The 56,303-nt window shown below is 58.0% G+C and carries 56 protein-coding genes, 1 tRNA gene and 1 pseudogene (1 of these 58 running past the window's edge); 34 read left to right on the forward strand and 24 right to left on the reverse strand.

The window, feature by feature from the left end; translation table 11 throughout:
* From K0F88_RS32855 to K0F88_RS00025, 7 genes and pseudogenes are all read left to right on the forward strand, one after another.
* Window positions 1–699, forward strand: a 699-nt coding sequence (locus K0F88_RS32855) for an Ig-like domain-containing protein (RefSeq protein ID WP_374039691.1), incomplete at its 5' end; no start/stop codon positions are given.
* A pseudogene (locus K0F88_RS32860) lies at window positions 678–1,205 on the forward strand (Ig-like domain-containing protein); the annotation flags it as partial. The gene K0F88_RS32855 and the pseudogene K0F88_RS32860, both read left to right, overlap by 22 nt.
* Before the next feature lie 66 nt (window positions 1,206–1,271).
* Window positions 1,272–5,204 carry a beta strand repeat-containing protein gene (locus K0F88_RS00005; protein WP_374039694.1) on the forward strand — a complete coding sequence of 1,311 codons (3,933 nt, stop codon included), beginning with the start codon at window positions 1,272–1,274 and terminating at the stop codon, window positions 5,202–5,204.
* A gap of 42 nt (window positions 5,205–5,246) precedes the next feature.
* Entirely contained in the window at window positions 5,247–6,761 is a 1,515-nt protein-coding gene (locus tag K0F88_RS00010) for a TolC family protein (RefSeq protein WP_219093110.1), read from the forward strand.
* Window positions 6,745–7,350 carry an adenylyl-sulfate kinase gene (gene cysC / locus K0F88_RS00015; protein ID WP_094469725.1) on the forward strand — a complete coding sequence of 202 codons (606 nt, stop codon included), beginning with the start codon at window positions 6,745–6,747 and terminating at the stop codon, window positions 7,348–7,350. Before K0F88_RS00010 ends, cysC begins: the two co-directional genes overlap by 17 nt.
* A complete protein-coding gene (locus K0F88_RS00020) occupies window positions 7,347–8,132 on the forward strand; it encodes an aspartyl/asparaginyl beta-hydroxylase domain-containing protein (RefSeq protein ID WP_094469724.1) in 786 nt (261 codons plus the stop codon). The genes cysC and K0F88_RS00020 overlap by 4 nt, the downstream gene beginning before the upstream one ends.
* Complete coding sequence (locus K0F88_RS00025) at window positions 8,120–9,115, forward strand: sulfotransferase family protein (RefSeq protein WP_094469723.1); 996 nt, start codon at window positions 8,120–8,122, stop codon at window positions 9,113–9,115. The genes K0F88_RS00020 and K0F88_RS00025 overlap by 13 nt, the downstream gene beginning before the upstream one ends.
* Window positions 9,116–9,201: 86 nt before the next feature.
* Here the strand turns inward: K0F88_RS00025 and K0F88_RS00030 are convergent, their stop codons facing one another.
* The 3 genes from K0F88_RS00030 to K0F88_RS00040 all read right to left on the reverse strand — a co-directional run bounded on the left by K0F88_RS00030 (window position 9,202) and on the right by K0F88_RS00040 (window position 11,206).
* The gene (locus tag K0F88_RS00030; RefSeq protein WP_219093112.1) at window positions 9,202–9,585 is read right to left on the reverse strand and encodes a DUF6124 family protein; all 384 of its coding nucleotides are present in this window, start codon (window positions 9,583–9,585) and stop codon (window positions 9,202–9,204) included.
* 326 nt (window positions 9,586–9,911) lie between these two features.
* Window positions 9,912–10,670 carry a slipin family protein gene (locus K0F88_RS00035; protein WP_094469722.1) on the reverse strand — a complete coding sequence of 253 codons (759 nt, stop codon included), beginning with the start codon at window positions 10,668–10,670 and terminating at the stop codon, window positions 9,912–9,914.
* A 2-nt stretch (window positions 10,671–10,672) separates the two neighbouring features.
* Window positions 10,673–11,206, reverse strand: coding sequence for an NfeD family protein (locus K0F88_RS00040; RefSeq protein WP_094469727.1), 534 nt, complete (start codon window positions 11,204–11,206; stop codon window positions 10,673–10,675).
* 198 nt (window positions 11,207–11,404) lie between these two features.
* On the opposite strand from K0F88_RS00040, the gene K0F88_RS00045 reads away from it, so the two are divergent.
* Window positions 11,405–11,863 carry an aminoacyl-tRNA deacylase gene (locus K0F88_RS00045; protein WP_094469721.1) on the forward strand — a complete coding sequence of 153 codons (459 nt, stop codon included), beginning with the start codon at window positions 11,405–11,407 and terminating at the stop codon, window positions 11,861–11,863.
* A 142-nt stretch (window positions 11,864–12,005) separates the two neighbouring features.
* Window positions 12,006–12,251, forward strand: a complete 246-nt coding sequence (locus K0F88_RS00050; protein WP_094469720.1) for a DUF2789 domain-containing protein — start codon at window positions 12,006–12,008, stop codon at window positions 12,249–12,251.
* Here the strand turns inward: K0F88_RS00050 and K0F88_RS00055 are convergent.
* Both K0F88_RS00055 and K0F88_RS00060 read right to left on the reverse strand, forming a co-directional pair.
* The gene (locus tag K0F88_RS00055; RefSeq protein WP_219093114.1) at window positions 12,212–12,535 is read right to left on the reverse strand and encodes a type II toxin-antitoxin system RelE/ParE family toxin; all 324 of its coding nucleotides are present in this window, start codon (window positions 12,533–12,535) and stop codon (window positions 12,212–12,214) included. The genes K0F88_RS00050 and K0F88_RS00055 overlap by 40 nt on opposite strands.
* On the reverse strand, window positions 12,532–12,810 hold the full coding sequence (locus K0F88_RS00060; protein ID WP_219093117.1) for an antitoxin of toxin-antitoxin stability system: 279 nt from the start codon (window positions 12,808–12,810) through the stop codon (window positions 12,532–12,534). Before K0F88_RS00060 ends, K0F88_RS00055 begins: the two co-directional genes overlap by 4 nt.
* A gap of 197 nt (window positions 12,811–13,007) precedes the next feature.
* Between K0F88_RS00060 and K0F88_RS00065 the strand changes: the two genes are divergently transcribed.
* From K0F88_RS00065 to K0F88_RS00095, 7 genes are all read left to right on the forward strand, one after another.
* Window positions 13,008–13,436 carry a MarR family winged helix-turn-helix transcriptional regulator gene (locus K0F88_RS00065; RefSeq protein ID WP_154913457.1) on the forward strand — a complete coding sequence of 143 codons (429 nt, stop codon included), beginning with the start codon at window positions 13,008–13,010 and terminating at the stop codon, window positions 13,434–13,436.
* Entirely contained in the window at window positions 13,433–15,505 is a 2,073-nt protein-coding gene (locus K0F88_RS00070) for an FUSC family protein (protein WP_219093119.1), read from the forward strand. The genes K0F88_RS00065 and K0F88_RS00070 overlap by 4 nt, the downstream gene beginning before the upstream one ends.
* The gene (locus K0F88_RS00075; protein ID WP_010464893.1) at window positions 15,502–15,711 is read left to right on the forward strand and encodes a DUF1656 domain-containing protein; all 210 of its coding nucleotides are present in this window, start codon (window positions 15,502–15,504) and stop codon (window positions 15,709–15,711) included. The genes K0F88_RS00070 and K0F88_RS00075 overlap by 4 nt, the downstream gene beginning before the upstream one ends.
* Window positions 15,708–16,595 carry an HlyD family secretion protein gene (locus K0F88_RS00080; protein WP_219093121.1) on the forward strand — a complete coding sequence of 296 codons (888 nt, stop codon included), beginning with the start codon at window positions 15,708–15,710 and terminating at the stop codon, window positions 16,593–16,595. Before K0F88_RS00075 ends, K0F88_RS00080 begins: the two co-directional genes overlap by 4 nt.
* The gene (locus K0F88_RS00085; protein WP_219093123.1) at window positions 16,592–18,040 is read left to right on the forward strand and encodes an efflux transporter outer membrane subunit; all 1,449 of its coding nucleotides are present in this window, start codon (window positions 16,592–16,594) and stop codon (window positions 18,038–18,040) included. Before K0F88_RS00080 ends, K0F88_RS00085 begins: the two co-directional genes overlap by 4 nt.
* Window positions 18,041–18,121: 81 nt before the next feature.
* A complete protein-coding gene (locus K0F88_RS00090; protein WP_094469714.1) occupies window positions 18,122–18,757 on the forward strand; it encodes an NADH:ubiquinone oxidoreductase subunit N in 636 nt (211 codons plus the stop codon).
* Between the two features lie 283 nt (window positions 18,758–19,040).
* A complete protein-coding gene (locus K0F88_RS00095; RefSeq protein ID WP_219093124.1) occupies window positions 19,041–20,546 on the forward strand; it encodes a YdgA family protein in 1,506 nt (501 codons plus the stop codon).
* Between the two features lie 76 nt (window positions 20,547–20,622).
* Here the strand turns inward: K0F88_RS00095 and K0F88_RS00100 are convergent, their stop codons facing one another.
* Window positions 20,623–22,152 carry an apoptosis inducing factor family protein gene (locus K0F88_RS00100; RefSeq protein WP_094469712.1) on the reverse strand — a complete coding sequence of 510 codons (1,530 nt, stop codon included), beginning with the start codon at window positions 22,150–22,152 and terminating at the stop codon, window positions 20,623–20,625.
* Window positions 22,153–22,291: 139 nt separating this feature from the next.
* Here K0F88_RS00100 and K0F88_RS00105 point away from each other — a divergent pair, with 139 nt between their 5' ends.
* From K0F88_RS00105 to K0F88_RS00125, 5 genes are all read left to right on the forward strand, one after another.
* On the forward strand, window positions 22,292–22,852 hold the full coding sequence (locus K0F88_RS00105) for a YbhB/YbcL family Raf kinase inhibitor-like protein (RefSeq protein WP_094469711.1): 561 nt from the start codon (window positions 22,292–22,294) through the stop codon (window positions 22,850–22,852).
* An 89-nt stretch (window positions 22,853–22,941) separates the two neighbouring features.
* Window positions 22,942–24,642: a VWA domain-containing protein gene (locus tag K0F88_RS00110; RefSeq protein WP_219093125.1), complete on the forward strand. Its 1,701-nt coding sequence runs from the start codon at window positions 22,942–22,944 to the stop codon at window positions 24,640–24,642.
* A gap of 1 nt (window position 24,643) precedes the next feature.
* On the forward strand, window positions 24,644–25,210 hold the full coding sequence (locus K0F88_RS00115; protein WP_094469710.1) for an RNA polymerase sigma factor: 567 nt from the start codon (window positions 24,644–24,646) through the stop codon (window positions 25,208–25,210).
* Window positions 25,207–25,839, forward strand: a complete 633-nt coding sequence (locus K0F88_RS00120; protein ID WP_094469709.1) for a hypothetical protein — start codon at window positions 25,207–25,209, stop codon at window positions 25,837–25,839. The genes K0F88_RS00115 and K0F88_RS00120 overlap by 4 nt, the downstream gene beginning before the upstream one ends.
* A gap of 20 nt (window positions 25,840–25,859) precedes the next feature.
* Window positions 25,860–26,126, forward strand: coding sequence for a hypothetical protein (locus K0F88_RS00125; protein WP_255142087.1), 267 nt, complete (start codon window positions 25,860–25,862; stop codon window positions 26,124–26,126).
* A 291-nt stretch (window positions 26,127–26,417) separates the two neighbouring features.
* Here K0F88_RS00125 and K0F88_RS00130 read toward each other — a convergent pair whose 3' ends face one another.
* Window positions 26,418–26,624, reverse strand: a complete 207-nt coding sequence (locus tag K0F88_RS00130; protein ID WP_257605150.1) for a hypothetical protein — start codon at window positions 26,622–26,624, stop codon at window positions 26,418–26,420.
* A gap of 67 nt (window positions 26,625–26,691) precedes the next feature.
* Entirely contained in the window at window positions 26,692–27,060 is a 369-nt protein-coding gene (locus tag K0F88_RS00135; RefSeq protein WP_169372186.1) for a hypothetical protein, read from the reverse strand.
* Between the two features lie 1,100 nt (window positions 27,061–28,160).
* On the opposite strand from K0F88_RS00135, the gene K0F88_RS00140 reads away from it, so the two are divergent.
* Window positions 28,161–29,294: a polymorphic toxin type 44 domain-containing protein gene (locus K0F88_RS00140; RefSeq protein WP_219093126.1), complete on the forward strand. Its 1,134-nt coding sequence runs from the start codon at window positions 28,161–28,163 to the stop codon at window positions 29,292–29,294.
* Window positions 29,275–29,667: a hypothetical protein gene (locus tag K0F88_RS00145; RefSeq protein ID WP_257605151.1), complete on the forward strand. Its 393-nt coding sequence runs from the start codon at window positions 29,275–29,277 to the stop codon at window positions 29,665–29,667. Before K0F88_RS00140 ends, K0F88_RS00145 begins: the two co-directional genes overlap by 20 nt.
* A gap of 123 nt (window positions 29,668–29,790) precedes the next feature.
* Here K0F88_RS00145 and K0F88_RS00150 read toward each other — a convergent pair whose 3' ends face one another.
* Window positions 29,791–30,258: a J domain-containing protein gene (locus K0F88_RS00150; RefSeq protein WP_219093127.1), complete on the reverse strand. Its 468-nt coding sequence runs from the start codon at window positions 30,256–30,258 to the stop codon at window positions 29,791–29,793.
* 508 nt (window positions 30,259–30,766) lie between these two features.
* On the opposite strand from K0F88_RS00150, the gene K0F88_RS00155 reads away from it, so the two are divergent.
* Window positions 30,767–32,119, forward strand: a complete 1,353-nt coding sequence (locus tag K0F88_RS00155; RefSeq protein WP_219093128.1) for a serine/threonine-protein kinase — start codon at window positions 30,767–30,769, stop codon at window positions 32,117–32,119.
* Between the two features lie 2 nt (window positions 32,120–32,121).
* Entirely contained in the window at window positions 32,122–32,814 is a 693-nt protein-coding gene (locus tag K0F88_RS00160) for a PP2C family serine/threonine-protein phosphatase (RefSeq protein ID WP_219093129.1), read from the forward strand.
* 256 nt (window positions 32,815–33,070) lie between these two features.
* Here the strand turns inward: K0F88_RS00160 and K0F88_RS00165 are convergent, their stop codons facing one another.
* The 13 genes from K0F88_RS00165 to K0F88_RS00225 form a co-directional block, all read right to left on the reverse strand.
* Entirely contained in the window at window positions 33,071–34,348 is a 1,278-nt protein-coding gene (locus K0F88_RS00165; RefSeq protein ID WP_219093130.1) for a hypothetical protein, read from the reverse strand.
* 292 nt (window positions 34,349–34,640) lie between these two features.
* Window positions 34,641–35,006, reverse strand: a complete 366-nt coding sequence (locus K0F88_RS00170) for a histone-like nucleoid-structuring protein, MvaT/MvaU family (RefSeq protein WP_219093131.1) — start codon at window positions 35,004–35,006, stop codon at window positions 34,641–34,643.
* A 220-nt stretch (window positions 35,007–35,226) separates the two neighbouring features.
* Window positions 35,227–36,171, reverse strand: a complete 945-nt coding sequence (locus tag K0F88_RS00175) for a chromosome segregation protein SMC (protein ID WP_219093132.1) — start codon at window positions 36,169–36,171, stop codon at window positions 35,227–35,229.
* 92 nt (window positions 36,172–36,263) lie between these two features.
* On the reverse strand, window positions 36,264–39,170 hold the full coding sequence (locus tag K0F88_RS00180) for a DUF927 domain-containing protein (protein WP_219093134.1): 2,907 nt from the start codon (window positions 39,168–39,170) through the stop codon (window positions 36,264–36,266).
* Window positions 39,167–39,439, reverse strand: a complete 273-nt coding sequence (locus tag K0F88_RS00185) for a DUF3077 domain-containing protein (RefSeq protein ID WP_219093136.1) — start codon at window positions 39,437–39,439, stop codon at window positions 39,167–39,169. The genes K0F88_RS00180 and K0F88_RS00185 overlap by 4 nt, the downstream gene beginning before the upstream one ends.
* A complete protein-coding gene (locus tag K0F88_RS00190; protein ID WP_219093138.1) occupies window positions 39,436–39,720 on the reverse strand; it encodes a hypothetical protein in 285 nt (94 codons plus the stop codon). The genes K0F88_RS00185 and K0F88_RS00190 overlap by 4 nt, the downstream gene beginning before the upstream one ends.
* A complete protein-coding gene (locus K0F88_RS00195; protein WP_219093139.1) occupies window positions 39,717–39,875 on the reverse strand; it encodes a hypothetical protein in 159 nt (52 codons plus the stop codon). Before K0F88_RS00195 ends, K0F88_RS00190 begins: the two co-directional genes overlap by 4 nt.
* A gap of 376 nt (window positions 39,876–40,251) precedes the next feature.
* The gene (locus tag K0F88_RS00200) at window positions 40,252–40,557 is read right to left on the reverse strand and encodes a hypothetical protein (RefSeq protein ID WP_219093141.1); all 306 of its coding nucleotides are present in this window, start codon (window positions 40,555–40,557) and stop codon (window positions 40,252–40,254) included.
* On the reverse strand, window positions 40,554–40,826 hold the full coding sequence (locus K0F88_RS00205) for a helix-turn-helix transcriptional regulator (protein ID WP_374039695.1): 273 nt from the start codon (window positions 40,824–40,826) through the stop codon (window positions 40,554–40,556). Before K0F88_RS00205 ends, K0F88_RS00200 begins: the two co-directional genes overlap by 4 nt.
* 80 nt (window positions 40,827–40,906) lie before the next feature.
* The gene (locus tag K0F88_RS00210) at window positions 40,907–41,191 is read right to left on the reverse strand and encodes a helix-turn-helix domain-containing protein (RefSeq protein WP_219093145.1); all 285 of its coding nucleotides are present in this window, start codon (window positions 41,189–41,191) and stop codon (window positions 40,907–40,909) included.
* Between the two features lie 108 nt (window positions 41,192–41,299).
* Window positions 41,300–41,629: a pyocin activator PrtN family protein gene (locus tag K0F88_RS00215; protein ID WP_219093147.1), complete on the reverse strand. Its 330-nt coding sequence runs from the start codon at window positions 41,627–41,629 to the stop codon at window positions 41,300–41,302.
* 241 nt (window positions 41,630–41,870) lie between these two features.
* Window positions 41,871–43,106 carry a tyrosine-type recombinase/integrase gene (locus K0F88_RS00220; protein WP_219093149.1) on the reverse strand — a complete coding sequence of 412 codons (1,236 nt, stop codon included), beginning with the start codon at window positions 43,104–43,106 and terminating at the stop codon, window positions 41,871–41,873.
* A gap of 167 nt (window positions 43,107–43,273) precedes the next feature.
* Window positions 43,274–43,350: transfer RNA gene (locus K0F88_RS00225), tRNA-Arg, on the reverse strand.
* Window positions 43,351–43,699: 349 nt separating this feature from the next.
* Here K0F88_RS00225 and gabD point away from each other — a divergent pair.
* From gabD to K0F88_RS00240, 3 genes are all read left to right on the forward strand, one after another.
* Entirely contained in the window at window positions 43,700–45,142 is a 1,443-nt protein-coding gene (gabD, locus tag K0F88_RS00230) for an NADP-dependent succinate-semialdehyde dehydrogenase (protein WP_010464868.1), read from the forward strand.
* 185 nt (window positions 45,143–45,327) lie between these two features.
* A complete protein-coding gene (gabT, locus tag K0F88_RS00235) occupies window positions 45,328–46,605 on the forward strand; it encodes a 4-aminobutyrate--2-oxoglutarate transaminase (RefSeq protein WP_219093151.1) in 1,278 nt (425 codons plus the stop codon).
* Between the two features lie 139 nt (window positions 46,606–46,744).
* Window positions 46,745–47,959, forward strand: a complete 1,215-nt coding sequence (locus K0F88_RS00240) for an HDOD domain-containing protein (protein ID WP_219093153.1) — start codon at window positions 46,745–46,747, stop codon at window positions 47,957–47,959.
* Window positions 47,960–48,020: 61 nt separating this feature from the next.
* Here K0F88_RS00240 and K0F88_RS00245 read toward each other — a convergent pair whose 3' ends face one another.
* Window positions 48,021–49,010 carry a sensor domain-containing diguanylate cyclase gene (locus tag K0F88_RS00245; protein ID WP_094469704.1) on the reverse strand — a complete coding sequence of 330 codons (990 nt, stop codon included), beginning with the start codon at window positions 49,008–49,010 and terminating at the stop codon, window positions 48,021–48,023.
* A 268-nt stretch (window positions 49,011–49,278) separates the two neighbouring features.
* Window positions 49,279–50,463 (reverse strand): delta-9 fatty acid desaturase DesA, encoded by a 1,185-nt coding sequence (gene desA / locus K0F88_RS00250; protein WP_219093156.1) that lies wholly within the window; start codon window positions 50,461–50,463, stop codon window positions 49,279–49,281.
* 146 nt (window positions 50,464–50,609) lie between these two features.
* Here desA and dibA point away from each other — a divergent pair, with 146 nt between their 5' ends.
* The 6 genes from dibA to K0F88_RS00280 all read left to right on the forward strand — a co-directional run.
* The gene (gene dibA / locus K0F88_RS00255) at window positions 50,610–52,529 is read left to right on the forward strand and encodes a phosphodiesterase DibA (protein WP_219093158.1); all 1,920 of its coding nucleotides are present in this window, start codon (window positions 50,610–50,612) and stop codon (window positions 52,527–52,529) included.
* Between the two features lie 147 nt (window positions 52,530–52,676).
* Entirely contained in the window at window positions 52,677–52,859 is a 183-nt protein-coding gene (gene oscA, locus K0F88_RS00260; RefSeq protein ID WP_219093160.1) for a sulfur starvation response protein OscA, read from the forward strand.
* Window positions 52,860–52,930: 71 nt separating this feature from the next.
* A complete protein-coding gene (locus K0F88_RS00265; RefSeq protein ID WP_219093162.1) occupies window positions 52,931–53,944 on the forward strand; it encodes a sulfate ABC transporter substrate-binding protein in 1,014 nt (337 codons plus the stop codon).
* A 69-nt stretch (window positions 53,945–54,013) separates the two neighbouring features.
* Window positions 54,014–54,832: a sulfate ABC transporter permease subunit CysT gene (gene cysT, locus K0F88_RS00270; RefSeq protein WP_007899634.1), complete on the forward strand. Its 819-nt coding sequence runs from the start codon at window positions 54,014–54,016 to the stop codon at window positions 54,830–54,832.
* A gap of 12 nt (window positions 54,833–54,844) precedes the next feature.
* Entirely contained in the window at window positions 54,845–55,714 is an 870-nt protein-coding gene (gene cysW, locus K0F88_RS00275; RefSeq protein WP_150702616.1) for a sulfate ABC transporter permease subunit CysW, read from the forward strand.
* Between the two features lie 3 nt (window positions 55,715–55,717).
* Window positions 55,718–56,303, forward strand: the 5' portion of a protein-coding gene (locus K0F88_RS00280) for a sulfate/molybdate ABC transporter ATP-binding protein (RefSeq protein ID WP_219093164.1). It continues 404 nt past the right edge of the window; 586 of the gene's 990 nt are visible here — the first part of the coding sequence; it begins with the start codon at window positions 55,718–55,720; the stop codon falls past the right edge of the window.

Genomic DNA, 56,303 nt, shown 5'->3' on the forward strand with positions numbered 1-56,303 from the left:
GGCAACGCCGGCACCGGCACGACCAACTCGAACAATTATGTGATCGACACCGTGCGCCCGACGGCCACCGTCGTGGTAGCCGACAATGCCCTGAAAATCGGCGAAACCTCGCTGGTAACCATCACCTTCAGCGAAGCGGTCAGCGGGTTTACCAACGCCGACCTGACCATCGCCAACGGCACATTGAGCGCCGTGAGCAGCAGCGACGGCGGCATCACCTGGACCGCGACGTTCACCCCGAGCGCCAGCATCAACGACACGACCAACCTGATCACCCTGAACAACACCGGCATCGCGGATCTGTCGGGTAACGCCGGCAGCGGCACCACCGATTCCAACAACTACGCCATCGACACGGTGCGTCCGACCGCCACGATTGTGCTGGCCGATACCACCCTGACCGCGGGCGAAACGTCGCTGGTGACCATCACATTCTCCGAAGCAGTGAGCGGTTTCACCAACGCCGACCTGAGCATTGCCAACGGCACGTTGAGCGCCGTGAGCAGCAGCGACGGTGGCATCACCTGGACCGCGACCTTCACGCCCACCGTTGGCGTAAATGACCTGACCAACGTCATCACCCTGGCCAACACCGGCGTGGCCGACCTGTCCGGCAAAGCGGCACCACCAATTCCGGCAACTACACCATCGACACCGTGCTACCGACCGCCACCATTGTGGTCGCCGACAATGCGCTGAAAATCGGCGAAACGTCGCTGGTGACCATCACCTTCTCCGAGGCAGTGACCGGTTTCACCAACGCCGACCTGACCATCGCCAACGGCACCTTGAGCGCCGTAAGCAGCAGTGACGGCGGTATCACTTGGACGGCAACCTTCACGCCGACCAACACCATCACCGACGCGACCAACCTGATCACCCTCGACAACAGCGGTGTACAGGCAGCGAGCAGCGGCAACGTCGGCAGCGGCACCAGCAATTCGAACAACTACGCCATCGACACCGTGCGCCCGACGGCCACCGTCGTGGTAACGGACAATGCGCTGAAAATCGGCGAAACCTCGCTGGTGACCATCACCTTCAGCGAAGCGGTCAGCGGGTTTACCAACGCCGACCTGACCATCGCCAACGGCACATTGAGCGCGGTAAGCAGCAGTGACGGCGGCATCACCTGGACCGCGACCTTCACCCCGAGCGCCAGCGTCAACGACACGACCAACCTGATCACGCTGGACAACACCGGCATCGCGGATCTGTCGGGCAACGCCGGCAGCGGCACCACCGATTCCAACAACTACGCCATCGACACGGTGCGTCCGACCGCCACGATTGTGCTGGCAGACCCGACCCTGAGTGCGGGCGAAACCTCGCTGGTGACCATCACCTTCTCCGAAGCAGTGAGCGGTTTCACCAACGCCGACCTGACCATCGCCAACGGCACGTTGACGGCCGTGAGCAGCAGCGACGGCGGTATCACCTGGACCGCGACCTTCACACCCACCGTTGGCGTGAATGACCTGACCAACATCATCACCCTGGCCAACACCGGCGTGGCCGACCTGTCCGGCAACGCAGGCAGCGGCACAACCAACTCCGGCAACTACACGATCGATACCGTGCTGCCGACCGCCACCATTGTGGTCGCCGACAATGCGCTGAGAATCGGCGAAACGTCGTTGGTAACCGTCACCTTCTCCGAGGCGGTGACCGGTTTCACCAACGCCGACCTGACCATCGCCAACGGTACGCTCAGCGCGGTGAGCAGCAGCGACGGCGGCATTACCTGGACGGCCACGTTCACGCCGACCTCCAGCATCACCGACACCAGCAACCTGATCACCCTGGACAACAGCGGTGTGCAAAACGGTTCGGGCAACGCCGGCAGTGGCACTACTGATTCCAACAACTACGCCATCGACACCGTGCGCCCGACTGCGACGATTGTCGTGGCGGACACCACGCTGGCGCTGGGCCAAACCTCGTTAGTGACCATCACCTTCTCTGAGGCGGTCAGCGGTTTCACCAACGCCGACTTGACCATTGCCAACGGCACATTGAGCGCCGTGAGCAGCAGCGATGGCGGCATCACCTGGACGGCGACCTTCACGCCGACCGTGAGCGTCAACGATGCGACCAACCTCATCACGCTGGACAACACCGGGATCGCCGACCTGGCCGGGAACGCTGGCAGCGGCACCACCGATTCCAACAACTACGTGATCGACAGCCTGCGCCCGACCGCCACCATCGTGGTCGCTGACAGCACCCTCAGCGCGGGCGAAACCTCGCTGGTGACTATCACCTTCAGCGAGGCGGTCAGCGGTTTCGACAACAGTGACCTGAGCATCCCCAACGGCACGTTGAGCGCGGTAAGCAGCAGCGACGGCGGCATCACCTGGACCGCAACTTTCACGCCAACGGTCGGCGTCAGGGACACCAGCAACCTCATCACCCTGAACAACACCGGAGTGGCCGACATTGCCGGCAACGCGGGCAGCGGCACCACCAGTTCGGCGAATTACACCATCGACACCGTATTGCCGACCGCCACCATCGTGGTCGCCGACAATGCGCTGAGAATCGGCGAAACCTCGCTGGTGACCATCACCTTCTCCGAGGCGGTGAGCGGTTTCAGCAATGCCGACCTGACGATTGCCAACGGCACGTTGAGTGCGGTGAGCAGCAGTGACGGCGGCATCACCTGGACCGCCACATTCACGCCGACCACCACCATTACCGATGCCACCAACTTGATCACGCTGGACAACAGCGGCGTGCAAAACGCTTCGGGCAATGCCGGCAGCGGCACCACCAATTCCAACAATTTCGCCATCGACACCCAGCGTCCAACCGCGACCATCGTGGTGGCCGACGCGGCCCTGGGCGTGGGCCAGACGACTCTGGTCACCATCACCTTCAGTGAGGCGGTGAGCGGTTTTACCAACGCCGACCTGATCATCGACAATGCCACCCTGAGCAACGTTTCCAGCAGCGATGGCGGCATCACCTGGACCGCGACATTGACGCCTTTGGCCGGCATCACCGACACCAGCAACATCATCCGGCTGGACAACACCGGCGTTCAGGACTTGGCGGGCAACGCGGGCAGCGGCACCACCGATTCCAATAATTATGTGATCGACAGCCAACGCCCGACCGCGACCATCGTGCTGAGCGATACGACCCTGAAACCCGGTGAAACCGCGCTGGTGACCATCACCTTCAGCGAGTCAGTCAGCGGTTTCGACAACAGCGATCTGAGCATTGCCAACGGCACGTTGAGCGCCGTCAGCAGCAGTGACGGCGGGATCACCTGGACCGCCACCTTCACACCGACCCTCGGCGTGACCGATGCGACCAACCTCATCACTCTGAACAACACCGGCATCGCCGACCTGGCCGGTAACACCGGCACGGGCACCACCAACTCCGCCAACTACGTGGTGGAAACCCAGGTGCCGAGCGCGACCATCGTGATCGCCGACAACGCCCTCAAGGCCGGTGAAACCTCTGGCGTGACCATTACGTTCTCGGAAGCGGTGAGCGGTTTCACCAATGCCGACCTGACCATCGCCAACGGCACGCTGAGCAACGTCTCGTCCAGCGACGGCGGCATCACCTGGACGGCGACCTTCACGCCAACGGTCGACGTGACGGACAGCACCAACCTGATCAGCCTCGACAACAGCGGTGTGCAAAACGCCTCGGGCAACAGCGGCGTGGGCGTGACCGATTCCAACAACTACGCCATCGACACGGCGCGTCCGACCGCGACCATTGTGGTGGCGGACAATCGCCTCGGCATCGGCGAGACCACCACGGTCACCATCACGTTCAGCGAAGCGGTGTCCGGTTTCGATTTGTCGGACCTCAGCGTGGCCAACGGTGTGCTGTCCAACCTGGCCAGCAGCAACGGCGGCGTGACCTGGACCGCGACACTGACGCCGACGGCGAACATCAACGACACCACCAACCTGATCCTGCTCGACACCGGCAACGTGGCCGACGCGGCAGGCAACGCCGGTGCCGCAATCGCCATCTCCAACAACTACGCCCTCGATGCCACGCGTCCGACTGCCACCATCGTGGTCGCCAATCCGCATTTGGGCATTGGCCAGACCACGCTGGTGACGTTCACGTTCAGTGAGGCCGTGAGCGATTTCGACTTGTCGGATTTGAGCGTGACCAACGGCGAGTTGAGCAACCTGGCCAGCAGTGACGGCGGCAAGACCTGGACCGCGACCTTCACGCCCACCGCGAATATGTCCGACCCGAGCAATTTCATCGCCCTCGACACCAGTAATGTCTCGGACCTGGCCGGCAACATCGGCAGCAGCATTTCGGTTTCCAATAATTACGCCATCGACGGCGAACGGCCGACCGCCACCATCGTCGTTGCCAACCCGAACCTGGGCGTTGGCCAGACCTCGCTGGTGACCTTTACCTTCAACGAGGCGGTGAGTGGTTTCGATCTGTCGGACATCAGTGTCGCCAACGGCACGTTGTCCAACCTGTCCAGCAGCGACGGCGGCACAACCTGGACCGCGACGCTGACGCCCACCAGCAATATCAGCAACGGCAACAACGCGATCAGTTTGAACATTGCGGGTATCAGTGACGGTTCGGGAAATGCGGGTAGCGGCACAAGCCAGTCGAACAACTTCGCGATCAACACCGCACCGACGTCGACTTCGGTTGTGCTGGTTCCGGCGGATCCGGAGTTCCGGGTCACCGAGCCGGTGACGCTGCCCGATCAGCCAAACGTGCCCTTGCAACCGATCATCTTCACTGCGCCCACGGGTGATCTCGGTTCGCCGCTGACCTTCACGCCGCTGTTCGAACAACGGGTGATCGGCAATGGCATCCGGCCGCTGGGGGACATTTTCATCAACCGCGGGGCGATCTCGCCAAGCTTCATCGCTCAGGTGTTCAGCAGCAGCGACAGCGGTGGTGACGGCTCGGGCCAGGGGTTTCTCGGCTTTGGTGGCGGCGATGGCGGGGTGTTCGGCACCAGTACGCTGTCGAGCCTGTTCAATCAGGACACCGGCAGCGAGCGTAGCGAGCTGAATTCTTTCGGCAGTCATTCGATCAGGGGCGGGGATGTTTCCCAAGGACTGCGCGGCGTGTTTGGCGCGCTGACGCTGAACGAGCAATTGCAACAGCTCAAAGACACCGAGCAACGGCAGGTCGACAGCCTGGCCGCGGCGTTGAAACAGGTCGGCATCAGCGAAATGCAGGCCTGAAAAAAGCCATAAAACCAGTGCAGCACCCAGGGGCAGTCAAGGATGAATAGAAGTCACATGTTGTTCAGCGCCAGCCTGTTGGCGCTTGCGATAAGCGGATGTGCCGTCACCAGTGAGCCGATCGAGCGCAGCGTCAGCGAACAGCGCGCCAAGAGCGATCTGCAGAATATGTACACCGGACAGGAGCCCCTCAGCGGTCCTCTGACCTTGCACCAGGCCATGGCCCGCGCGGTTAAGTACAACCTCGAAGGCCGGCTCAAGATCATGGAAGAAGCGTTGGCCAAGCGCCAACTCGACCTGGCCAGTTTCGACATGCTGCCGCGCATGGCCCTGGCGGCAGGTTATGCAGGGCGCAGCAACGTCAGCGCCTCCAGCAGCCAGAGTGTGCTGACCGACACCCAGTCGCTGGAACCATCGACCTCCCAGGACCGCGACCGCCGAGTCGCCGACCTGACCATGGTGTGGAACGTCCTCGACTTCGGCGTCAGTTACATCAGCGCCAAGCAGCAGGGTGACCAGCGACTGATCGTTCAGGAGCGCCGGCGAAAGGTCATCAATACCATCGTCCAGGACGTGCGCTCGGCCTATTGGCGAGCGGTGGCCGCCGAACGTTTGCTCACGCAGATCGACAGCCTGATGGCGCGAGTCGATACGGCGCGCGGCAACAGCCAAAGCATGAGCACACAACGCATCGGCGATCCGATCCAGGCGCTGGGTTATCAGCGTTCGCTGATCGAAGCGACCCGCCAGCTCCAAGAGCAGCGGCGGGCGCTGTCCCTGGCCAAAACCGAACTGGCGACCCTGATCAACCTGCCGATGGGCACCGATCTTAAACTGGCGACCCCGGACGATTACTCTATCCCGCAATTGAAAGTCGGCATGGCCAGCCTGGAGCATGAAGCCCTGGCTAGCCGTCCAGAGTTGCGCGAACAGGATTACCAGACCCGCATCAGCACTGCCGAAACCCGTAAAGCCATGCTGCGGCTGTTGCCGGGGCTGGAGTTTTCGGCGGGCGGGCATTACGACAGCAACTCGTTCCTGGTCAACGACAAGTGGGCCGACTACGGGGTGAAGTTGACCTGGAACCTGTTCAACGTGATTTCCGCACCGGCCGCGATCAACGTGGCCAAGGCCGGCGAAGAAGTCGCCAAGGCGCGGCGCCAGGCCATGTCCATCGCGGTGCTGGCCCAGCTCTATGTGGCGAACGCCAACTATCAGGAAGCGCTGAATCAGTTCCGGACCAACCAGGAATTGTCGAGCATCGACGGGGAGATTCTGGGGCAATTGCGCAACCGTCATCAGGCGGCGGGCCTTGGAGAACTGGACCTGATACAGGGTGAGCTGAACACGTTGCAGGCGGATTTGCGCCGGGACCTGTCCTACGCCGATCTGCGTAACGCCTACGGCCAGATCTTCGCCAGCGCCGGTCTCGACCCGATGCCGGACGAGGTGCAATCCACCGAAGTCCAGTCCATCGCCACCGCCTTGGCCAACCGCGAAGCGGCGTGGGCGTCGGGCAACATCAGCGTGCCGGTGGCCCATGCTCCCGTCCAATAATCTGCGGGTGCCGACCGCGAGCATCAATCGCGAACAACGGGAGACCCGCAATGGTCATCACGGCGCCGCGATCCTGCTGACCGGTTTGCCGGCGGCGGGTAAATCGACGCTGGCCCAGGCGCTGCACGCCGAGTTGTTCGAACTCGGCGTGCAAAGTGTGGTGCTCGATGGCGATGGGCTTCGGGTCGGGCTCAATCGCGATCTCGGTTTCACCGACAGCGACCGCCTGGAAAACATCCGTCGCGCCAGTGAAGTGGCGGCGCTACTGGTGGAGAACGGGCAAATCGTCATCCTCGCGATGATCGCGCCGTTGGTTGAGTTGCGTGAAGTGTTCGCTCGGCGTCTGGGTGAGGATTACCGCGAAGTCTGGTGCAGCGCTTCGTTGGCGGTGTGCGAGCAGCGCGATCCCAAAGGTCATTATGCGCGGGCGCGACGCGGTGATTTGGCGGGGTTTACCGGTGTGTCCGCGCCCTATGAACCGCCGCCATCCGCCTCCCTGGTGCTCGACACCGGCGTTCAGTCGGTCGAGGCCTGCCTCGACCGCTTGCTGACCTGGCTCGGCGAGTGTGCAGTGCTGCCGAAAAGATGAGTCGACCGGCCTTCTCGCGCTTGCCGGTGGCAGTGGATTTGCCGCTGTTGTTGCAGGCGTTGGCGGCGATTGGTGAAGACGCGTGGTGCGCGCATTTCAACAGCGATTACTACGCCGGGGACTGGAGTGGTGTGGCGCTGGTGTCGGCGGCGGATGCGTTGACGGAACTGTCGCCGGGGCGTGGCGAACCGCTGTTGCGTGCGCCGTGGCTGCGGGATGTTCGTTGGCAGCAAGGCTTGCGCGATCTGCCGCTGGAGATTGTGTCCGCACGCCTGTTGCGACTGGGGCCGGGCGGGCAGATTCACGAACACCGCGACTATGATCTTGGCGGACCAGACGCCGATTTACGCCTGCACATGCCGTTGCTCAGCCCGCCGAAAGTGGACTTCATGCTGGACGGTCAGCGCATTCCGATGCTTGCGGGAGAGTGTTGGTTTCTCGATTTGTCGCGGCCGCATCGTGTGGACAATCGTGATACTCGGGCACGGGTTCATCTGGTGCTCGATTGCCGGCCGGGCGACTGGCTGGAGCAGGCGATTGCCGACGGTGTATCGACCACGCCGCTGCCGGATTCGGGTGACGGCGCCTTGCTGCAATTTCAGCGTCTGGTGGCCAGTGATTTGCAGCTGTCGAAGACCTTGCAGGGCTTGCCGGACACCGAGCTGTTTATCACCCGCACCTTGGAGCTGGCGGCGGAGCGAGGCCTGGAATTTTCTCGGGAAGAACTACGTGCCGCGATGCGCAGCGGCCGCCGCCGATGGAATGAACAATGGAGCGCCTGAATCTCGAAGGCTGGTTGCCGATTCGGATCTGGCAGCCGGCTGGCGAATGGCAGGTCGATTGGTGCTGGTTCGGGGACACGCCGTTGCATCAGCCGTTTTTTCGCGATGCCGTGGAAGCGGCGCTGCGGTTACCGTTCAATCAGGCGTTTCGTCGGCAAACGCCATTGGCTGTTCTCGGCGACTGGCAGGCGTGCAGTCCCGGCCTGGCGCCGAGCGCTTTTATCTTTCACGCTTCGCGCTGCGGCTCGACCCTGATCGGTCAGATGCTCGCGCAACTCGATAACCACATCGTCATTAGCGAACCGCCGCCGCTGGATGCCTTGTTGCGAAGTGGTTTACCAGCCGTCGAACGGCGTGCCGCTATCGCAGGGTTGTTGTCCGCCTATGGTCAGCGGCGGCGCGGTATTGAGCAGCGGCTGGTGATCAAACTCGATGCCTGGAACATCACCGAATTGCCCCTGTTGAGCGAATGTTTTCCCGATACGCCTTGGTTGTTTGTGTACCGCGATCCGCTGGAAATCGCTGTTTCCCATCTGCGCCGCCCGGGCATGCACATGGTGCCGGGGATGATCGGGGCGAGTGGGTTGGATGACGAATGGCCGTTCGACAGTCGCGAGGATTTTATTGCGCGGCGGCTGGGGCGGTTGCTGGCATCGGGGTTAGCGCAATGTCGGGCGTTTGGTGGATTGGCAGTGAACTACAGCGAGTTGCCGGGGGCCATGGCTGGGCGGTTGGCCGAGTTTTTCGGGTTGGATGACTTGCAGCGTGAACGAGTGTTCGCGGCGGTGGGGCTGCATGCCAAACAGCCTTCAGCGGTGTTTGTGGGGGACGGTGATGAGAAGCGTCGTGAGGCTTCGGCGGTGATGCGTGAGCGGGTGGAGCTTTGGGCGCGAGGGCCTTATGAGGCGCTAGTTGCCAAGTCATGCATTGACAGTACTGACGCCATCGCGAGCAAGCTCGCTCCCACAGTTGATCTTCAGTGAACACAAAATATGTGTACGACGGAGATCCAATGCAGGAGTGAGCCTGCTCGCGATGACGGTGGTCGATTCACCGAAAAACTACTCGGCTAAACCTTGGTTTGAGCCTTCGCCATTTGCAACGCTTCCCAATGATCCATCGCCCGCTCAACCAGCAACTGCACACCATCAGCCATGCGGCTAAGCGCCAGGGCGACCGAGCGCCGTGTCCCGTCCACATCGTCCGCGAGATCGGCCGCAATGGCGCTGATGGACAGCAGGTCTTCGGAGGCGTTGGCCAACAGGGCTTCGGTGTCGATGTCGGGGGAAACGGTGAAGAGATGGCCTTTGCGGCGTCTGGCTGGTTTTCCGTCAGCCGGGGGGAAGTAGTGGGCGAAGGCGCGGTCAGCGGCTTCTTTGAGTTTTTCAGCTTCGAGAGAATCGTCGGAATCGGTGTCAGGGTTACCTGGCGGATTCGGCGTAATTTTGTGCATATATAAAATCCTAAACAGTAAGTGTGAGCCGTCACCGTTCACTTGCACGCGAATTGGGGTGGCGGCCGAGCGCAGGTGTGCAAGACCGGGACTGTTTAGGACACCCAGCAGATCCGAGGATCTCCTGCGCGCAGCCGCCATTAAGCAATGAGCCATGACAATTGCGACCCAAACAGTTTCGTCGGACTTGCACGTCCGTGTCACCGTTTATTCAGTGACAAACCCAGACTAGACCTGGGTTCAGGCCGTAACAAGCTCACCAACACCACTACAACTTGAAGGAAATGTCCGACGGAGTTACCAGACATTGGTGTTTTCGCGGAAGGTCAGGATTTGGACGACAAATCCGCCATCCCTTTGAGCAATTCGATCGGCAGCGGGAAGACGATCGTTGCTGTCTTGTCACCGGCAATCGAACTCAACGTCTGCATATACCGCAACTGCATCGCCCCCGGCTGACGCCCCAGCATCTCGGCGGCCTGCATGAGTTTTTCCGAGGCCTGCAATTCACCTTCGGCGTGAATCACCTTGGCCCGGCGTTCCCGCTCGGCTTCGGCCTGTTTGGCGATGGCGCGGACCATCGATTCGTTGAGGTCCACGTGCTTGATCTCGACGTTTGCCACCTTGATGCCCCAGGCATCGGTCTGGGCGTCGAGCACTTGCTGGATATCAATGTTCAGCCGTTCCCGTTCGGCCAGCAGCTCATCGAGTTCATGTTTACCCAGCACCGCGCGCAATGTGGTCTGGGCCAATTGGCTGGTGGCCATGAGGAAATCTTCGACCTGGATGATGGCTTTCTGCGGATCGAGCACGCGGAAATACAGCACGGCGTTGACCTTGACCGAAACGTTGTCGCGGGTGATCACGTCTTGTGGCGGCACGTCGAGCACCACGGTGCGCAGATCGACGCGAACCATTTGCTGGACCACCGGAATCAGCAGGATCAGGCCAGGGCCTTTGACTTGCCAGAAGCGCCCGAGCTGGAACACCACCCCGCGCTCGTATTCGCGCAGGATGCGGAAGGTCGACCCCGCCAGCGCGATCAGCAGTAACAGCAGCGCGGCAAATCCCAGTTGCAGGCCCATGTCTATTCTCCCTTCGACGCCGCATCAGCCGCGGCCACTTTCAGCAGTAATCCCTTGCGTGCCACCACCCGGACCTTTTGCCCCGGTTGCAGCGGCGTGCTGCTGAGCACTTGCCACTGTTCGCCTTGCAGGTGCACCCAGCCGTTACAGGCGTTGTCGGCTTGCAACGAAATCACCGGCGTCACGCTGCCGACCAGCCCGGCATCGCCGCTGACGTTGTGGCGTGGTCGGGTTTTCAGGGCGTGGAGCAGCAGGAAGATCAACAAAAGCGCACTGATCAGTCCCAGGCCGATCATCAACGGCACCGGCACTTCGGTGTTGGTCAGGATCACCGCGCCGATGACGAACATCACAATGCCGCCCAGCCCGATCACGCCGTAATTGGGCAGCGCCGCCTCGGCGATCAGGAATGCGATGCCGAACGTGATCAGCCAGATCCCCATGGGGTTGGGGGCCAGCAAGACAACGGTGTCCGCCGCGAAGACCGATCCGCTTAAGGCCAACAGCAGCGCAACTGCACAGCAACGAATGTTCACGCGACCCTCCGGGAGAGTCATTGATGGTTCTTTATACAGTCTAGCTGAGCTGTGGGTTGTACGAATTTTGACCAGTTGTTGGCCTTGCCCCGGCGGGCGGATTTCTCTCCGGAATGCGACAGCAGGCCTAGACTTTCAGTACGAAGAAAAGTGTTAACCATCGTCCGCCCAACGTTGTTGCGGACACCGAGGTGCATCATGCGTATGGCAAGAACCCTGCAGAACAGCCTGGAGAAGGCGCACTGCGAATATGACATCGTTTCCCACCCGCACTCGGCCAGCAGCCTTGAAACCGCGCGACTGGCGGGCATTCCTGCCGAACGGATGGCCAAGTCGGTGATCCTCGACGACCACCACGGTCATTACCTGATGGCCGTGCTGCCCGCCAGCCGTCACCTGGACCTGAGCAAAGTGCGCAGCAGTGGCGAATGGCAGGTCTCCCGGGAAAGCAACCTGCCGCACCTGTTCGACGATTGCGAACGCGGCGCTGTGCCGGCCCTGGGCGAAGCCTATGGCCTGGACGTGGTCATCGATCCGCTACTGACACGACAGAAAGACATCTACCTGGAAGCCGGCAACCACACCAATCTGCTGCACATGGACATGCCGCAGTTTTTGAAAATGGTGCCGCACGCCGAGGTGCGAGAGTTGAGCTAGTGAGTTTTGTGGAGTCAGTGATACCGTCATCGCGGGCAAGCCACGCTCCCACAGGGTTCACGCAGTTCCTGTGGGAGCGTGGCTTGCCCGCGATTGACTGCAAAGCAGTCACCCAATCATCTGCCATCAATAGGAGCCCACCATGGAATCCCCAACCCACAGCCTCCCTTCCCTGTTCAAACAACTCGGCCTGGACAGCGACCCGGTCAGCATCGACCAATTCATCGCCACCCATTCACCGCTCAAACCGGAACTGCATCTGGCAGACGCGTTTTTCTGGACCAAGAGTCAGGCGGACTTTTTGCGGGACGAGATTCTGGACGATGCAGATTGGGCGGAGGTGGTGGATCAACTGGATGTGCTGATGAGGAAGGGGCGGGGGGTGTGAGAATTACCTTTCTGGGGCCACTGTCGGGAGGTATGGACAAGCGCGAGTATCCAGACTGCGTCCGGCTCGAGCTGATAAACCAAGCGATAGTTTTGATGGGGAATTGACTCGCGAGTACCTGTAATGATTCCGACAGGGCCGCTTTCAGGAAACTGGGAAATGCGAGATATCGCATCAATGAATCGGTTGTCCATTTCCAGGGCGGCTATTGGGTTGACGTCATGCAGGTAATCCCAGATGTCTGCACGATCCTGTGCTGCTGCGGGCGTCCATATTATCTTCATCCGTTCTTGGTTACCTGCGCACGCCTGGCAGCGAATTGTGCTTCAACTTCATCATTAGTCAGGCCTTCGCCAGCTCGCATCGAAATACGTGCACTGTCGACTTTGTGTTGTAAAAACGCTTCGTACTCGCGCGACTCTCGTTGTGTTTGAACGAACTGACGCATCATTTCCCTGACGATTTGCGATGCGGGGCGATGGGAAGCTTCAGCTTCTGCCATGAACTCTTCTCGCAACTCTGGTTCAAGTTTCATCGTAAAAACAGCTTGTTTGGACATTTCCATTTCCTCGATGTGGATACTGACGAAGTATATACATCTTCAGTACCGATGTTGATTCAGGCAGCCGACTGGCGACGGACGGAGGCCAATTTGTTTCAAAACTTGACCAACTTTCCCCTCCAATGCCATATTGATAGTTAGCAAACTAACAGTGTGCATTGCCCCTCGTGCCGAAAACCCTCGACGCTCTCCAGATGAACATCAGCAGCTCCATGGTGGTCGCCGCCAGGCATTGGCGGAAGATCTGCCAGACCACGCTGGTCAACTATGGAATTTCCGAAGCCTGCGCCGTCCCGCTCTTGATGATCGGGCGCCTGGGCGAGGGTGTGCGGCAGGTGACGGTGGCGCAAGCGGCTGGAATGGAGAGTCCGTCGCTGGTGCGTCTGCTCGATCAGTTGTGTCATGCCGGCTACGTCTGTCGCACCGAAGACGTCCATGACCGCCGAGCCAAATGCCTGAGCCTCACCGAAACCGGTCGGGAACTGGTGCAGGCGGTCGAGATCGAGCTGGTGCGGTTGCGCAATGAAGTGCTCGAAGGGATCGACCGCAGTGATCTGGAAGCGACGCTGCGGGTGCTGAGAGCCTTTGAAGCGGCCAACCCGCCGTCGGTGGCCAACCCTTGAGCGGATTTTTCACCGGCGTTCCTCCGGCGCGGGACTGGTTCTACGGGGTGCGCACGTTCGCGGCGTCGATGATTGCGCTGTACATCGCCATGCTCATGCACATGCCGCGTCCGTATTGGGCGATGGCCACGGTGTACATCGTTTCCAGCCCTTTTGTCGGCCCCACCAGCTCCAAAGCGTTGTACCGCGCAGTCGGCACCTTTCTTGGTGCGGCGGCCGCGGTTTTTTTCGTGCCGATGTTTGTCCAGAGCCCGTATGTGCTGGTGGTCGTGATCGCGCTGTGGACCGGGACATTGCTGTTCCTGTCTTTGCATCTGCGCACGGCCAACAGTTACGCGCTGATGCTCGCCGGTTACACCTTGCCGCTGATCGCCCTGCCGGTGGTGGATAACCCGTTGGCGGTGTGGGACGTGGCGGAAGCGCGAACTGAAGAGATCTTCCTCGGCATCGCGGTGGCGGCCGTGGTCGGTGCCATGTTCTGGCCTCGGCGGCTGGCGCCGGTGTTCAACGATTCGGTGAACAAATGGTTCGCCGATGCTTCGACTTACAGTCTGCGTTTCCTCAGCCGCAACGTGCAACCTGAGGAGGTCAGCGCCCTGCGCTCGGCGATGGTGGCGACGTTCAACAGCCTGGAATTGATGATCGGCCAGTTGCCCCACGAAGGCGCCCGGCCGCAAACGGTGCGCAACACCAAGGAACTGCGCGGACGGATGATTCACCTGCTGCCGGTGATCGATGCCCTCGACGACGCGCTCTACGCCCTTGAACGCAGAACGCCCGAGCTTGTGGATAAGTTCGCTCCGCTACTGACTGGGACCACCGAATGGCTGAATCACAAGGATGCCGACCTCGGCCGCTGGCAGGCACTGAAAGATCAACTCGACACCCTGCAACCGTCCGCCGAAGCACTGAATGACCGCAAGCAGCTGCTGTTTTCCAACGCCCTGTATCGCCTCGGTGAATGGATCGATTTATGGCAGGACTGCCGCAGCCTGCAAGACGCCATTCAGTGCGAAAGCCAGGAAGGCTGGCGCGCGGTGTATCGGCATTGGCGCCTGGGTCGCCTGTCGCCGTTTCTCGACCGGGGGCTGATGCTTTATTCGGCAGCGTCCACGGTGACCGCGATTATTGTCGCGTCGGTGCTGTGGATTTTGCTTGGCTGGACCGATGGCGGTTCCGCGGTGATTCTGGCGGCGGTGGCGTGCAGTTTCTTCGCCTCGATGGACGACCCGGCGCCGCAGATTTTCCGGTTCTTTTTCTGGACCGCGATGTCGGTGTTGTTCGCCAGTCTTTATCTATTCCTGGTCCTGCCCAACCTGCATGACTTCCCGATGCTGGTGCTGGCGTTTGCTGTGCCGTTCATTTGTATCGGCACCCTGACGGTCAAGCCGCAGTTTTACCTGGGCATGCTGCTGACGCTGGTCAACACCTCGTCGTTCATCAGCATTCAAGGCGCTTACGACGCGGATTTTCTCAGCTTCGCCAACTCCAACCTCGCCGGCCCCGTCGGCTTGCTGTTTGCCTTTGTCTGGACCCTGATCGCCCGACCATTCGGTGCGGAGTTGGCGGCCAAACGCCTGACCCGTTTCAGCTGGCGCGACATTGTCAGCCTGACCGAGCCGGCCACGCTGGCCGAACACCGGCACCTGGGCGTGCAGATGCTCGATCGCCTGATGCAGCATCTGCCGCGCCTGGCCATGACCGGGCAAGACACCGGCATCGCGCTGCGGGAAGTGCGCGTAGCGCTGAACCTGCTCGACTTGCTGGCGTACACGCCGCGCGTGCTCGGCGCCCCGCAAGTGCTGCTGCATCAAGTGGTGGCCGAGGTTGGCGAGTATTTCAAAGCCTGCCTCAAGGCCGGTGAGCGATTGCCCGCACCGAGTCCGTTGCTGATGACCCTCGACCGCACCCGCCGCGCCCTTAACACGGAGTGCGATGAAGGCGCGCGTCTGCACCTGCTGCATGCCTTGAGCGGTCTGCGCCTGTCGCTGCTGCCAGGGGTGGAATTCGTCGCCTCGGGCGAGCTCGAAGAACCGCTGCCCCATGGCATCGATGGAGCGCCTTTATGATCGGTGATCTGGATATCAGCGGGGTGTTTCTGCCCACGCTGCTGGTGCTGATGGGCATTACGTATCTGTTGTTCCTGTTGGTGCACGGGTTGCTGACGCGCCTGCACTTTTACCGTCTGGTCTGGCACCGGGCATTGTTCAACGTGGCTCTCTACGCCTTGCTGCTCGGCGCCGTGGACTCACTCAGTCGATACCTGATGACATGAAAAAGCCTTTTTTGACCCTCGGCCGCGTGGTCCTGACCTTGCTGATCGTGACCTTCGCCGTCGTCGTGGTCTGGCGCATGGTGATGTATTACATGTTCGCGCCCTGGACCCGGGACGGGCACATCCGTGCCGACATAGTGCAGATCGCGCCGGACGTCTCCGGGCTGATCCAGCAAGTGCAGGTGCGTGACAATCAGTTGGTCAAACGTGGCCAGGTGCTGTTCAGCATCGACCAGGACCGATTCAAACTGGCCTTGCGTCAGGCGAAAGCGGCGGTCGCCGACCGTCAGGAAACCCTGGCCCAGGCGCAACGCGAGGCCAAGCGTAACCGTGGCTTGGGCAATCTGGTGCCGGGCGAGCAGCTGGAAGAAAGCCAGTCGCGGGTCGCTCGCGCCGAAGTGGCGTTGATGGAAGCCCAAGTGGCGGTGGACAGCGCCCAGCTCAACCTCGACCGCTCGACCATCCGCAGCCCGGTGGACGGCTACGTCAACGACCGTGCGCCGCGTGCGCAGGAATTCGTCACCGCCGGGAGACCGGTGTTGTCGGTGGTGGACAGCAATTCGTTCCACATCGACGGCTATTTCGAAGAAACCAAACTCGATGGCATTCATGTCGGCCAGGCGGTCGACATTCGGGTGATCGGCGACCGCGCGCGTTTGCGCGGTCATGTGGAAAGCATCGTTGCCGGCATCGAAGACCGTGACCGCAGCAGCGGCAGCAACCTGCTGCCCAACGTCAACCCGGCGTTCAGCTGGGTGCGCCTGGCCCAGCGGATTCCGGTGCGGATCGCCTTCGACGACGTACCGGCGGACTTCCGCATGATCGCCGGGCGGACTGCGACGGTATCGATCATGGACGACCAGCCGCAGGAGCCTGCGAAATGAGCTGGGCCTCGGCTTTGGCCGTCGTCGGATTAGGCGTGTTGCTGTCGGCCTGTCAGGTGGTCGGGCCGGATTATCATCTGCCGGACGAGGCGGCCATCCACCGTGAAGACTTGCAGGGCGACTTGGCGGTGAACGGTAAAAACGTCGTTTCGGCCCCGGTGCCCGCCGATTGGTGGCGCTTGTATCAGGATCCGCGCCTGGACCAATTGGTGCAGCAGGCCATGGTCACCAATACCGATTTACGCGTGGCGGCGGCGAGCCTGTCCCGGGCCCGCGCTCAGGTTGACGAAGCGCAGGCGGCGGGCGGCTGGAGCGGCGGTGTGAAGATGGGCGCCCAGCGTTTGCAGGAATCCGGCGAAGCCTTCTTGCTGGCGGATAAAGTGCCCGTGGCCAACGTTGGCGACATCGGCATTACGACCTCGTATCAGTTCGACCTGTTTGGCACCTTGCAGCGCGGCATCGAAGCGGCCAAGGCCAATGCCGACGCCACCCAGGCTGCCGCCGACACCGCACGCATCACCTTGGTGGCCGATGTGGTTCGGGCCTACACCCAAGTGTGTGCGGCCAATGAAGAGCAGGAAATCGCCCAGCATTCCCTCGACCTGCAAGCCCAAGGCACGACCCTGATCCAGCGTCTGCGCGATGCCGGGCGCGGCGATGAAACCCAGGTCACGCGCTCGCAAACCCAATTCAAATCCTTGCGCGCCGATATGCCGCGTTATGAGGCCGCACGTCAGGCCGGGTTGTTCCGTTTGTCGATGCTGTTGGCCAAACCGGTCGATCAGTTGCCGGCCGGGACCGCCGCCTGCAATGAACTGCCGAAAATCACTCAATTATTACCCGTCGGTGACGGCGCCACCTTGCTCAAGCGCCGACCCGATGTGCGCCAGGCCGAACGCCGACTGGCCGCCGCGACCGCCGGCATCGGCATCGCCACGGGCGAGTTGTACCCGGACATCAGCATCGGCGCGACCGTCGGCACCGTCGGTATCCTGGAAAACCTCGGCAAACCGGCGACCAACCGTTGGGGCTTTGGTCCGTTGCTGACCTGGACCGTGCCGTCCAACGGTTCCCGGGCGCGAATCCGCGAGGCAGAAGCGACGACCCAAGGCACGCTGGCGCATTTCGACGGCGTGGTGCTCAACGCCATCCGCGAAACCCAGACCAGCCTGGCGCAGTATTCGGCGCTGCTGCAACGCCGCGATGCGTTGGCCGATGCCGAACAATCGGCGCAACTGGCCGCCGACCAGACCCACCGCTTCTTCCAGGCCGGTCGAGCATCGTTCCTGGCGGACCTGCAAGCCACCCGCACCTACACCGATGTACGGGCGCAATTGGCCACCGCGAACACGCAAGTTGCCATGAGCCAGATCGATCTGTTCCTGGCGTTGGGCGGTGGTTGGGAAAGCGGACGAACGCAAGCGTCACAGCCCGGCAAACCCTGAGGCCGTTGCTATGCTTTGACTTGATGAGGTCGCACGTCGAACTCATCAATCAAGGCTCGCGTTGGTCATGGGGATCTAATAATGAAAAACCCTTATGCTCCCGGCTTCTGGTGCGCTATTGCGGCATTGGTTTTGCTGTCGGCCACCTATTTCTACGGCATCATGCTGGCCCACCAGATCGACAAGGCTTTGGTGTTCCTCGACAGCGCAGCCGCGCTGATTGCCGTGATGGCAATCGTCGTGGTGGCCTGGGCTTCAGTCCAGGGCCAGCGCATCAAGAAAAGACAACTCGAACAAGGCAAGACCCTGGTGCTGATCTGGGACACCAAGGTGGCGTTGCGTCGGGTCGAAACGGTGTTCGACCGCTATTTCTGGGGCAGTTACTGGCAGCCGGGGCGCACGTTCCAGGAAGTCATGGGCGAACTCACCGGTACACCGCTGGAAAAAAGTCTCGAGACCCTTAAAAAGCAATGCCTGGCCCTGGATAAACAGGTTTCAGAAGACGGCCGGCACTGGCTCAGCAACGCCAGAGAACTCTCCGATGTCGCTGCCGCCATGGCTCGCGAACGTTATCAGCTGGATTTTTGCGATCCGCGTGCGGACGTGACGGGCGGGGCGGTCATCAATCGCGATTTTGAAGTGCTGGTGTATACGTGGACGGCGCGGCTCAAAAGCTTTGATCATCAGCTGGATGAGATGGAAGTCCAATACTCCTGAAGTGATGTCGACTTTACTGACGCCATCGCGAGCAAGCTCGCTCCCACAGGATTCGGCGCAATCCCTGTGGGAGCGAGCTTGCTCGCGATGGCGATTTCATGTCCGCAGAAACTCTCGACCCTTGCGCGCGGTCCATAGACACTCTTTAACCTTTAAACATTGGGCCGCCCGGTGCGCCTGATGCTAATCTCCCTCGCACTTTCAGCGCAGTCGTGACCGCAACCCGTCATGGGTTCAGGGAAGACGACCACATTTTCAACAACGGACATTGATCGGGTAATTCATGAATAAATCAGCAGGCGTGCTTCTTGGAATCGTCGTTGCCATCGGTGCAATCAGCGCTGGTGGAGCCTGGTACACCGGCACCAAAATCGAAGGCGTGCTAAACACCTCGATCGCCGACGCTAACAAAGAGCTGAAAGCCGCGCTGGTCGGTTCCAATGGCACGGCATCGCTGGAACTGGTCTCTTTGGAGCGCCATGTGTTCAGCAGCACCGCGCACTACCGCCTCAAGGGCGAAGGCGAAATGTTTGGCGAAGCGCCGGTCGAGTTACTGTTCGTCGACCGCCTCGAACACGGCCCGCTGCCGTTCTCGCGCCTGATGTCGCTGAAATGGCTGCCAGTCATGGCCACCAGTCACTACGAACTGGAAAGAACCCCGACGACGGAAAAATGGTTCGCCGCTGCCAAGGACCAATCGCCGCTCAAAGGCCTGGTCAATATCGGTTACGACAATTCCACCAACGGCACCCTTGAATTGCTGCCGCTGGACGTCGCGCTGGATGACAAGTCCAACCTGAAATTCTCCGGTCTGAACCTCGACGTCGCCGCCAGCGCCCAGGCGCAGAAGGTCAAGGCCAACGGCTACATGGACAGCATGACGTTGACCTCGGTGGCTGAAGACCAGACGCCGGTGAAGGTTGAACTGAACGGCCTGACCCTGGCCAGCAACCTGACCAAAAGCCCCTACGGCTATTACATCGGCGACAACACCCTGGAGCTGACCGACAGCAAAACCACCTTCGGCGCCAAGCAATCGATTCTGGGTTTCAAGAAATTTGAAATGAAGAACCTGACCGAGGAAACGGGCACCAGTGGTTCGGGGCGTGCGGATTACAAGGTTGGCGAAGTGTCGTTGAATGGCAAGGCTGTCGGCTCGGCGCAGATGGCCATGAGCCTGAAAAACCTCGACATGCCGGCGACCATGGCCCTGATGCAGATCTACCAGACCAAACTGCAGCCTTACGAGAAAGCCGCCGCTGAAGCCGCTGCCGCCGGTGAGCCGGCCCCGGAACTGGTCTTGACCCCGGAAGAAGAGGCACAGGTCAAAACCGGCCTGGAAAAACTGCTCGCCGCTGGCCCGCAGGTGGCCCTGGAGAATCTGTCGTTCAAATCCACCAACGGTGAAAGCCGCGCCAACCTGGTGCTCGACCTGACCAAACCGAAGTCCATGGACCTGCCGCCAGACCAACTGACCCAACAGCTGATTGCACTGCTGGATTTCAATCTGAAAGTGTCCAAGCCAATGCTGGTTGACCTGCTCACCGTGCAATCGGAAATTGAGGGTCAGACCGATGCCAAGCTCGTTGCCGATCAAGCGACGGCGACTGCGGACATGTTCAGCAGCATGGCGGTCGGTACGCAATTGGCCAAACTGGAAGGCAACGACATCGTCACCCAATTGCACTACGCCAACAATCAGGTGGAATTCAACGGCCAGAAAATGACCGTTGAGCAATTTGTCGGCTTCGTGATGAGCAAGCTCGGCGGCGTTGCACCGATTCAGTAAAACCGCTCGCGTCAATGGAACGCCCGGCCTCTGCCATTCGCAGAGGCCGGGCGTTTTGCTGTCTGGCGTTTAAAACCTAATCCACGTCCCGAATCAACAGCCATGCCTCATCCACTGGCAGCGGTTGTTTCATTCGTTCAGCGAGCATCGCCATCGCCCGCTCTTTGTCGCAAGCAACCGCCGCCGCGACCACGCCGTTCTTGCTGAACAAACCGATAAAGGGCGGATGGTCAGGGTTGCCCTTGAACTCGACTTCGTCCCAGCTTTCGGCGTGGCCGAGGTAGTCGTAATTTTTGCCGAAGTGCCACGTCCAGAAATACGGCACGTCGAGGTAATGTTCGTCGCCGCCCAGCATGTTCGCCGCAGCGATTCGCGCTTGTTGTTGTGCCAGGCGCCAGTGTTCGATGCGCTGGGGCTGGCCGTTGAGCGGGAAGGTCGCGATATCACCCGCCGCCCAGAGCCCTTCGGCCACGCGCATGCCGCCGTCTGCCAGCAGTGAACGGTCCTTTTCCTTGGGCAGGTCGGCAAACGGTTCCGTCGCCGGGCTGACACCGATGCCGACCAGCACCAGGTCCGCCGGCAAACGTTGACCGTTTTCCAGTTTCACCGCCTCAACCTTGTCAGTGCCTTCAATCTGCGCGGCTTCGCTATCGGTATGAAACACCACACCATTGGCTTCATGCAGGGCGCGAATCGCCTTGCCGACCGCTTCGCCGAACTGCTTGGCAAATGGCACCGCGTGGCGTGCCAGCACGGTGACCTCCAGACCGTATTGGCGCAGGGCCGACGCAGACTCCAGAGCAATGAAGCTGTCGCCGATGATCACCGCTCGTTGGCCGGGTTTTGCAGCGTTCAGAATCCGCGTCGCCTGATCCTTGGAGCGCAGCAAAAAGACTTGTGGCAAGTCGGCGCCGGGGAGCTTGAGGGGGTTGGGTGTGCCGCCGGTCGCGAGTAGCGCGGCCTCGTAGGTCAGTGACTGACCATCGGCCAGGTGCAGCGTTTTGTTGGCGGCATCCAGGTTCGCCACTTCGCCGGTTATTCGTTCGATCCGCTGCTCGCGGTAAAAGCTTTCCTCTCGTAGCGGCGGGACTTCTTCCGGCGGCATATCCCCGGCAATCACGAATTTGCTCAGCACCGTCCGGTCGTAACCGGCATCGGCTTCACGGTCGATCAACAGGACGCGGCCACCAAAGCCTTTCTCGCGCAATGCCGCTGCTCCGGCGGTGCCGGCGGCACCAGCGCCGATGATCACAAATGTACGCTCGTCATCGGCCGGAGGGGTGTGGGGATCCGACAGTGGCTGATCGTCGACCCAGACCTGGTCATCACGCATTTCCAGGGGATAGCGTTTGAGGCTGTCCAGAGACGGCGGATCACACAGCCCGCCGTCTTCGATCCGATACGCGGCCTTGTGCCACGGGCAGATCAGGCGCCCATGACACAGCGCACCCTCGGCCAGCGGCGCCCCGGCGTGGGGGCATTCACCCTGATAGGCGCGCAATTGATCGCCGACCCGTAGCAAAACAATCTTGGTGTCCGCGATCCGTACTTCCAGGCCTCGGTTTTCGGGCACATCGGTAAAACGGGCGACGCGGTGCAGGGCCATGATCACTCTCCAGGCGGGCGTTTCACTTAAGAGTTTGGCGCGTAACCCGAGGTTCAGCCAATTCCCACTGCCACCGCACCAACGGTACGGCTATAGTTCGCAGGCCGACGAAGGCCCCATCCGCACAAGGTGCTTTGGAATGACCCGATTGACCTCTCTGAACCCTTGGCTGGCGGCCGTTGCAGTCGCCTTTTGCGTGCAATTTCCGGCGCAGGCCCAGGAGCGCTTTACCCTGAATATCCCGGGTGTTACGGATGACCGACTGTTCACCTCGGCCGCCGCCAGCGATGCCCCGGGTTGCGGCGGACACAATGCGTCACCGGCGCTGAACTGGAACGCTGGCCCGGCGGGCACTTTGAGCTACGCCATCGTCATGCACGATCCCGACGGCCAGAAAGGCCAGGGCGTCGATCACTGGGTGCATTACGGCATCAAAGCCACGACGCACCAGATTGCGGCGGGTGTCGGCGCAAAATCCGCCCTTGAAGGCGTCGGCGGCACCAACAGCAAAGGCACCACCGGTTACGTCGGTCCTTGCCCGCCCGTTGGCGATAGTGCGCATCACTACATTATTCAACTGTACGCCCTGGACCTCGCTCCAGACGCTTTGCCCGCCGGCCTGACGCGTGCGCAGCTGCTGGAGAAAATCAAAGGTCATGTGCTGAAAAACAGCAGCGTGGTGCGGCGTTATCACCGCTGAGATTTATTTCTTGGCCGGGTTAACCCGAACCTGAACGGGGGCTCGTCTCAGAGGATGAATGGATCAATTTCCTCCTGAGGTCAGCCCCCATGTCCCTCCCTCTGCATTTCCTCCGCCCGGCCGCCCAGGGTTTCACCGTCGGGTTGCTGCTGGCCGTTGCCGGTTGCGGCGTTTCCTCTAAACCTGAGTCCGCAGCGGTGCCACCACCGGCTCAAGGTGCAATGAAGACCGAGGCGCTGGTGCGCAGCGAGTCTGTTGCGGCGGATGCCTCGATGGCCAAACGCAGCGCACGTCCGGCCCCCATGGCGGGCTTTGCGCCTGAGATGGCTGCGCCGGGTTATCGGGATGAGCAGCGCGAGCAACATCAGGCCCTGGCGGATAACCCGATTCACAGCGTGGCCGAGGCGCCGGTTTCGACCTTCAGCGCCGACGTCGATACCGGCGCTTACGCCAATGTCCGGCGCTTGCTGAATCAGGGACGCCTGCCCCCCGAAGGCGCGGTGCGCCTGGAAGAAATGGTCAATTACTTCCCCTACGACTACGCGCTGCCCACAGACGGCTCGCCGTTCGGCGTGACCACTGAACTGGCGCCATCGCCGTGGAATCCGCATACCCGTCTGCTGCGCATCGGCATCAAAGCCTCGGACCGTGCAGTCGCGGAACTGGCCCCGGCCAACCTGGTGTTTCTGGTGGACGTGTCCGGCTCGATGGACCGTCGCGAAGGTTTACCGCTGGTCAAAAGCACCCTCAAATTGCTGGTCGATCAACTGCGCGAACAGGACCGGGTGTCTTTGGTGGTCTACGCCGGCGATTCGCGTGTGGTTCTTGAGCCGACGTCCGGACGGGAAAAAGCGAAGATTCGGACCGCGATTGATCAATTGACCGCCGGTGGCTCGACGGCAGGCGCCTCGGGCATCGAACTGGCCTATCAGATGGCGCAACAGGCCTTCATCCCCAAAGGCATCAACCGCATCCTGCTGGCCACGGACGGTGACTTCAACGTCGGCATCAGCGACTTCGACAGCCTCAAGCAAATGGCTGTGGATAAACGCAAGACCGGCGTTTCCCTGACCACCTTGGGTTTTGGTGTGGATAACTACAATGAACACCTGATGGAACAACTGGCCGACGCCGGCGATGGCAACTACGCCTACATCGACAACCTGCGCGAGGCGCGCAAGGTGCTGGTGGATCAACTCGGTTCGACCCTGGCGGTGGTGGCGAAAAACGTGAAGCTGCAAGTGGAGTTCAACCCGGCGCAGGTCAGCGAATATCGGCTGCTGGGGTATGAGAATCGGGCGCTGAAGCGTGAGGACTTCAGCAATGACAAAGTCGACGCCGGAGAAATCGGTGCAGGACATACGGTGACGGCGTTGTACGAAATCGTGCCCAAGGGCGAGAAGGGCTGGTTGGAGCCGCTGCGGTACGGCAAGGCTGAGTCGGTGGCTTCCGGTACAGTCGGGGAATTGGCGATGCTGCGTGTGCGTTATCAGCTGCCGGAAGGTGGGAAAAGTCGTTTGATCGAGCGCCCGATCGCAGGTGGTTCTGAAGGCAAGGCCAGTGACGACCTGCGATTTGCAGCGGCCGTGGCGGCGTTTTCCCAGCAGCTCAAGGACGGGCGTTACACCGGTGATTTCAGCCTGAAGGACACCGAAGCCTTGGCGCGCGGTGCACGGGGTGACGACCCATTCGGTCTGCGCGCAGAGTTCGTGCAACTGGTGGAATTGGCACAGAGCCTGCGATCCACCACTGCCTCCAACACTGAGTCGCCTAAAGGAGCTTATAACTGACATGTCCGCGCCTGAACCGAGCGACGAATCGCTATTGGCCCGGTATCGCGCAGGCGACGGGCCAGCGTTCGAGATCTTGTACGCCCGTCATCGCCAGGGCCTTTACCGATTCCTCTTCGGATTGAGCGGCAAGCCCGAACTGGCCGAAGAGGTTTACCAGGACACCTGGCTGAGCCTGATCCGCAGCACCAGTCAGCCACAAGGCCGGGCGAATTTTCGTACCTGGCTCTATCAGATTGCCCGCAACCGATTGATCGATCACTGGCGCAAACATGGCATTCACAACCCTTTGCACGACAGCTACGACGAACAAACCCACGCCGTGATTGATGAAGCGACCGATCCCGAGCAACTGCTGAGCCTGAGCCGCGACAGCCAACGCCTCGAAACCGCGTTGCAAGACCTGCCCGCCGACCAGCGCGAAGTGTTCCTGCTGCGCGCCCACGGCGATCTCGACCTGCCGCAGATCGCAGCCCTCACCGAAACCCCCCTGGAAACCGTCAAGAGTCGCTTGCGCTACGCCCAGCAAAAACTGCGTCGGCTGCTGGCCGAGGAGGTACTGACATGACTGACGCCCGCAAAACACCGGAAGACCAAGTGCTTCAGCATTACCGTGAACATGCGGCTGGCGAGCCACCGGCTCATCTGGATGCATTCATCCTGGCTGCTGCACACCGTGAAACACCTGCACACAAACCGAACCTGTGGCAACGCTGGGTCCAGGCTTGCCAGAAACCCCGCTGGCAGGTCGCATTCGCCAGCCTCGTCGGCGTCGCTCTCATGATGGCGCTGGTGCAACGTACGCCCGAGCAAGTGCCAACGTTTGATTCCACTCCAGCGCCCAAAACCTCGTCTTTTGCCGCCAAGAAAGAAGCTGCAGAAGCACCTGCATCGGTTGCCCGCTCAATGGCTGCCCCGGCTGGCGCGATGTCCGCGCCAGCACCTGTGGCGCCAATGGCTGAATTTTCCGCGCCGGCACAGAGCGAATCGATCAGCGCTGACATGGCAGAAGAGGCAAAGGTGAGTAAACGTCCAGCGGCGGCCCCGGCGAAGTTTATCGACGACCAGTTACGTGAAGTGATCCGCCTGCAAAATGCCGGTCAAACCAAAGCAGCTGATGAGCTGATGGCGACCTTGCACAAACGCTTTCCCAAGGAAAATCTCATCGTGAAACTCAAGGAATTGCAGAAAAACTGAGCAGCAGGGCGGTCGGCCATTTGGCAACGAGCCCCGAAAGCGCGCACTATCGGCCTATAGCCGATGCGTTGGAGGATGCCGTGGCAAAAAAAATCGACCGCATCGCCCAAATGCTCAACTGCCCGGAAAAGGGCGAGGAATTGCGGCGTGCTGTGACTGAGAGTCGTAAGGAGTTTCTGCTGGCGAAGCAGGCAGAGGAAGCGCTGGAGGAAGACTTCCTTGATGAGGAAGAGGTTGAGGATGAAGAGAATGATGAATACGACGAATTTGATTGGACGACTGAATGAAACAACCGCTTAGGCGGTTGTTGACCGGTGCAGTAGTTCGGTTAAACCGAACAACTGAATCTGTACTCAGTACGCCTTGGTCAGAGCGAACCAGCACCCACAAAAAAGCCCCAGACCCTGCGGTCTGAGGCTTTCTCGTTTCTACTATATGGTGCCCAGGCGTCGTTTGAACTGGAGGCTGTGAAGCCCGGTTTATAAGGGTGCGGCTGGTAGCATTTTGGGTAGGCATACACGTGGGCATACAGGGTGCATCGCGCTGCTTCCTTTGACGTTCTTTGAAAGGCTCGATCATTAGTCATCGTGACGAACGGTTGTAGGCACGTCCTGGTGATTCTCCAGCACGGCATATCCACCTCTCTTCGTAACAAGAGAAATGGGCTGTGAGGATTCGCCGCCATCTATGGAGATGCGAACCTCCAGACTTTGATCCTCGAAAGAACGAAGCTCTTGTATCAATTGTGCGACGGTTTTGCCGCGACCGATCCATTCTGGGGTCATACGTATTCCAAACAAAGGTAAGCACTGGAGGCTTTGTTGAGCGAAGGCGTTACCGGGGTAAGCAGGATCAAGTGCGAAAAATCCCATGATCCTCGGCCCATTTGCCGTACGCGCTAGCACCCATATTCTCAAAGTCTGGGAAAACGCCGAACTCGACAGATTGAAAAAAGCCAAGGCAATGACTCCAATCGGAGTCGCTCGGATCGTCCACGATCCAGCACTCGTAACCCAACGACTTCCAGTCAAGCTTAGGGTCTGAGTTGGATACCCGCAGGAGTTCCTCGGCAATACGCTCTGTCCACGCAATTGCTTCACCTGCAGTGGAGGCCGCGACGTAAATACCTGTGGATGACTCGCAGTCTTCAATGATGCCTTTTTGAAACAACGTCCAGCGTTCGGGCTCGTGGTAGGTGAATCCTATGAGGAATTTATTCATGCTGAATCCTTTTGGTTCTGCCGCTGCCAGCAGCGTTACCGTGCTTTCGCGGACCTCAGTAGTCGGGTAAAGCTGGAAATTGCGAGATGTATGTCATCTTGGGTATCTCCGTCCCACTCCTCAACCGTTTCCAGCTCTCCTCGTAACCTGGCAATACGCTGTTCGATCTCTTCGATTTCAGGGGCACCACATTGCTTAGCGATTGCCTGCCAACCGTCATCAGAGATTTTTTCCTGAACAGATAAGCCGGACCGGGCATCTGCGATTAGCTTATGGAGGTTACTCATCTGAAATCTCGGGTGGGTTACAGAAAAAGGCGCTGGGGACCCTGACGATATCCTGAGGATACGGGGTCGGAAACCCGCGACATCGTGGTAGCGGCAGCCGTAACAGCTTACTGAAATTTCAACGTTGAAATTGAAAGGATCTTGAAGTGAAAAGGGCATCGTTACCGGAACGGTAACGGTCCCCGATTGTGTTGATAATAGTGAACGGTTGACCCAGTCAACTCGGTCAACCAGTCAACTAACTTTGAAACCCAGCCACTAACGAGATCCGGCGGGTTCTCTGCCCCGTGTCTTTCAGGAATGCCCAGGGTCCCCAGCGACACCTCAAGCCATAGTGCAAATGCACTGGTGAACAGCAGTTCACCCGGTTCACCTGTTCACTAAGCTGGGCATTTTTCCGCTAACACGATCACGCGGGTTTCCGACCCCGTGTGTGTCTCAAAGCCGCAGGGGCCCCGGCACCTGCTGGGGTCTCATCGCTGGTGGAACACGTTGCTAATGGGGAGCGGGGACAGATACCTCCATAATGTCGTGTTACAGGTGTTACAGGTGTTGCGATATAACGTAAGTAATTGATTTTAATGATTAAAAGTGACGTAACACGAGCTTGGGGCTTGCCTTGTGTCTGGTGTAACACCGCACAACGGTGTAACGAGAGTTTTAGGTCCACTGTTGGACCCAACAGGCCGGTGGAGGGTCTAAACTTAGACTTTTCTTACAGACCCGTTCCAACAGGTGCGGTAATCTCCCAGACCTATAAAACGCTTTTGGCCTCCACACGGAGGCTTTTTTTGTGCACGACAAGGATGACGAATGACTCCCTCCGCTCGATTGGGTGACAAGCATGTCTGCCCAATACCCGGTCACGCCACTACCCCGATTGCTTCCGCCAGTGGCGACGTAAACATTAACTTCATGGGATCTGCTCGTGTTGGCGATACCTGTGGCTGTGGAGCCGTAATCACAACAGGGTTCCCATCCATTCAAGTGAACGGGCGTCCTATGGCCCATTTAGGCAGCCCAACCAGCCACGGCGGAACGATCATTACCGGGTCAGGCGATGTTGGTGGCGGTTTTGTCATGGGCGATGCTGGTGGCGCAACCATCATCAACTTCATGGCACTCGGTGCGTTCCGTCCAGATGGCACTGTGGATGACGAGAAAATGGCCACACTGCTCGCTGACCCAAAGTTGAAAGAGAAGGCAGTTGCCGCAAACGCTCTGGTAGCCCCCGAAGCCGCTCCGAAAAAGCCAGAGGCAAAGCCTGAATCAAAAGACCCCGTCACGTGCAAAGACCCTGACATGATGGAACAGGTGGCCAGCTATATCGCCGGTGAAATGAACCGCAACATCACACACCCATCCGTACTGAAAATGAAGAAGCTAATCAGCTTTGACGCAGCAGCGGAAAATGCAAAGTTCCAAAAGCTCCCTTGGTATGCACGCCTTTCACCACCTAATTTCCAAGCAATGGAGCTTGGTAACACTACTGCTGCGATGGCCCTTTGGACTGAGCGGGTTGGTCAAAATCGGCCATGGGATCACAAGGTGACGATTGGGCAACAGTTCGGCGGGACTTGGCAGAAGCAAGGTCAGCTGGACTACTTCTATGACATCTGGTCGAACATCCACTATGGCTACATAGGGCGCGCTGGTGGCCTTTCTGAAAGCGTTCTTCTGGACGGCGCTGGGCTTGAGCAGATCGCATCAGACTCTATTCGAAAAGTTCAGAAGTGGGACGAGCGAAAAGGGCCTCACCGCTCAGCAGACATCGAAGGAATTCGGGCTTGGGACGATATAGGCGACCGAGTCTCTATCAGCATTGGAGTCGAACTGTACAAGCAGCACCCAAACGGTGGGATTACGGTAAAGATGCTCATGGATGAAGTTTTAGCACTACCACGTTCAAGCTGGGGAGATGGCACACGTGACCACGTCTGCAAATAAACCGAAATGGCATTACTGGCGCTGGGTGGTGGCGCTACCACTCGCCCCCATCGTCTTTTGGTATGTCGCCACACCTCAAGTGAGCTTCCATTTCTCTGACAAGGGACAGGGGCGTCTCGGTTACATTTTGAATGTTCAGCACGACATCTCAAAGGGCGAGATCTATCCCGGCGAAGCAACTGGTGGGGCTGGGCACATCTTCCCGAACAACCAATTTTTTATGGAGTTCAATTGGAACAACGGTGGAATATCGCACTGCATCCGGGTTAAACCGAAGTGGCCAAACACCGACGTCTACATCGGGGCAGATGGTGCGATCGATAGCCGCACGGATGGCAATCTTATTGGAGCATGTGGGGCATTGCCAAAATAAACGTCGAGAGCCTAGTACATTTTGTTTGATCGCTTAGCGTCAGGGGAACTAGTTCTCGGCCCAAAGCGAGAATTTAATCATATCCAACTCGCTCCATGAGTAATATATGCACCACTAGCTATTTTATCTTGTTAGATCATCATAAGCTTTTTGAATTAGTTGGAATAACTGTTTATCTCCCTCTTTATCAGGGTGAAGCTTCTGGCACAGTGAGCGATACCTTTTCTTTAACTCGCTCGGTTGAGGAGGTTGAGAAAATCCGAAAATTTCATAATTTTCTACCGAGCCTCTTGAAGAATTTGAGTGAAATGAATTGCGCCTTAGAGTGTCATTTTCTCTCTGTATTTCATCGTAAGCAGTGTGCAGTCGACGAATCTCACTTCTTAGTTTAGAAATTTCACGATTTTCATTTTCCGTGAATATCTCCACCGCTCTCAATGGATTTATGGCTTGAATTTCGGAGAAGTAAACAAAACCTTGAGCATATAAGGCATCAAGCTCGTAGCTTATATTTCCGAATAGAGCGCTGGGAATGGCCAAAACCACTTCGCCCTTGCCTACAATCGTATAATAATACAAATATCCGAACACGCTCAAGCTCCTGGAATTACACATAACCTGAAAAGGTTTTTTGAAGTGTTAAAGTATTCTGACAATTAATTTAATACATGTGCGCTCATAACTTAATGACTTAGTTTGCGGCGAGTCAGCGGGCCTTCTATCTGACTGTGGTTGATTCGAAGCAGAATCGCCTTCTATTGGACTGCGTCATCATGCACGTCCCAAGAACCTCCGGCTCTCACCAGCATCCGTCTGAAAAATGGGTGGCGTCAGCGTTCTGGTAGCAGGCGTGTTCAAAACCGTCAAAAATGGCCACTCGACATCGCCCGCGAAGCCCTCCCGCGGAAATCTGGTGGCAGCGCGCCTAGACAAGACGATACAGGCCAGCCGCAACCGGACTGTGCAGATAATTCACCGCGAGCGCAATACCGAGGCCTCAGCTACCGTTTGACCTGCGCTCTTGACCTTTTACCGCCATCCTAAGAAGGTCAGATGAGTTGATTTTTCGGCACCATCCACTCATTATCTGAGCTCCCAGATGTTTGGCATTCTTTTCCAAGCAAGGACAGCAAATATGCAAACTGTAAGGCAAATAGGACGAGGCGGATTCGGCAACGTTGATCTAGTTACCGATACAAATGGAGCGCAGTTTGCTAGGAAAACGTTTAGCATCAATCAAGGGGGGGATTTTCCTCCTGAGCTGGCTGAAAATGTCAAACGTCGCTTCATCAGAGAAGCACAGGTGCAAGCAGCTCTGAGTCACAAGAACATAATGCCCGTTATTAATTCAAATTTAGGAAGCAATCCTCCCTCTTTTATTATGCCATTGGCAGAAGCATCTCTTGATAAGGATATTCAGATTGACCGTCAGTTGGGAGGACGGGCCATTGAAGCAGTAATGGATATTCTTGCAGGGCTAGAAGAGCTTCATTCGCTTGACATAAAGCACCGAGACTTAAAACCACAGAATGTTTTACGTCTCCGCTCGCCCGATGGAGACAGGTACGTTATAAGTGATTTCGGTCTGATTTCAGTGAAGGACACGCAGTTGTCCGTGCTAACTCAAACTGGTATGCGAATGGGGTCGGACTACTACACCGCTCCTGAAGTCACTTCCGATTTAAAGCTAGCATCCTTCAGGTCGGATATTTACTCCGTAGGATGTATACTTCACGATTTATTTGGGACCGAAGATCGTATTCCGTGTTTCGAAATCTCCGAGTCTGGGCCTTATTCTGAGATCATGCGTTGTTGTACAAGACGTGATCCATCGCGCCGCTTTAGATCTGTTTCAGATCTACGAGAGGCAATTTTGTCTCTAGGTCAGATTCATATAACTGCATCCGAACCCCAAGTAGCTGACTTTATCGCGGTGCTTATGGGGACGGATGAAATAGCATCGACTACTTGGAAGAGGATCGTTGAGAAGGTTGAAGATGGTTATCCATCTACAGACGTGAAATCGTTGTTGCAAGTTATTCCTTTGCATAGAATAAGCGAGCTGATTGTGATGGATCCGGCTCTAGCGGGGCGCCTAGGAACTATTTATGGTGCTTGGGTGAAAGAATCGAGCTTTAACTTTGAAACATGCGATGGTATTGCCAACCGCCTACAAGAATTTATGCAGTGCCCAGATTTTTCTTGCCAAGCTGAAATTATGCTCGCGCTTCTAATCATGGGTACTAGTCATAATCGTTGGTACGTTGAACGTAAGTTTGCGGCTTTATGTGACTCATCCATGGATGCTGACCTTGCACGCCGAGTTGCACTCGAAATCAGAGTTCTTGGCGCAAAGGCCTGTCAGGCAGTAAGCCATTTAGAAAAAAGCATTGGAATATCCCGTAATACGTTTCACCCGACAATTTTATCAACTTTGAATCAGGTCTGTTAAGCGTGCAAACTTTTGCTTTTAGTGACAAGGGTCCTCGCTCCAATAACCAGGACTCATATTGCGTCGAGACTAAAGGCATCGAGACAATCGCATCTGTAGCAGACGGTGTGGGCGGAAATCAGGGGGGCGAGATTGCATCCAGGCTAGCAGTTGATTCATTTACAAAGTCTGTTGCCGCTGGACTGCAATTGACAGACTGCTTAGAGAGCGCGCATCGAAGTATAAGTGAAAAAGCCGCTCTAGACCCGACGCTTTATGGTATGGCGACGACCTTTACTGCTGTACATTGGGATGGGGAGGTTTTGAAAGGTGTGCATACAGGTGATTCTCGTGCATACCTTTTGCGAGGTGTCGGCTTAAAACAACTAACGAAAGATCATACTGAAGTTGCTAGGCTGGTCGCCGAAGGGAAGATTTCAAAAGAAGACTCAGTCCACTATCCCAGGAAAAACGTACTTACGAGTGCACTTGGGACACACAAAAATTTATTGATCGATGAATTTAGTTTTGAGGTGAAGGCTGGTGATCGCCTACTCCTTATTACGGATGGGATTCATGGGGTCGTAACTAAAAAATGTCTTGTTAACCTATCGCTCACACACACTGATTTCATCGAGTTCTGTGAAGAGGTTATTAGGATGGTGAACAATGTCACGGCAACTGACAATTTCACTCTGGTTGGGTTAGAGTTTTGACTACTGTTTATTGGCGGTAACTGGAGCGTTATAGAAAGGGTTAACTGCAACGGATGAGAGCAGACTCCTATGATCTTCGAGGCCAGTGGTAAACGGTCTGCAACTAGCCTATATTTGCTCCTATCGCCAAACTGCCTCGCTTACAGCGGGGAAGTGGTGCGTGCAACTGGCTCCCTATAGAGTATTCACACAGCTATCAGGAGTGCCAAAATGCATCAGCCGAATTGCGAAATGAGGCTAGAAAAACGCAAATATTTTAACAACCAATTTTACGGGTAATGTTTTCTTTTATTATGGCTCTGAGGTGGGCGTTAGCTTTCAGTTCCTCTATCTGAACCGAGTTCCATTGCTTGGTGTTCGTATATTCCATCCAATGAGCAGCTCCGCACTGCACAGTTCTTATCCGGTCTTTGTAATTGAATTGCTCTAAGAACTCTGGAACTGGCCTGTGTATAGGATCAACGATTACCAAGGCTAGGCTTTCATTAAGCACCATAGCGTTAATCAGTCGATTGTTTACGTGCTTATCTCCAAAGCCATAGCCGATAATTGTTAGTTCATCTAAGTGGCTAAGGGTTTTGGAAAAGATTTGTAGCTTTTCTTCGCCAGGCTTTTCATTTGTTGTTAGGCTATATTTGCTGCCGCCAGTTAGCATTGACTGGCAGATAATATCTAAATCGCCGTTGAGGTCTGTTATAACTCTATCTTTGCCTGATGGTACTTGTACGCCATTATGAAAATATCCCATGTTCAAAATATTCGAAAAGTCGGATATTAGACCATCAGATGTTTGGTGTTGCAGGAGTTGATTGCAAAGTTTACTTCCATCTTGATAATGAAGCTCCGATAAACCGCCGTGAAGCTTCAGTAGATTAATTCCATAGGAGCCTTGAAAATAAGCTGATTCAAGTTTTTGGATGTCATCTCGATTCGAGTATGTCAGATTGACCAAGTCGTCCATTTGCATGTTGCTCAATGGAAAACTTATGTTGTATTTATCACCAAAAGTAATAGGAATATTTAAGTCGATGGCTAAGCATTCGACGAAAAGATCATGGTTTAGGCTGTAGATCCAAGTCTCTTCTTTGGAGAGAATTGCGCCGAAGTTTTTGAACCATTGAAGGTTTCGAGAATATAAGGTTTTGTGGGCTTCGAGTTGATAATCGCACAGAATTTTGTAGAGTATGTTGTAGAATACTCCAAATAAGTAGTGGAAAGTGTCTTTGTCAGCCTGAGAGTATTTATAGTCAACTGCCGCTGCCTGAATGTTCGCTAATAGTTCTTCGTAGTTTTTTCCACCCTTAGTTTTATAGCTTAGTAAAATATCCATGCCTTGTTTCAATGCGGACCTACTTATTGGGCGCTCATCACCGTAGGGAGAATTTTGCGCGAGCATATCCACAAATCGTTCACTTGATCTCATAGTGAATAATCCTAGGAATACATCAGTAAGCTCTATGGCTAGAGGCATCCCAAAGTCGTAAGAGAAGCCGGCTCCTAGTAACAATCCTTTTTTCACTATGACATTATTCATGTGCCTACCTTCTATCGTTTAAAGGACCATTTCAGGCATAGTGTATTGAAGCCATTAGCCATGCGCACCGTCATACGGAAAAATATTACCTAGGACCATCATGAGAGTAACTGAAGGTTCTGTCATTTAGGCGGCGAGAGAGTGGGGTCGAAGAATGGTCAGGCGCGATGCCCAAACGGTCATTTAGGCGGCGGATGCGCTCAGTCCCTAGCTTGTAAGGTGCGCAGATAGCAGAGAAATAGCGTCATCACCAAAAAGGGCCCGTCTGGGCCCTTTTTCAGATGTAGCAGTCTTACTTTTTCAACCACCCCTCTACAATGTCGGCGCCGTGCTCTGCTTTCCATTCTTTCAACGCTTTATGATTCCCACCTTTGGTTTCGATGACTTCACCGGTATTTGGGTTTTTGTAGACCTTGAGTGCGCGTGGTTTTCGTGTGCTGGCGGCCGGAGCCGCAGATTCGCGTCGGGCCGAGGTTTGTGGGTCGAGCAGGTCAATGATGTGCTTTAGGCTGAAACCATACTGATCGAGCAGCTTACGCAGCTTTGTTTCGAATTCGATTTCTTTCTTCAGTCCATCATCACCTTTCAATGTTTCCAGTGCTTGGAGCTGCTCGGCGAGATGTTTTTCCAGCTGGCGGAATTCTGCGAGTTTGGACATTGTGTTTCCTTTGCTCAGTGTGGTCGTGCGTGGCTATTAAGATAGATTATGCCGGTTACAAGTTCAGCACTATTTTCGACGATTCAGTTGGCTCTCAATATGCACCATTTCCGCTTTAATCGCGTTGATGGTCAGTGTTTGTATCTGACTTGTTTTGCCCGAATGCGCGTCGATAGTTTTCAGCAAGGCATTCAGATGGTCCTTCCGGATTTTGAGCGTGTCAGACCAACTCGTGCTGTTCTGTAGCGGCTTGTTCATTGTGTTCATCCTTGCGTTGTTCCGGATTGCTCTGATCTTCGGGTTGTTGCGGTATTGGCAGACTGTTGAGCTGGAGTAGGTCCTTCACTGCGTATTGGCGCGAGCGGTCGGAAAGTTCCTGCCACGTCCACTTCCCGAAGTTTTCGCCTTCCTCTGGAACGGCCAGTTTCATCAGGTTTATCTGATCAAGCCCCAGCAGCCTGTAATTTGCCCAAAGCTTTCCACCCACCTCGAACAAAGCTTTTGCGGCTTCGTTCCATTGCTCCTCCAGTACCGTCTGCGAGAGCCAGAGGGCAGTGCGTTCTATTCCTTTATGCTCTACCTGTGCCTCGGCGATGTATTTATCAACAGTGACCAGCTCCTGCTCCAGAGCAGCCATGATCAGGTGTTGCCGACGGTTATGTTCGGTGGCCGCTGTCAGGTTCTTCGCGGCCTTTTGTGCTTCGGCGTTGGCGGTCTTCTCACCTTCGGTGTCGCCCCATGCGACGGCCTGCGCGTAGGCCGTGGCAGCATCCGTTTCGGCCTGGCGTGCTTTGGCCATGTCCTCTGCCGCCTGTTGTTGGATCTGTTCCAGGCGGGTACTGAGGCTTAGACGCTTTTCATTAAGCTCCTGCTCATCAGCCCTCCAGTTATTCATCGCCTCGATGTAACCCGCCATCAGGGAATCGCAATTGGCGAGGTTTTCACGGCGAATGATCTTCCGATCTAATAGGTCGGCATTGAGATCGCGCGATTGGAAATTCCTTTTCAGCTCGTTGTGCTTGTCCCGTAGTTCGCGCTTTCGATCCGGCTCTATGGGGGCTTCACTTTCCAGCACTGTCTCAAGTGGCAGCATTTCGGCGTGTAGTCGTTCTGCCTCGCTGCGCAGTTGGTCGCGACGGTCTTTCAGGTCTTGAATCTCGTTCATGTGTTTAGTCTCTGTTCAATTCGATTGGGGTTGGTTGAATGGCTGGCGAGGCCGGGAATAAGCCGGCGCTACCTCGTTCAGCAGAGATGCCCTTAGGCAGCCCGAGCCTCGCTCTCATCCATTCCCGGAATCGTCTTCACGACGTAGCAGCGTTGCGTGCCTAGACCGGGCAACCGGATCGAACTCGATGCCTTGCCATCACCTCCGGGCTCCAGCACGCCGCGCTGTAACAGCTCCTTGTTCACTGCATTGATGTTCATGCCCCGGAAGATCTCCGAGCGCCATGCTTCGGGCAGCACGTAATAGGTGTTGGTGGTGTGCAAGGAGTCGCCCAAGCCGTGTTCCAGCGACTTGCGAAAGCCGAGGCGGTCGATGGTGCGTGGACCGTGCTCATCGATCTTCGCCGCCGCCGATTCCCAGCGGGTGAAACGGCTCTCACCGAAGCGCTCTATCACCTGGCGCAAGCGCGCCATGATCGCGTCCCCTTCGAAATTGCCGGCGCCGCCACGCTCGTTCATCCACGCGTTGAGGCACACGCGAGCGGCGGTGGTAGCTGTGCCGTCGGGCCAGCCGGTAATCCCCATCGCGGTGGCCAGCTCGCCCGCTGCGGCCGCGAGGCCGAAACGAGCGGCTGCACGGTGTGCCTGCCCGCTGGCCGAGGCCGGTAGCGACTGGGCGATAAAGCCCTCCAAGGTGTGGCGCAGGATCGCCGACCACCCATGCAGCTTGCCGGGCTCACAGAGGGCCGACAGGAAGGCGGTGATTGGAGTGCCGTAATATTTGGCTACCCGTGCCTTGAGCGCATCGGAGAGGGCCGCTGCATCATCAAAGCCGTTCAGTACATCGAACATGCCAAGGCCTTTGCTGGCGTCCGCTGGCACCGCGAGCATCCGCACTTCCATGCCGGCTTTCAGCTCCTTGTTGGCTTCGGCCATGTGCTGAGCCAGCGTTTTCTCTCCGGTGGAGAGAAACAGCAGACGCCACTCCTGCACCTGCCGGCCCGCCTGGCCTCGATCATTGGCGCGGGCTTTCCCTTTGCCGTTGCCAAGCATGTACACCGTTTCGCCAATGATGCGCGGGTCGCACATGCCGATTTCATCCATCACCAAGAGCGCATCAGAGTGTGTGGCCGCCACGGATTCCAAAGCGTTATCCGTCGAGCGCCACGAACGCACTAGAGACGGTCCGCCGTAGATCGAGGCAGCCACTTGCAGGTGAGTGGTTTTACCGCCCGAGCTGTCGCCGTAGAGGTGAAAGCCGCCCGATTCATGGCCAAGCAGGTGCAGCAGGGGGCCGGCGAACGCCACGCTGGCCACAAACGCCAAGCGATGATTACCGATACACAAAGCGCCGATCTGATCTTGCCACTGCTCCAGGGTGCCGGCTTCGCTGATCGGCGGCAGCTGGGTGCCAGCTTCGTAGTAGTGCAAGTGTTCGGCATGCGAGCCAATCTGTTGTTCCGGGAGCAAAAACGCGCTGTCGTGCCAACCCAAGCGTGTGACCAGTCGTGCCCGTTGCGCGCTGTCGAAGCCGCCGAGGTAGCTTTGCAGGTCGTTGCGTGCATTGCGTCCCGAGCGGCTTCCGGCGAGGCGCAGCCCCATATCCACCAATGGTCCAAGAACGTCCTTGCCAAAGTCGCCGGTCATGGTGCGCGCCGGGATGTTCCAGCGTTTCTTGGCGCCGTCTGGATCGTCGAACTCCACCAGCAGGCCCCAATTGTGGCCTTTGTCGTCGCGAGTACGGGCGAGGATTTCCAGAGGTGAACACACCGGGCGTGCCTCACCGTCGTCGCCCGCATAAAACACACCTTCGGACGTGAGGCGAAAGCCCCCGGGCATCAGGTCATTTCTCGATTTTGCGGGACGCTTGGCGGCGGTTTTTGTCTTTGGTTCCGGTTTGGTCTCGGTGTGATCAGGTACCGGCTTTTCGACAGCCAACCCGAACAGTTCACCGCTGCTTTCCAGCTCGGCGAAGTGGGGCGCTGTCCAGCCTTTGGCGAGCGCATCAGCGGCGTCGTCGCCATCGTCCCATTGTCCACCTCTCGCGAAAGCGGCGCGGTCGTTCTTCAGCGTAGGCTTGCGGTTGAACACCTCCAGCGCGATGACTCGGACCGACGCGGCGCCGACCTGGCGCAGTTTGTCGGCGACGACTTCCATGCAGGCTTTGCCACTGACATCGTTGTCCGGCCACAACAGAACGTCGCGACCTTTGAGCGGTGTCAGGTCGGCTTTATGCCAAGAGTTGGAGCCGTTTGGCCAGCAGGTGGCCACGTAACCTGGCAGCAGTTCGGTGACGGCGTCGGTGGCTTTCTCACCTTCGCACAAGACAACCGGTGCGTCAGCGCGCTGGGTCAGTTCATCAAGGCGCAGCAGCGGACGCGGATCCGGCAGACCCTGCCAGCGCCATTGTGGGGGCTGCCCATCGGATCGCTGACACCACGTCAACGGTGCAAAAACCTTCTTCAGTTTGCCGTCGTCGTCGGGGCCAAGGTCGAAGCGATAAAGCGCCATGAGCGGCTGGCCCTTGGCGTTCCGGTAGATCCACACTTTGGATGGTGCGCCGTGTTGCCGATGCTTGGCCGGGCACTTGTTCATGGCGTCGGCCGGGATCGGCTGGATGGCACTCCACTCAGGTGCTTTTGTCTTGGTGAGCGCTGGCTTTGCCTGGGCGCAGCCGGGTGATACGTTGAGCAGATCCGCCAGTTTGTTACAGGCCTCGACGTCGGTGCTGCCGTCCAGATAGCTCACCAGATCGATCAGGTCACCGCCCTTGTCGCCGGTGGCGAAGTCGGACCAGGTGCCCTTGCTCAAGCTGATCTTGAGCGAACCGGCGCGCTTATCGCTGCGGGTCGGATTCGGAGCGGTGTATTCCTTGCCGCCGTCCACGCGCTTACCGTTCGGCAGCCAGTGCGACAGGACACGATCAATGTCTTTCAGTGCGGCGCTTTTCACGTCGGCGAAGCTCGGACGTTTCGCGGAGCTGCTTGGGCGTTGGCTCATGCGTCAGCCCTCGCCAAAAACAGCGCGTCGTTGATCTCATCGATTAATGCTTTGGCCATCTCGCCCAGGTACAGAGCAGGCCAACTGTAACGCTCGCCGTGGTCGCTCATGGCGGCGTCGAGGTTCAGCTGGTTGGCGTGATGTTGCAGCAGGGAAACCATCTCCAGTGCATCCTCAACCGGTACACCCGAATTGACCCGGAACAACTTCAAATCGGTGGCATTCACGCGGGTAAATGTGGCGTGACCACGGGTGGTGGAGGTGGTCATAGCGCACCGCCTTTCTGTGCAGTCGGAATGGAGGTGGTGTCGCCGTGCAAGGCGAGGGTTTTGATCAGGCCGAGAGTGCCGCGTACATCCCAAAGAACGGCGGCAATGATGTGATTGGCAAGGCGCGAGGTTTCATTTTCGAAGTGATCCTCAAGCAGCGTCAGTACCGAGTCGGCCCGGTCAATGGCGCAGGTGATGGCGTCGATGGGGACACCGGCTTCCGCTTTCGGATTAACGCAGAGCAGGTCTTCAGGCAGGGCACAGCTCAGGGCATTGTTCATTGGGCACCGCCTGCGGTTTCGAGTGCGCGGGCTTTGGCCATGTGGTCGTTGTAGCGGGCAAGACGTGTAGCGAGGCTGGAGTTGGCGTGTAAAGCGGCGAGAGCCATTGCACGATGTGCAGCGGCGCGATTTTTGAACGGATTGAGGGCGTGCATTTGGCGAGACTCCTATTGTTGAGGAGCTACCACCGTCCGCCGTCAAACGAATTAGGGTGGTAGCTGTGCGCAGGTTGACGGACCGGGACAATAGGAACCCGGCAGACCCGAAGGTCTCCCACGCACAGCCACCATAAAACGGGAATGCGGGCACAAAAAAAGCGCCTGCAATCGTAATGGGGGCGCCTGTGCGCCTATTGTTGATCGGGCCGTCAAACCCGGTCGCTGATTTTGCAGCGATGGTCAGAGAGTAACGTCCGATTTTCGAAAGTGCAACTACGCAGATGGCTTGCGGATTGTTCTGAAGCGGCATAAATTGTTCGTGCATGTAGACTTACCTCAACGCCTCCGGATCGCCCCCGGAGGCGTTTTTGTTTCAGGCATGGGTTTCCCAGCGCAGGGAAAGCAGGGGCAGGAAGTCTCCATCGATCATGGAACGAGCATCCTCGTAGGCAGCCGCTTGCTGGCCTTCGTCGACAATCACGGCATTGAATTTTTCGCTGTGGATGGCGAGGGCGCACCACGTTTCATCAGGCCACCTCAGCACTCCCACGACGCGATTAAGGCGCTCGTGTTTGGTTCGGTAGCGCTCGAGGCGTTGCATGTGGGAAGCCGATAGGCCGATCTCGCGAAGAACTGAGAACGGCCTGAGCTCGGCCCTGTTGGCTACGGGGCGTCTCATGCTGCTACCTGGTCGCGAGCGGCAATACGTGCACGTGTCCAATTCAAAACTTCAGACAAAACCCAGGCTACTGGAGCGCCACGGGCAACGCTGTCGGTAAGTTTTACAGGCTGCGGAAAGCCACTTTCGGGCTGGCTCATGAGCTTGTAAACGGTGGCTCGGCCAATGCCAGTAATGGACATCACCGTGGGGATGCGGATGAGCGTTGCAGTTGGATCGAAACGTCCCAGCTCTAGGTCGCTTTCCTTCACTCCTAAAGTCGAGGGCAACGCGTTTTCTCGGACTAAGTCGGGCACGGATCGTGACGAGGCGAGCGTGAAAATCTTTTGCGTCTGTCCGACTCTACTCATCAGAGTGGCCCTCGCGCAGCATCGCTAGCAGCGGAGCACATCCGGCTTTGGAGCCATGCAAGCACATCCTCTGAGCGATAGCGCACCCGAGAACCGAGTCTGAGAAAGGGCAGTGGACTGCGCCCTGAACTACGCCATGCAGCGAGAGTTTTATTGGAGAGCGCAAGCGCGGCGGCAACTTGCTTTGACGTCATCAAACCAAAAACGGGCGTAGAGGCGGCGATATTTTTAAGTGCTGTTTTTTCGGTTGCGTCGGGTGTTGAATTTTGGGCAGTGATAGTCATTGATGGTCCCCTGTGGTTGTAAAAGGTCACAGGGCCATCTATTTATGCGGTTTATTCGATTAAGGAAACTAGTAAGATTTCGGCGTGCGGATCTTATCCACATAACATCTAGTTGGCAGTACGACGCCTACGAGAGGCACCAAATAACTCCGACGAACGGTCGTGGTCATTTGGCGAATCGTTCCACCCCGGCGGATAGATCGACTTCCAATCGGGACCATCAATCCATTGCGCTAAATCGTGGAGATAGACGACCCGCTGCGTTCGGCCGCCCCAATCTCCTTTCACTACACGCAGTGTTATCTTCCCCTCTCGGATTTTGCGTAGGAACTGCGGCATTCCCCAATGGTTTGCGTAATGGCGTCTCACGGTATCGAGCGGAATGCAGATGCTTCCGTATTTCTTCGTTAACAATTCCAATGTCGGAAAATCAGTCATTCAGGCTCCCCATGCCCCGTTTGGTTGTGTTGAGGCAGCGCACATTTTCGGCGATTTCCAACCATTTTAGTCGCCACCAGCATGCGATTGGCTCTAATCATGTGTTACACACTTTCTACCTGTAACACCTACCATCAACAAAAAGCTGATCGCGTGTTACACGGAATAAAGCCTTATAAATCAACATGATGATGAGCGGTGTTACACGCGAAACACCTGTCACACCGATATTTGAGGGGTATTAGACTGCCTTTCCAAACTGACCCTGGACAATGTTGCCTTGCACCAGTTCGTCAAGATGGTCTGCATACCACTGCATCATGACTTTGCGCTGTGGCAAATACACTGCCTTGTTGTACACCCCTGCAATTCCTTCTTTGACATGCGAAAGCTGGGCCTCAATGTGGTTCTCATCAAAGCCCTGTTCATTAAGGATCGTGCTCGCGATATGGCGGAAACCATGGCCTGTTTGCCGGCCCGCGTATCCCAGTCTGCGTAGCGCCATCAGAAAGACGGTATTGCTACGGGGGATGGTTCGATCTTTTCTTCCAGGGAAGAGAAGGGGGTATGCCCCTGTCAGCGTGCGCAGCTCCGTTATCACTTCAATGGCCTGGCGAGATAGGGGCACTACATGCTCGCGACGACGCTTCATTCGCTCTGCTGGAATCGTCCAGAGCTTTTTGTTGAGGTCGATTTCTGACCAGCGTGCTTCTCTAATCTCGCTCGGGCGTGCCGCTAACAGAGCAAGCAAACGAAGCCCAAGACGGACATCCTTCGCATGAGGGTAAGAGTTGATAGCACGAAGCAATGCAGGCAACTCTTCTATAGATACGTGTGCATAATTTTCAGCACTGCGTGTCTGTAGAAATTTATTGAGACCTTCAAGGGGGTTGTGGATCGCTCGGCCCGTCACGCGTGCCAAGTCATAGATCTCTTTGCAGAAAGCCCGAACTCTGCCCATTTGCTCAATGATCCCTTTCTGCTCCATGCCGCGCAGAAACTCCATCCATTCAAGGGGCAGTATTTCTGTGTAGATGCGTTTGCCGAAAACGGGGAATACGTGAAGCTCCAGGGCACCAAGTACTCGACGGGACGTGCCGGCTTCCCAGCTTGAGCGCCTAGCCTCAAACCATTCGCGTCCTAATGCTTCGAAAGTGTTGTTGGCAGCCACCCGGTCAGCAATCTTGCGAGCCTGCTTACTGACTAAAGGGTTTTTACCCGTCGATGCGTCATCTCGCAGTTGCGCCGCCTTCTGCCTGGCTAGCGAACCACTGATTTCGGGGTAACCGCCTAGGCCCAGCCAGGACCATTTCCCATCTGGTTTTTTGTAGCGCAACTCCCACGACTTCTGCCCATTTGCCTTGACCCGAAAATACAAGCCGTTGCCGTCTTGCTCCCGGTACGTAGCACTCTCTGGCTCCAAGCCTGCAAGAGTAGTGTCGGCCAGTGGGCGGCGTTTGATTTCAGTACGCTTCACTGCGTGTATGCCTCCAGTTCAATGAATCTCAAAGCATACACGTGGGCATACACGGCGTGAAGTTATAGGGGTAGACAGGGAGGGATAGCCAGAAACAAGAAAGCCCGCACAGGGCGGGCTTCTTGGGGGGTTTCGTAGACTGTCTGAGACAGGTCTAGACTGCTATATGGTGCACCAGGCGGGATTCGAACCCACGACCCCTGCCTTCGGAGGGCAGTACTCTATCCAGCTGAGCTACTGGTGCAAGCGGGCGCCATGATACTCATATGCACTGCGGGCGTCCATGCTGCTGAATCGACTGCGGTTTTAGCAACCGTAACAACCGTTTGCTACGTTGATCAGAAAAAATAGGCAAATGCGCCGTTTTCGTTCTTTTTTTCGAACGCCCTATTGTCCTTTCCCGGCATTGATCCTAGGATTCGTTCGAGATTTCAAACGCTCTTGTCTGGGTGCTGAACCGCACGAGTTTCGAACAGTGCGCTATTTATGTGCTTCAGCCCGGTGAATGATTTCCCTGACGGCAGCCTACAAGGCGCCTTTCTACAATCATAATTCGCTCCGCGCTGGCCGCGGTGCTGTTAAGGAAAGCCGACATGCAGCTTAAAGACACCCAGTTGTTCCGCCAGCAAGCCTTTATCGATGGCGCTTGGGTTGATGCGGACAATGGTCTGACGATCAAGGTCAACAACCCGGCAACGGGCGAAATTCTGGGCACTGTGCCGAAAATGGGCGCTGCCGAAACCCGCCGTGCAATCGAAGCCGCTGACAAAGCGCTGCCGGCCTGGCGTGCACTGACCGCCAAGGACCGCGCGAACAAGCTGCGTCGCTGGTTCGAACTGATCATCGAAAACCAGGACGACCTGGCTCGCCTGATGACCCTGGAACAGGGCAAGCCATTGGCCGAAGCCAAGGGCGAAATTGTTTACGCCGCTTCCTTTATCGAGTGGTTCGCCGAAGAAGCCAAGCGCATCTACGGTGACGTGATTCCGGGCCACCAGCCAGACAAGCGCCTGATCGTGATCAAGCAGCCGATTGGCGTGACCGCTGCCATCACCCCGTGGAACTTCCCGGCCGCGATGATCACCCGTAAAGCCGGCCCGGCCCTGGCCGCCGGTTGCACCATGGTGCTCAAGCCTGCTTCGCAGACTCCGTTCTCCGCTTTCGCGTTGGCTGAACTGGCCCAGCGTGCCGGCATTCCTGCCGGTGTGTTCAGCGTGGTGACCGGCAGCGCCGGCGACATCGGCAGCGAGCTGACCAGCAACCCGATCGTGCGTAAATTGTCTTTCACTGGCTCGACCGAAATCGGTCGTCAGTTGATGGCTGAATGCGCCAAGGACATCAAGAAAGTGTCCCTGGAACTGGGCGGCAACGCGCCGTTCATCGTGTTCGACGACGCGGACCTGGATAAGGCCGTCGAAGGCGCGATCATTTCCAAGTACCGCAACAACGGCCAGACCTGCGTCTGCGCCAACCGTCTGTACATTCAGGATTCGGTCTACGACGCGTTCGCCGAGAAGCTGAAAGTGGCCGTGGCCAAACTCAAGATCGGTAACGGTCTGGAAGAAGGCACCACCACTGGCCCGCTGATCGACGAAAAAGCCGTGGCCAAGGTTCAAGAGCACATTGCTGACGCGATCAGCAAAGGCGCAACCGTTCTGGCCGGTGGCAAGGTCATGGAAGGCAACTTCTTCGAGCCGACCATCCTGACCAACGTGCCGAAGAACGCTGCCGTGGCCAAGGAAGAAACCTTCGGTCCATTGGCGCCGCTGTTCCGCTTCAAAGACGAAGCCGAAGTGATCGCAATGTCCAACGACACCGAGTTCGGCCTGGCCTCGTACTTCTATGCTCGCGACCTGGGTCGTGTGTTCCGTGTGGCCGAAGCCCTGGAATACGGCATGGTCGGCGTCAACACCGGGTTGATCTCCAACGAAGTCGCGCCGTTCGGCGGCATCAAGGCGTCGGGCCTGGGCCGTGAAGGCTCCAAGTACGGCATCGAAGATTACCTGGAAATCAAATACCTCTGCCTGGGCATCTAAGCTCGGCAGGCGGGAATGCAATAAGCGGGAAGGGCACGAGAGCGCTGTCCCTTTCTGCGCTTCAAACGGAATTTTCTCTGTGGCCGGGAAAGCTGTGGCAGTCGATCATCGCATGCTGCCGTAGTTGCCTCCCCGCCGCATTTTCCTTGAACCACGCCGCCCGATGAGCGGTGAATGAGGACTTTATGAGCAAGACTAACGCATCCCTGATGAAACGCCGCGAAGCCGCTGTACCACGCGGTGTTGGCCAGATTCACCCGATCTTCGCCGAGTCCGCGAAGAACGCCACAGTGACCGACGTTGAAGGTCGCGAGTTCATCGACTTCGCCGGCGGTATCGCCGTGCTGAACACCGGCCACGTGCACCCGAAAATCATCGCCGCCGTGACCGCGCAGCTGAACAAGCTGACCCACACCTGCTTCCAGGTGCTGGCCTACGAACCTTACGTAGAACTGTGCGAAAAAATCAACGCCAAGGTGCCAGGTGATTTCGCCAAGAAAACCCTGCTGGTGACCACCGGTTCCGAAGCCGTTGAAAACGCCGTGAAGATCGCCCGTGCCGCCACTGGCCGTGCCGGCGTGATCGCGTTCACCGGCGCTTACCACGGTCGCACCATGATGACCCTGGGCCTGACCGGTAAAGTCGTGCCTTACTCGGCCGGCATGGGCCTGATGCCAGGCGGCATCTTCCGCGCGCTGTACCCGAACGAACTGCACGGTGTGAGCGTCGACGACTCGATCGCCAGCATCGAACGCATCTTCAAGAACGACGCCGAGCCGCGTGACATCGCAGCCATCATCATCGAGCCGGTTCAGGGCGAAGGTGGTTTCTACGTCGCGCCTAAAGAGTTCATGAAGCGTCTGCGTGCCCTGTGCGACCAGCACGGCATCCTGCTGATCGCCGACGAAGTACAAACCGGCGCTGGCCGTACCGGCACCTTCTTCGCCATGGAACAGATGGGCGTTTCTGCCGACCTGACCACTTTCGCCAAATCCATCGCTGGCGGCTTCCCGTTGGCCGGTGTGTGCGGCAAGGCTGAATACATGGACGCCATTGCTCCAGGCGGCCTGGGCGGCACCTACGCCGGTAGCCCGATTGCGTGCGCCGCGGCCCTGGCCGTGATGGAAGTGTTCGAAGAAGAGCACCTGCTGGACCGCTGCAAGGCAGTCGGCGAGCGTCTGGTGACTGGCCTCAAAGCCATCCAGGCCAAATACCCGGTGATCGGCGAAGTCCGTGCCCTGGGCGCGATGATCGCGGTCGAGCTGTTCGTCGACGGTGACAGCCACAAGCCGAACGCTGCCGCGGTGGCATCGGTGGTGGCCAAGGCTCGCGACAAGGGTCTGATCCTGCTGTCCTGCGGCACTTACGGCAACGTTCTGCGCGTCCTGGTACCGCTGACCTCGCCGGATGAGCAATTGGACCAAGGTCTGGCAATCATCGAAGAGTGCTTCTCGGAACTCTGATCTAAGATGCTCAGATGAATGTGTGAGCTGATAGACAAAAAACCCGCTTCGGCGGGTTTTTTTGTCCCCGAAGACAAGTCGCACCATTCCAAATGACCCGCATTGACTAAGGTACAAGCATCGCAAAGGGAGTGTGTAGATGACTGCTGTGGATTTACCCGCTGTACCCCGTGTGCTGATTGCCGAGGCTGACCCTTGGTCTCGGGACCTGCTCAAGCAAGTGTTGTTGAGTGTGCGGTGCGACGCACGGCTGGATTTGTGTGCCGATGGCCAGCAGGCGCTGGAACTGTTGGCGGAACACCCTTACGACCTGGTGATCGTTGACTGGGCATTGCCTGGCATCGATGGCCTGAATGTCTTGCGCCACGTCCGTCAGCGCAAACGCAATCCGCCGCTGCCTTTCATTCTGATGAGCAGCCGCAATGACAGTGCCAGCGTGCGCGAGGCCTTGCCCTTGGCGCCCACGGCATACCTGACCAAACCCCTGAACATGGAAAGCCTGACCCAGCGTCTGCAGGATCTGCTGCTGAACGCCGGTGAAGAGGTTTACTGTGCAATGCCGACGCTGGCGGCCGGCATGACCTTGTCGGTGTACCTGGAGCGCCGTCGTGAACTGGCGGAGGGTGCGCCGCTGATGGCCGATGTGCAGGTGGCGGTCAACGCCAGCCTGAATACCCGCGGACTTGACCTGGTGCGGCTGGAAGAGGAAATCCGCACCGACCCGCACATCACCGCCGTGCTGATCGCGGCGTCTAACAGCGCAGCACTGCATGTTGGCGATTCGGTCCAGACACTGGCCCAGGCGCTGCACCGGCTGGGCTCCGCGCAAAGCATGAACCTGATCCTGGGGTTGGCGCTCAAGCGCAGTGCCCGGCTCAGCGATCCGTTCCTGGCGGACTATGCCGAGCGCTTCTGGGACTTGTCGCTGCACACCGCCGAATACGCGCGCACGCTGGCGCGGTTGCTGGATCTGAATCAGGAGCGCTGTTATTGCGCGGGCATGCTGCATTGCCTCGGCGACCTTGCGTTGCTGCTGTGTTTGCAGGAATGGAAACAGGCCGGTGGCGAGCTGGATGAACGGGAGGAGGTGGGTAATGCCTTGGCCGAGTTCGGCGCAGCCTACGGTTCGGCGCTGCGGACTCGCTGGCGGCTGCCGCTGGAGTTGCGAGAGTTGATCGCAGCGGCCTACCAGCTCGGTGGCGGGGTTTACTCTCGCGAAGCGCTGGTGATGAACATGGCCGCGCAACTGGCGCGCCTGACCGAGCATGAGGGCATTGAGGAATTGGCCAAAAGCCGGACGGCGCGGTTGCTCAAGATCGGCTTGCCGGAATTGATGCGTTTGCGCAAAAAGTAAACTTCACACAAAACCTGTGGGAGCGGGCAAGCCCGCTCCCACAGGTTTTGTGTTGGATTTATTACACGGAAATGATGCGGTTTTTGCCCTGGCGCTTGGCTTCATACATCGCGGCATCCGCGCGGGCGAACATGCTGTCGAGGGAATCGTCCTCAGCAGTCAGGCTGGTCAAGCCCTGGCTGACGGTGATGCCGAACGTCTGGTCGTCATGACTGAAGCTCAATTGCTGAATCTGCCGTTGCAGGCGCTCGGCAACTTGCATGGCCATGTCCGGTGCGCAACCGGGGAACACCGCTGCGAATTCCTCACCCCCGATCCGCCCGAATACATCTCCCCGGCGTAATGCGGCACGACCGCTTTCGGCGATTCGTTGCAGTACGTTGTCGCCCGCTTGATGACCGTAGGTGTCGTTGACCACTTTGAAATGATCGATGTCCAGTAACAGGAACGCCATTGGTGCACCTTGCTTGCGCGCCTGGGCAAACTCGCGCTGGGCGCATTCGAAGAAGTGTCGGCGATTGCTGCTTTGCGTCAGCACGTCGGTGGTCGCCAGGCGCTGCAGCTCGGCCTCCATTCGTTTCTTTTCGGTGATGTCTTCGGCAATGCCGACGATGATCACTGGTTGGCCCGGCTCGGCCTGGCGGTTGATGAAGCATTTGTCGCTGAGCCAGCGCACCTGGCCACCGGCGGCGATGATGCGGTATTCGCGGTCTTCAACGGCACCTTTGACCAGGACTTCGGCCAGGCTGCGCTCGGCGTAATCCAGGTCATCGGGGAAAATGCTGTCGCGCCATTCGTTGTAGTCGGACAGCAACAGGCCTGCCGAACGGCCAAAAATCCGTTCATAGGCCGGGCTGACATAGAGCACCTGGCGGGTTTCCCAATTGAATGCCCAAAGCACCGCATTAACGCTCACCAGCAGGGAGCTGAACAACTGTTCGCGTTCGCTCAGGCGCGCCACTTCGCCTTGGGCATGCATGAGTGCCATCAGCGTTTGGGCAGCGTCGGGCAGCTGAGGAAGGGATGAGTCTTGTGGGTTTTTGGGGACCATCGGGACAAATCTCAAAGGGCGTACGCCGCTCGAGTTTCGAAAGCGGCTACAGCAAAGCCCGCCGGGCGGCGAAGTGTCTTTGAGATAGGGGATTTGGCGTTTGGTTCCCGCCCTTGGTGGCGAGGGAGCTGGCTCCCGCCGGGCGGTATAGGCGACGCGTTTATTCAGTTAAAACGCGTCGTCAGGTCTGGTTGCTGCGCAGCCGAGCGGGAGCAAGCTCCCTCGCCACAGGCACGCCTCTTTCCAGAGGCAAGCTTGTGGCGCCAAGTCAGACAGCGGCCGGGCGCAGGGAGTAGGTTTTCAGCTGGTCGGCGAAGTCGCGCAGGGATTGAATCCCGCTGGCTTCCGCTTCGTGCACCCAATCCTTGATGGCAGCCAGCATGTCGTGGCCATTTGAGCTGGTCTTGACCCAGATCTGCTGCAAGGCCAGGCGTTTCTCGTAAATTACCTTCAGCGCCTGGCTGTGCTCGAGCATGGTCTGGATGCGCAGGTGGTGTTTATCGTCCAGCAGGCTGGTTTCCCGCGAAAGCAGACGCTTGGCCCGGTGGAACTGGTGACGGACCGAGTGATCGACCTTTTCCAGCTCTTGCTTGACCAGTGGCGCGATCACCAATTTGCGGTATTGGGCCATGATCTGGAAGCGGTTGTTGAGGATCGCCATGGCGGTGTCCATGTCCAGGCTGCCTTTGCCTTCGACGCGGTGGGCGATCGGTGCAACCCGCTGAACCTTGGCCAGGCGCAAGAAACTGAAGACCTGGATCCAGGCCCAACCGAGATCGAACTCCCACTTCTTCACCGACAATTTTGCCGAGTTAGGGTAGGTGTGATGGTTGTTGTGCAGTTCTTCGCCGCCGATCAGGATGCCCCAAGGCACCAGATTGGTGGCCGCGTCGCGGCATTCGAAGTTGCGGTAACCGATGGCATGGCCCAGGCCATTGACCACGCCGGCGGCCCACACCGGGATCCACATCATCTGGATGGCCCAGATGGTGATGCCGATGGTGCCGAACAGCAGCAGGTCGATGACGCCCATGATCGCCACACCCAACAGCGGGAAACGGCTGTAGAGGTTGCGCTCGATCCAGTCTTCAGGGCAGTTCTTGCCGTAGATGCGCAGGGTCTCCGGGTTTTCCGCTTCGGCGCGGTACAGCTCGGCACCTTTGCGCAGAACGGTGGACAGGCCCTTGATGACCGGGCTGTGCGGGTCATCGACGGTTTCGCATTTGGCGTGATGCTTGCGGTGGATAGCGGTCCACTCGCGGGTGTTCTGCGCCGTGGTCAGCCACAGCCAGAAGCGGAAGAAATGTTTCAGGCCAGCATTGAGCTCAAGCGAGCGATGGGCTGAATAACGGTGCAGATAGACCGTGACGCCGATGATCGTCACGTGGGTCATCAGCAGGGTGACTGCCACCAGTGACCAGGGTGACAAGCCGAGAAAACCTTCGTACCACATAGGCTATAGGGCCCTCGATAAAGAAAAAAACAGCCGTTGCATTATCACTAAGCCCACAGATAAAACCAGTCACCCTTTCAGATAAGAGTGGCTGGATGTTTCTTTAACCTATAATCCCATCCTTTTCGCAGGGACAAGGACGGCTAATGTCTGCCACCTATCGCGACGCGTTGCGTGCAGCGCTGCTTTATCTGTTGCTTTCCATCGTCTGGCTGCAGCTCAGCGGCTATTTATTGAACAGTTTCTTCGATAGCTCCGACGAGCTGGTGCGGTGGCAACTGATCAACGGTTATGCCTGGATCCTGCTGAGCGCCGGGTTGATTTTCATCGCCCGAGCGCGATTGCTCCGTTGCCTGGGAATTGGCAACACATTGCGTGAGCGGCATGACGACCGCGAGCGTTTGCGTCAGGCGGCGGCGGTGTTCGATTGCACGCGTGAAGGTGTGCTGGTCACCGACAGCAACGGGTTGATCGTCCACGTTAACCGGGCGTTCATGGAAATCACCGGTTACTCGCAGGCGGAAGTGTTGGGGCAGCGACCGAGCCTGTTCAAGTCGGGCCATCACGCCGCGGATTTTTACCAGACGATGTTCGCGACACTCAAGAGCCTCGGTGAGTGGAGCGGGGAAATCTGGAATCGCCGGAAAAGCGGCGAGATCTACCCGCAATGGCAGACGATCCGCGTCATTCACGACGATCGGGGCCAGCTCAGCCACTACGTCGCGGTGTTTTCCGACATCAGCGCAATCAAGAACTCCGAACACGAACTCAAGCACCTGGCTCATCACGACCCGTTGACGGACTTGCCTAACCGCTTGCTGTTCACCGACCGGACCGAGCAGGCACTGACCTCGGCGCAACTGCACAAGCGTGGCTGTGCGCTACTGATGATCGATCTGGATCATTTCAAGATGATCAACGACAGCCTCGGGCACACGATCGGTGACGCACTGCTCAAAGCCGTGGCCAAGCGTATGCAGGCCATGCTCGGCCCGGAGCTCACGTTGGCGCGTCTGGGCGGCGATGAGTTCGCGGTGCTCGCCGAAAGCTGTCCGCAGTTGATGCAGGCGGCGGCGCTGGCGCAGCGGATCATTGAGGGTCTCAAAGAGCCGTTCCTGATCGGCGGGCATCAACTGTTCATCAATACCAGCATCGGTATCAGCCTGTTCCCCGGCGATGCCTTGAGCGCCGAACAGCTATTGCGCAACGCTGACTCGGCGCTGTTCAAGGCCAAAAGCACCGGTCGCGATGGCTACGCCCTGTACACCGAAGAACTGACCGCCCATGCCCAGAACCGGGTCGAGACGGCTGTTGAACTGCGCCGAGCGCTGGAAAAGCAGGAACTGCGCGTTTATTACCAGCCGGTTCACGACCTCAGGACCCGTCGCCTGGTGGGCGCCGAGGCGCTGGTGCGCTGGGAGCATCCGCAACGTGGGCTGGTGCCACCGGCAGAATTCATCCCCATCGCCGAACGCACCGGATTGATCGCGGAAATAGATGCGTGGGTGATGCGCCAGGCTTGTCAGCAAATGTGCTCGTGGCAGCAGGCCGGTATGGCGTTGTCGTTTATCGCAGTGAACGTCTCGTCTCGACTGTTCGCTCGCCGTGAGCTCTTTCAGCAAGTGGCGAAAGTGCTTCACGAAACCGGGCTCGATCCAGCGTTTCTGGAGCTGGAAGTCACCGAGAGCGCGGTAATGGAAGACCCGGAAGTGGCCTTGGAGCAAATGCACCGACTGCGCGAGTTGGGTGTGCGGCTGGCCATCGATGATTTCGGCACGGGTTATTCGTCGCTGCTGCGGCTCAAGCGTTTGCCGGTGCAGAAGCTCAAGATCGATCAGGGCTTTGTTGCAGGATTGCCGTGGGATGAGGACGACGCGGCGATCGTGCGGGTGATTATCGCGTTGGCGCGCAGCATGGGGATGCAGGTGCACGCCGAAGGAATCGAGCAGGTCGAGCAGGCGCGTTTCCTGCTCGAACACGACTGCGATCTGGGGCAGGGCTACTGGTTTGGGCGACCGGTCCCGGCCGAGCAATTGGATTGGAAGCACACGCCGGAAATCCGCTAAGCCCGCGCCCCGTCAAATAATTTTATTTGGTTATATAAACATTCTTAAATAGTCTTTTTAAGAATATCCGCGCGTCTCTACTATTGCTCTCACGCCGCAAGCAGTGCCGCCACTGCCAGGCAACCTCTCAGTTGAAGGAGCAGCACCATGAGCGCATCCCTACGTAGCGTTGACGGTCAAGACGAAGCCACCATCTTGCGTGAGATCCAGAGCGCACTGCGCGACCTGCGTTTTGGCGCAGTCGAAATTACTGTGCACAACGCTCAGGTGGTCCAGATCGAACGCAAAGAAAAATTCCGTTTGCAGAACCCGAGCACCAAACCGAGCTAAACAAACCGACAACCCGCGTCCAGCACACCATAAAAAAAGCCAACACACCAAGAATTCCAGGAGCTTTCACCATGTCGTCGATTCGTCATTTCGCTTTGGCCGCCCTGGCCAGTGCACTTTTTGCTGGTTCCGCGGTTGCCAAGGATTACGAGTTGCTCAACGTGTCGTATGACCCGACTCGCGAGCTGTATCAGGATTACAACGCCGAGTTCGTCAACTTCTGGAAGAAGGACCACGCTGGCGATAACGTGAAAATCCAGCAGTCCCACGGTGGTTCCGGCAAACAAGGCCGCGCCGTGATCGACGGTCTGCGCGCCGACGTGGTAACCCTGGCCCTGGCCGGTGACATCGACGAAATCGCCAAGCTCGGCAAGACCCTGCCGGCCGACTGGCAGAAGCGTCTGCCGGAAGCGAGCACGCCTTACACCTCGACCATCGTGTTCCTGGTACGCAAGGGCAACCCTAAAGGCATCAAGGACTGGGGCGATCTGGTCAAAAACGATGTGTCGGTCATCACCCCAAACCCGAAAACCTCCGGCGGTGCGCGCTGGAACTTCCTCGCGGCCTGGGCCTACGGCCTGAAAGCCAACGGCGGTGATGAAGCCAAAGCCAAGGAATACGTGCAGACCCTGTTCAAACATGTTCCGGTCCTGGACACCGGCGCTCGCGGTTCGACCATCACCTTCGTCAACAACGGTCAGGGCGACGTGTTGCTGGCCTGGGAAAACGAAGCCTTCCTGGCGCTGAAAGAAGACGGCGGCGCGGACAAGTTCGAAATCGTCGTGCCTTCGTTGTCGATTCTTGCTGAGCCACCGGTGGCAGTGGTCGACAAAAACGCCGAGAAAAAGGGTAACACCGAGATCGCCGAGGCGTACCTCAAGCACCTGTACAGCCCGGCCGGCCAGGAAATTGCGGCGAAAAACTTCTATCGTCCACGTGACAAGGATGTGGCAGCCAAGTACAGCAAGCAGTTCCCGACCCTGGACCTGGTGACCATCGACAAGGACTTCGGCGGCTGGAAAACCGCTCAACCGAAATTCTTCAATGATGGCGGTGTGTTCGACCAGATCTATCAGGCGCAGTAATTTTAAATAGCCATCAACGAGCCCCGGATTTACATTCGGGGCTTTGCGCGTTCTCAACCAAGGACTTTTATGTCGCGTCGTATCTCCCCCGTCATACCCGGCTTCGGGCTGACGCTGGGCTACACCTTGGTGTACCTCAGCCTGATTGTGCTCATTCCACTGGCGGCGATGTTCGTGCATGCCGCCCAACTTACCTGGGATCAGTTCTGGGCGATTATCTCGGCGCCACGGGTGCTCGCGGCGCTGAAGCTGAGCTTCGGCACCGCGCTCTATGCCGCGATCATCAACGGCATCATCGGCACGCTGCTGGCCTGGGTGCTGGTGCGCTATACCTTCCCTGGACGCAAAGTCATCGATGCGATGATCGACCTGCCGTTCGCATTGCCCACCGCCGTGGCCGGTATCGCGCTGACTGCGCTATACGCGCCCAATGGTTGGGTGGGTCAGTTTGCAGCGGACCTGGGTTTCAAGATCGCGTATACCCCCCTCGGCATCACCCTTGCCCTCACTTTTGTGACGCTTCCATTCGTAGTACGTACCGTACAGCCAGTATTGGCTGATATCCCGCGTGAAGTGGAAGAAGCGGCGGCGTGCCTGGGTGCAAAACCGCTACAGGTTTTCCGCCATATTCTGGTGCCAGCGCTGCTGCCAGCCTGGCTGACCGGTTTCGCGTTGGCCTTTGCCCGCGGGGTCGGCGAGTACGGTTCGGTGATTTTCATCGCCGGCAACATGCCGATGAAAACCGAGATCCTGCCGCTGCTGATCATGGTCAAGCTCGACCAATACGATTACACCGGCGCCACGTCCATTGGTGTACTGATGCTGGTGGTTTCCTTCGTCCTGTTGCTGCTGATCAACTTGCTGCAGCGGCGCATCGAAACCCCATAAGGAGGCGCAGAAATGTCCCAATCGTCTATTGCTGCTGCTTCCTCGAACGCCGCCCGCCGTGGCAGTGCTTCATCGCGGCGAATCCTGATCGGCCTTGGCTGGCTGGTGTTCGCCCTGTTCCTGTTGCTGCCGCTGGTGATCGTGGTGTCTCAGGGCCTGAAACTCGGAATCGGTGCGTTCTTCACCGCGATCTTCGAACCCGACGCGTTGTCGGCCCTGAAGCTCACGGTGATCGCCGTGCTGATTTCAGTGCCGCTGAACCTGGTGTTCGGTGTCAGCGCTGCATGGTGCGTGAGCAAGTACTCGTTCCGCGGCAAAAGTATGCTGGTCACGCTGATCGACCTGCCGTTCTCGGTGTCGCCGGTCATTGCCGGTCTGGTCTACGTGCTGATGTTTGGCGCCCAGGGCCTGTTCGGGCCGTGGTTGCAGGATCACGACATCCAGATCGTCTTCGCCTTGCCGGGCATCGTGTTGGCGACGATCTTCGTCACCGTGCCGTTCGTGGCGCGTGAGCTGATCCCGCTGATGCAGGAACAAGGCACGCAGGAAGAAGAGGCCGCGCGCTTGCTCGGGGCCAATGGCTGGCAGATGTTCTGGCACGTTACCGTTCCCAATATCAAATGGGGCCTGATCTACGGCGTGGTGCTTTGTACCGCGCGGGCGATGGGTGAGTTCGGTGCGGTGTCGGTGGTTTCCGGGCACATTCGCGGGGTGACCAACACCCTGCCGCTGCACGTCGAGATCCTCTACAACGAATACAACCACGTGGCCGCGTTCGCTGTGGCGAGCCTGTTGCTGATCATGGCGCTCTTCATCCTGCTGCTGAAGCAGTGGAGCGAAAACCGTATTAACCGCCTGCGCGCCAGCGCCGCGGAGGAATAATTCATGTCGATCGAAGTGCGTAACGTCAGCAAGAATTTCAATGCGTTCAAGGCGCTGGACAACATCAGCCTGGACATTCAAAGCGGCGAGCTCGTGGCCCTGCTCGGCCCGTCGGGTTGCGGTAAAACCACGCTGTTGCGGATCATCGCCGGCCTGGAAACGCCTGATAAGGGCAGCATCGTGTTCCACGGTGAGGACGTTTCCGGCCATGACGTGCGTGATCGCAACGTCGGCTTCGTGTTCCAGCACTACGCGCTGTTCCGCCACATGACGGTGTTCGACAACGTCGCGTTCGGCCTGCGCATGAAACCGAAAAACCAGCGCCCGAGCGAAAGCCAGATCGCGGTGAAAGTCCACGAACTGCTGAACATGGTGCAACTGGATTGGTTGTCGGATCGCTACCCGGAACAACTCTCCGGTGGTCAGCGTCAGCGCATCGCGTTGGCCCGTGCCTTGGCGGTCGAGCCGAAAGTCCTGCTGCTCGACGAACCGTTCGGTGCGCTCGACGCCAAGGTCCGTAAAGAGCTGCGTCGCTGGCTCGCTCGGCTGCACGAAGACATCAACCTGACCTCGGTGTTCGTGACCCACG

Source organism: Pseudomonas sp. UMAB-40 (assembly GCF_900095275.1).
Taxonomy (GTDB): Bacteria; Pseudomonadota; Gammaproteobacteria; order Pseudomonadales; family Pseudomonadaceae; genus Aquipseudomonas; species Aquipseudomonas mandelii_B.

Bases quoted from the DNA above. Each gene is read 5' to 3' on its own strand.
- K0F88_RS00010 (WP_219093110.1), top strand. From the start codon at position 5,247: ATGAATAGAAGTCACATGTTGTTCAGCGCCAGCCTGTTGGCGCTTGCG.
- cysC (WP_094469725.1), top strand. From the start codon at position 6,745: ATGCTCCCGTCCAATAATCTGCGGGTGCCGACCGCGAGCATCAATCGC.
- K0F88_RS00020 (WP_094469724.1), top strand. From the start codon at position 7,347: ATGAGTCGACCGGCCTTCTCGCGCTTGCCGGTGGCAGTGGATTTGCCG.
- K0F88_RS00025 (WP_094469723.1), top strand. From the start codon at position 8,120: ATGGAGCGCCTGAATCTCGAAGGCTGGTTGCCGATTCGGATCTGGCAG.
- K0F88_RS00030 (WP_219093112.1), bottom strand. From the start codon at position 9,585: ATGCACAAAATTACGCCGAATCCGCCAGGTAACCCTGACACCGATTCC.
- K0F88_RS00035 (WP_094469722.1), bottom strand. From the start codon at position 10,670: ATGGGCCTGCAACTGGGATTTGCCGCGCTGCTGTTACTGCTGATCGCG.
- K0F88_RS00045 (WP_094469721.1), top strand. From the start codon at position 11,405: ATGCGTATGGCAAGAACCCTGCAGAACAGCCTGGAGAAGGCGCACTGC.
- K0F88_RS00050 (WP_094469720.1), top strand. From the start codon at position 12,006: ATGGAATCCCCAACCCACAGCCTCCCTTCCCTGTTCAAACAACTCGGC.
- K0F88_RS00055 (WP_219093114.1), bottom strand. From the start codon at position 12,535: ATGAAGATAATATGGACGCCCGCAGCAGCACAGGATCGTGCAGACATC.
- K0F88_RS00060 (WP_219093117.1), bottom strand. From the start codon at position 12,810: ATGTCCAAACAAGCTGTTTTTACGATGAAACTTGAACCAGAGTTGCGA.
- K0F88_RS00065 (WP_154913457.1), top strand. From the start codon at position 13,008: ATGAACATCAGCAGCTCCATGGTGGTCGCCGCCAGGCATTGGCGGAAG.
- K0F88_RS00075 (WP_010464893.1), top strand. From the start codon at position 15,502: ATGATCGGTGATCTGGATATCAGCGGGGTGTTTCTGCCCACGCTGCTG.
- K0F88_RS00080 (WP_219093121.1), top strand. From the start codon at position 15,708: ATGAAAAAGCCTTTTTTGACCCTCGGCCGCGTGGTCCTGACCTTGCTG.
- K0F88_RS00085 (WP_219093123.1), top strand. From the start codon at position 16,592: ATGAGCTGGGCCTCGGCTTTGGCCGTCGTCGGATTAGGCGTGTTGCTG.
- K0F88_RS00090 (WP_094469714.1), top strand. From the start codon at position 18,122: ATGAAAAACCCTTATGCTCCCGGCTTCTGGTGCGCTATTGCGGCATTG.
- K0F88_RS00095 (WP_219093124.1), top strand. From the start codon at position 19,041: ATGAATAAATCAGCAGGCGTGCTTCTTGGAATCGTCGTTGCCATCGGT.
- K0F88_RS00100 (WP_094469712.1), bottom strand. From the start codon at position 22,152: ATGGCCCTGCACCGCGTCGCCCGTTTTACCGATGTGCCCGAAAACCGA.
- K0F88_RS00105 (WP_094469711.1), top strand. From the start codon at position 22,292: ATGACCCGATTGACCTCTCTGAACCCTTGGCTGGCGGCCGTTGCAGTC.
- K0F88_RS00110 (WP_219093125.1), top strand. From the start codon at position 22,942: ATGTCCCTCCCTCTGCATTTCCTCCGCCCGGCCGCCCAGGGTTTCACC.
- K0F88_RS00115 (WP_094469710.1), top strand. From the start codon at position 24,644: ATGTCCGCGCCTGAACCGAGCGACGAATCGCTATTGGCCCGGTATCGC.
- K0F88_RS00120 (WP_094469709.1), top strand. From the start codon at position 25,207: ATGACTGACGCCCGCAAAACACCGGAAGACCAAGTGCTTCAGCATTAC.
- K0F88_RS00130 (WP_257605150.1), bottom strand. From the start codon at position 26,624: ATGACCCCAGAATGGATCGGTCGCGGCAAAACCGTCGCACAATTGATA.
- K0F88_RS00135 (WP_169372186.1), bottom strand. From the start codon at position 27,060: ATGAATAAATTCCTCATAGGATTCACCTACCACGAGCCCGAACGCTGG.
- K0F88_RS00140 (WP_219093126.1), top strand. From the start codon at position 28,161: ATGACTCCCTCCGCTCGATTGGGTGACAAGCATGTCTGCCCAATACCC.
- K0F88_RS00155 (WP_219093128.1), top strand. From the start codon at position 30,767: ATGTTTGGCATTCTTTTCCAAGCAAGGACAGCAAATATGCAAACTGTA.
- K0F88_RS00165 (WP_219093130.1), bottom strand. From the start codon at position 34,348: ATGAATAATGTCATAGTGAAAAAAGGATTGTTACTAGGAGCCGGCTTC.
- K0F88_RS00170 (WP_219093131.1), bottom strand. From the start codon at position 35,006: ATGTCCAAACTCGCAGAATTCCGCCAGCTGGAAAAACATCTCGCCGAG.
- K0F88_RS00175 (WP_219093132.1), bottom strand. From the start codon at position 36,171: ATGAACGAGATTCAAGACCTGAAAGACCGTCGCGACCAACTGCGCAGC.
- K0F88_RS00180 (WP_219093134.1), bottom strand. From the start codon at position 39,170: ATGAGCCAACGCCCAAGCAGCTCCGCGAAACGTCCGAGCTTCGCCGAC.
- K0F88_RS00185 (WP_219093136.1), bottom strand. From the start codon at position 39,439: ATGACCACCTCCACCACCCGTGGTCACGCCACATTTACCCGCGTGAAT.
- K0F88_RS00190 (WP_219093138.1), bottom strand. From the start codon at position 39,720: ATGAACAATGCCCTGAGCTGTGCCCTGCCTGAAGACCTGCTCTGCGTT.
- K0F88_RS00195 (WP_219093139.1), bottom strand. From the start codon at position 39,875: ATGCACGCCCTCAATCCGTTCAAAAATCGCGCCGCTGCACATCGTGCA.
- K0F88_RS00200 (WP_219093141.1), bottom strand. From the start codon at position 40,557: ATGAGACGCCCCGTAGCCAACAGGGCCGAGCTCAGGCCGTTCTCAGTT.
- K0F88_RS00210 (WP_219093145.1), bottom strand. From the start codon at position 41,191: ATGACTATCACTGCCCAAAATTCAACACCCGACGCAACCGAAAAAACA.
- K0F88_RS00215 (WP_219093147.1), bottom strand. From the start codon at position 41,629: ATGACTGATTTTCCGACATTGGAATTGTTAACGAAGAAATACGGAAGC.
- gabD (WP_010464868.1), top strand. From the start codon at position 43,700: ATGCAGCTTAAAGACACCCAGTTGTTCCGCCAGCAAGCCTTTATCGAT.
- gabT (WP_219093151.1), top strand. From the start codon at position 45,328: ATGAGCAAGACTAACGCATCCCTGATGAAACGCCGCGAAGCCGCTGTA.
- K0F88_RS00240 (WP_219093153.1), top strand. From the start codon at position 46,745: ATGACTGCTGTGGATTTACCCGCTGTACCCCGTGTGCTGATTGCCGAG.
- K0F88_RS00245 (WP_094469704.1), bottom strand. From the start codon at position 49,010: ATGGTCCCCAAAAACCCACAAGACTCATCCCTTCCTCAGCTGCCCGAC.
- desA (WP_219093156.1), bottom strand. From the start codon at position 50,463: ATGTGGTACGAAGGTTTTCTCGGCTTGTCACCCTGGTCACTGGTGGCA.
- dibA (WP_219093158.1), top strand. From the start codon at position 50,610: ATGTCTGCCACCTATCGCGACGCGTTGCGTGCAGCGCTGCTTTATCTG.
- oscA (WP_219093160.1), top strand. From the start codon at position 52,677: ATGAGCGCATCCCTACGTAGCGTTGACGGTCAAGACGAAGCCACCATC.
- K0F88_RS00265 (WP_219093162.1), top strand. From the start codon at position 52,931: ATGTCGTCGATTCGTCATTTCGCTTTGGCCGCCCTGGCCAGTGCACTT.
- cysT (WP_007899634.1), top strand. From the start codon at position 54,014: ATGTCGCGTCGTATCTCCCCCGTCATACCCGGCTTCGGGCTGACGCTG.
- cysW (WP_150702616.1), top strand. From the start codon at position 54,845: ATGTCCCAATCGTCTATTGCTGCTGCTTCCTCGAACGCCGCCCGCCGT.